Below are 57,671 nucleotides of genomic sequence, written 5' to 3' on the forward strand. Positions count from 1 at the left end.
CCACCAGAACCGTTACCGCCGGAACCATTGTCACCAGAGCCACTGCCACCAGAACCGTTACCGCCGGAACCATTGCCGCCAGAACCACTTTCGTCCTGAGAACCGTTATTTCCTGGAGGTTTATTATTATCCTTTAAATTTCCTTCGGCAAAATGATCGCTATTTTGTACAATAGCGTTTGTTAATGGTTGGAAGTTCTCAGTTGCAGCATTACCGATATTTAAACCGCTAAAAAAAGATAAAGAGAGTGTTGATGCTAAAATGAAGATTTTCGTCATGGTTTTCCTCCTAAGAAATTAATATTCCATCTAAAATACATCCCTTTGTAATATTTCTTAGGAAAAAGAGTTTTATGCAAAAAAAACTATATATAGAAAAAGGTGGTGTATTTGTCAAAGCAGAAAAGAGTTAATGTAGATTTCCTACAAATAGTAGAGGCGGGGAATTTACATTCATAACGGTAGAGGAAGTGGCAGTAGATGAAAGAGTACATAGCGTTTGATATTGGCGGTACGCAAATTAAGTATGGCATTGTTTCAGAAGTAGGGAGAGTATTAAAGCGTAAAACAGTTGCAACAGAAATTCATTTAGGCGGAGAACAAATTATTCAAAAACTTATATATGTATCCAAAAAAATAATGAATGAACATACTATTACAGGAATTGGTATTAGCACTACGGGAATTGTTGATATTAATAAAGGAATTGTGACGGGAGGTGCGGATCATATTCCGGGATATAGTACTATTCCTATTATTGATAGATTGCAAGAGATATTAAAAGTTCCAGTATCGATTGACAATGATGTGAATTGTGCAGCGTTTGGAGAAAAGTGGAATGGTAGTGGAAGAGAGAAAGAGAACTTTATTATGCTCACCCTTGGAACAGGAATTGGAGGAGCAATTTTTATAGATGGAGAATTGTACCGAGGACATTCATTTAGTGCTGGTGAATGGGGGAATATGTTAATAGAAGGAAAAACGTTTGAAGAGGTTGCTTCGATTTCAGGATTAATTCGGCTTGTAAGAAAATATAAAGGCAAAGGCGAGTGGAATGGGAAAAAAATTTTCGAGTTGTATGATAAAGGAGATTGGGAAGTTGCTCAAGCAGTTGGGATCTTCTTTAAACATTTGGCGATCGGAATTAGTAATCTTGCTTATATTTTTAATCCAGAAACGATTATTATTGGTGGAGGAATTACCGATAGAGGAAATGAGTTTTTAAAAGAAGTAAAAGAGGAGGTCAGTAAATACTTAAATCAAGAGATTTATAATAATTGTGAGATTGAACTTGCACAAAACGGTAATTGTGCAGGAATGATTGGTGCTATTTACCACTTCTTACATCATCATAAGTAAATTATATGAATGTTTTCATATAACTGAGAATTTATCCTTTTTATCGCTAGGTAAATAATGCTACAATATAAGAGAAGAATACAATATTTTCCGATTTGGAAAATGCTTTGTAGAAAGGGAGAAACTTCATGCCTATTATTTTAGAAAAAGGTCAAAAGATCGATTTAACGAAAGGACAACCAAAAGTAGCAAAACTACAGGTTGGCTTAGGCTGGGATCCAATTGGGCAATCAGGTGGATTTCTGTCTTCATTATTTGGAAGTAAACCAAATGTAGATTGTGATGCATCTGTTGTTATGTTAGAAGGAGATCGTTTTTTAAACAAAAATGATTTAGTTTACTTCGGAAATAAACTTTCTACTTGTGGTAGTATTATTCATTCAGGAGATAATTTAACAGGCGAAGGCGCTGGTGATGACGAAACAATTTTCGTAGAATTACATAAAGTTCCGAGCCGTATTAATCGTTTAGTATTCGTTGTAAATATTTATGACTGTGTAAATCGTCGTCAAGATTTCGGGATGATTCGTAATGCATATATTCGTATTCAAAACCCGCAAACTGGTGAAGAATTAGCACGCTATAATTTATCGGATAATTATGCTGGCAAAACGACTCTAATTGCAGGTGAAATGTATCGTCACGGAAGTGAATGGAAGTTTTCAGCAGTTGGAGAAGGAACACAAGATAAAAACTTAAGTGAGATTGTATCACGTTATCAATAAAATAACCGAGGAGGAATTGTATATGGCATCAATTTCATTGAAAAAAGGACAAAAGGTAGACTTAACAAAAACGAATCCAGGTCTTTCAAAAGTTCTTGTAGGACTTGGTTGGGATACGAATCGTTATGATGGACAAAACGATTTCGATTTAGATGTTAGTATTTTCTTAGTAGGTGCTAACGGTAAAGTTTCAGGTGCAGAGGATTTCGTCTTCTATAATAACCCAAAAGGTGCGAATGGTGCTGTAGAGCATTTAGGAGATAACCGAACTGGCGAAGGTGAAGGCGATGACGAATCGATTAAAGTAGATTTGAAAAATGTACCTGCACATATCGAACGTATTTGCTTCACAATCACGATTTACGATGGAGAAGGACGCAGCCAAAACTTTGGACAAGTTTCTAACTCTTTCGTACGTATTTTAGATGAAGAAAAGAATGCAGAATTAATTCGTTACGATTTAGGAGAAGATTTCTCTATTGAAACAGCCGTAGTAGTAGGGGAATTATATCGTCATGCAGGTGACTGGAAATTCAATGCAATCGGAAGTGGATTCCAAGGTGGGTTAGCGTCTCTATGTAATAATTTTGGTTTAGATGTAGAGTAATAGATTTGATTTATATATCCATCGGTGAAATGCGTGTATACCGATGGATATATTTTTAAAGATAAAAATATAGAGGTGAATATAGATGGTTATTCAATTACAAAAAGGACAGAAAATCGATTTAGGTAAGACAAGCCCTGGTTTAACAAAAGCAGTAATTGGTCTTGGATGGGATATTAAATCTTATGACGGTGGATCAGATTTCGATTTAGATGCATCTGCCTTTTTATTAGATGCAAACGGAAAATGTACGAAGGAAACTGATTTTATTTTCTATAATAATTTACAGTCTCCTTGTGGATCTGTTTTACATACAGGAGATAACCGTACAGGCGAAGGCGAAGGCGACGATGAGCAACTTGTTGTAGATTTGAAGAAGGTTCCAGCAGATGTTCATAAAATTGCTATTACAGTTACGATTTATGATGCAGAAGGCCGTAGTCAAAACTTTGGGCAAGTTGGAAATGCGTTTGTTCGTTTAGCGAATGAAGAGACGAATGAAGAAGTTCTTCGTTTTGATTTAGGGGAAGATTTCTCCATCGAAACAGCAGTTGTCTTTTGTGAATTATACCGTCATAATGGACAGTGGAAGTTTAATGCAGTAGGAAGTGGATTCCAAGGTGGTTTAGGTGCGCTTGTAAGAGCGTATGGCTTGGATGCATAGAAAGGAAACGATATTCGTTTCCTTTTTTTGACCTTTCTATAAATCTAGCAAAGAATAGGGGATAAAGGTAAGATGAGTATTTTGCAAGGAATCCTTGATACGTATGCTCAGTTTTTCGACTTGGACATGTGGATTAAAGTGTTGCAAGATCCAGTATCTTGGGGATTAATAGGTACACTTGTTGTACTTGAAGGGTTGTTATCTGCTGATAACGCACTTGTGTTAGCGGTAATGGTAAAACACCTTCCGGAAGAAAAACGTAAAAAAGCATTATTCTATGGACTTATTGGAGCTTATATATTCCGCTTTATTGCAATTGGAATTGGAATGTTCTTAATTAAATTATGGTGGGTAAAACTTCTTGGTGCACTTTACCTTGCTTGGTTATCAGTAAAATACTTTATTGATAAGCGTAAAGGTGCAGGTGAAGAAGAGGAAGCTCATGGTATGAACCAAAACAGTATTTTCTTCAGAATGTTCGGTGTCTTCTGGGGAACAGTTGCAATGGTCGAATTAATGGATATCGCATTCTCTGTAGATAGTGTACTTGCTGCATTTGGTGTATCTAATGAAGTTTGGATTTTATTATTAGGCGGAATGCTAGGTATTTTAATGATGCGTGGTATTGCCGGTGTATTCTTGAAATTGTTAGAGCGTATTCCAGAGCTTGAAACGACAGCATACATTTTAATCTTAATTATTGCATCGAAAATGTTACTGTCTTTAATCGAGATTGAGATTAGTCATACACTATTCTTTATTATTTTAGTTGTAGCATTTGGAGCAACATTTATAATTCACTACATGAAGAATTCTGGACAAGCTAAAGGAGAAGTTGCAGCTACTAAAGAAGACAATAAATAATTGAAATGGGTTTGCTCGTTTTGTGAGCGCCCATTTTTTATAACCAAAAATAGTTTATAATAGAAGAAGGACTTAGAAAAAACGTAAATGTTTTTGGAGGTGAACTGTTGTGTTTTCACGTTTTACACTTCAACCATATGCATTAAAAGATGAATCAGATTTAAAGCAATTTGAAACGCTTTTAGAAAAACGTCCACAATATGAACTGACAGAGAATGAGATGAAATTTAGTTATATAGCATGTCGAATCCTTGGCGTTCCTAATGATGTAGATGAATATTTTAATGAACTGTTTGATTATAGTGAAGCGAAAGGAATCGAAGTTTTACACGAACAAAATTTAAACAAAGTGATTGATTCGGAAAAGCTTCGTCATATTCAAGAAGTGTTCGGATTACATCAAGAAGCACCAAATGGTCTGACAGTAAATAGGTTAGTTGCACACTTATCTGGGAAACAACTTTTACCGAAAGTAGACAATCCTGATTTACAGCATTACATACATACGACGTTTATTTCACTATTGAAATTATATGAGAAACAACATAATCAGTCGTTAAAGACAGAAGGCTTCCGTCGTTTCTTAATCGACATAATTAAACTAAGCGAAAATTACGTAGCGAAGTGGTTCTCTACGATTAATTATAAGAAACAGATGCCACGTATCGTTTGGTATGGTGATGCACAGGAAAGCCGTATATATTTCTTATATTTTCTTATTATGCTCGGTTGTGATGTGCTTTATTATCACCCCGAAGGAAAAGATGGATTTGAAAATATTGATGAAGAGGGAAGAACTTTTATTGTGCCCCATCCGGGTCGCATTTCTCTTGAACCATTCCCTGATCGCCGCCGCGAGCGTGTTGCAACAGTAGCGTATCAAGCTTCGAAAGAAATTGAACAAGTACTTCACCACGATAATTCACTATTATATAAACCGTGGCAATTCCGTTCGTATACACCTGTAGCACGTACGTTAAAAACGACATATGATGAACTCTTTTTAATTACGAAAGAAAAGGCATTTGTACGTCCAACATTCTTTGTTGAAAATAAACATATTTATATTCCTTCTTTATTTGCGAAAATATCAGGCGTTTCAAAGAATGATAAAGAATATTTTCAACGATTAAAGGCTGTTACATCATTTGATAACAGTTTATTAATTAATACATTCCCGTTTACGAAAGAGCAAAAAGCAAACTTCCAATATCATTATCGAGATGCATTGGACCGAGCTGGAAAATTACATCCTGATCTAATTATGAATAGCCATTGGTGGCCGCATAAGCGTTTACCGGAAGGTTTACAACATGGGATTGCAGAGGCGATTATCCATACGTGCGAAAGTGAAATGTGCAAACCAATTGCGAAAGAGACGAAACAAGATGTAGCGCTATATGTTTTCGCACAACTTTCTCAAATACCACCCAATATTTTAGAACAGCTTGAGAAATTTGATTATTCACAAGATGTACCGAAAATTGTTATATTTAATAATGAGAAGAGCGGAGAATTAACTCGTTCTGACGCTGTTTTATTACTATTTTTAAATCAAATTGGAGTAGATGTATTCCATTTCAATCCCACGGGCAGAAACGATATTGAACCATATGTTGAAGCGGGAGCATTTGATTCCCATTGGCTTGAAGAAGTTAATTTCGATCTTGAGTTTCATGGTTCATCAGCCTATAAAAATTTATCACAAACAATAAAAGGACTATTTCGTCCATTTTTATAAGGAAAGGGAGAATACCATATGAATAACCCAGTCGTACTAGATTCGAAAACTGAATTGAATGAGCAAACCGCACAAGATGTTCGCTTGCAACTTAGACAAGATGCAGATGTGCAACGTATTTATAACGCAGTAGATATTAAAGATCAATTGGAATTAATTGAACTTGGAAAAGAACCTTCTATGGAAATTTCACGTTTTGCTGATCAAATTTTACATACAATGTCATTATCAAAGATAGAAGATTCTGGTGAATTGTTAAAGCAACTTGGTAAAATTATGGACAGATTTGATAGTAAAGACTTTGCAGAAGAAAAAAGTGGTTTCTTCTCGCGCATGTTCAAAAAAGCGGATAAAATGATAGAACAAATCTTTAGTAAATATCAAACGATGGGCCGCGAAATTGATAAGGTTTATGTGGAAATTACGAAGTACCAAGATGAGATGAAAAAATCAATTGGAACGTTAGATGGCTTGTATGAGCAAAACTTAAAATATTATTTAGACTTAGAGAAGTACGTAGTAGCAGGAGAAATGCTATTAGAGCGTTTAAATACAGAATTAGTTCCGATGTATGAAGAGCGCGTGCGTAATAATGATCAATTAGCAGGTATTGAATTAGAGTCGCTTAAAAACTCGGTTGAAATTTTAGAGCAACGTATTGATGATTTAGAAAAAGCGCGTATGGTTGCGCTACTTACAGCGCCGCAAATTCGCATGATTCAACGTGGTAATAATAAATTAATTGGTAAAATCAATACAGCATTTATTACAACGATTCCTATCTTTAAAAATGGTATTATTCAAGCAGTAAATGCGAAACGTCAAAAGCTTGTTGCAGATTCTATGGCTGAACTTGATCGCCGTACAAATGAATTACTTAAGAAAAATGCACAAAATATCGCAACGCAAAGTGTAGAAGTAGCGAGATTATCAGGTTCTTCTAGTATTAAGATGGAAACGCTTGAGGAAACTTGGAACATTATTTCAAGAGGTATGCAAGAAACACAACAAATTGAAGAACAAAATAAACGTGAGCGTGAAGAAAGCCGCAAGCGTATGGCTACATTAACGGAGAATATCAAAAAAGAATTACAAGGATAAATGAAAAGGCAATGAGGAATATTCCTCATTGCCTTTTAGTTTCTCTTCACTAATTTAATAATCTCATTCACAATAAGTGGAATGATACTCAATAAGAGAACAAATCCCCAATCTCGCATCGTTAATGCATGTACACCGAATATATTTGCAAGGGGCGGGATGGAGATGATACAAACTTGCATAAGAACACCGATAAGAAGGGAGAAAACTAAATATTTATTTGTAAAGATCCCAATTGAAAAAATTGATTTCGTTCTTGAACGCAAGTTAAATGAATGAACGAGCTGAGAAAAACTAAGGACGACAAATGCCATCGTTTGAGCGTGTAATAGAGCATCGTCATCAATTCGCTCTGGGAAAAGAGGGAATAAATTTGTATCTCCAGTATAGAATTTTGCTCCGGCGATAAAAGCTATTAGCGTTAAAAGTCCAATGATAACTCCATTGAAAATTAGGAAAGGAACGCTGCCACTAAATAAGCTTTCTTTTGCATGTCGTGGTTTTTCCTTCATCACATCTGGATCTTCAGGATCAACCCCAAGTGATAATGCAGGCAGTGTATCTGTAATTAAATTCACCCATAAAATATGAATAGGTCGTAGTGGTGTTGCCCAGCCGAGTAAAATTGCTAAAAATAAAGCGATAATTTCTCCGAAGTTACAAGAGAGTAGGAAGAGAATTGATTTTTTTATGTTGCGATAAATATTTCTACCTTCTTCAACAGCTTTCACGATAGATGAAAAATTATCATCTGTTAACACAACATCCGCTGCCCCTTTTGCAACGTCTGTTCCTGTAATGCCCATCGCTACGCCGACATCGGCTTGCTTTAAAGATGGTGCATCATTGACGCCATCACCAGTCATAGAAACGATATTTCCTTTCGCGCGTAATGCCTTTACAATTTTCACTTTATGCTCTGGAGAGACTCTAGCGAATACATTTAAATGATTAATTTTGCTAGCTAGTTCTGTATCAGAAATGTTATCTAATTCAGTTCCAATCATAATTTCCGATATTTCTTCAGCAATGCCAAGTTCTTTGGCAATTGCAAAGGCTGTATCTTTATGGTCACCAGTAATCATAACTGTGCGAATACCGGCTTTTTTACATTCTGTAATTGAATCTTTCACTTCAGTTCGTGGTGGATCAATCATACCGACAAGACCAATAAAGATAAGATTTTCTTCAAGATGATTTATATCCACATCGTTTGAATTGTATTGTTTAAATGCGAATGAAAGTACTCTTAAAGCTTCTTGAGACATTGCTCCGGCAGCTTCTAATATTTGATTTTTATCAGAATCAGTTAAAATCTCGATTTTGCCGTTTTTAAAAATATGGGTACATCGAGGTAAGAGCTTATCAATAGCGCCTTTCGTCATGCTATAGTAGCTTTCATCGTATGTATGTACGGTTGACATCATTTTACGATCTGAATCGAAAGGTACTTCGTTAACACGTTCATGTATTTTTTCTAAATGATCTTTTTGCATGTTAAAAGTGGTTCCAGCAACGAGAAGTGCAATTTCAGTCGGGTCTCCCGTTTGTGATTCGTTAGTGTAAGAAGCATCATTACATAGCACCATATTTTCTAACAATAGACGTTGCGCATCATTATTTACATTTAAACTTTCTAAGCGATCGTATGTGTTATCACTATAAAAGTGAGTAACGGTCATTTTATTTTGCGTTAACGTACCTGTTTTATCTGAACAAATAATTGTGACAGAACCGAGGGCTTCAACAGCTGGTAGTTTCCGAATGATAACGTTTTGTTTAATCATACGTTGCACACCAATTGCAAGAACGATGGAAACAATAGCTGGCAAGCCTTCTGGAATAGCTGCAACGGCTAAACTAATAGCAGTCATAAACATTTCTAACGTATCCCGGCCTTGTAAAAAACCGATGAGGAACATAACGATACAAATAGCTACAGCGACAAAGCCTAAATATTTTCCGACTTGTGCTAAGCTTTTTTGAAGTGGTGTCATATCATCGTCTGCTTCATGTAAAAGGGTAGCAATCTTACCAATTTGTGAGTTCATTCCAGTTTCAACAGCAACACCGACGCCTCTTCCGTATGTTACAAGAGTGGACATAAATGCCATGTTTTTTTGATCGCCGAGTGGTACTTGCTCATCACTTTGCATGGAAGGGTGGTAGATTGCATCTTTATCAACAGGGACAGATTCACCAGTTAGAGCAGATTCTTCAACTTTTAAATTTGCGGTTTCAATAAGGCGTAAATCGCATGGGATATATCGTCCGGCGTCGAGCATAACGATATCCCCTGGAACGACGTGCTCAGATGGAATTTCTTTTAGTTCATCATTTCTCTTGACGATAGCTTTAGGTGTTGCCATCTTTTTCAATGCCTCTAAAGCTTGTTCTGCTTTCGATTCTTGGACAACACCGATAACAGCATTTAAAACTACAACAAGCGCGATAATACTGGCATCCGCCCATTCACCTACAAAGGCAGAAATAAGGGCAGCAATAATAAGGACATATACGAGGACGTCATTAATTTGGGCGAAAATACGCTGCCATAAAGTGCGTTTTTGTTTTGTAGCTAATTCATTAGAACCGTATTGCTTTAAACGTTCACTTACAATCTCATCTGTTAAACCGTGTTGTTCGTTTGTTTCTAGGTCAATCAATGTTTGATCTTTCGTCTTACTGTACCAATTGCTCATAAGTAAGCACCTCCAGTAAAAACAGTTAGCAATGGTAGTGTTGCTATTATTTGTGAGTAGTATGTATGGAGAAAAAATCTAAGGTGAGGTTCTACTTCTATTGTACAATATTTTACAGTTGGTTGAGGGAAAGAGAAGAGTTGTCATGAATTTGTTGGAAATAAAAAAGAGCCTCATATAAGAGAGGCTTTTTTACTTTTTAATTAATGTACCTAATTCTTCTGTAATAGCTTGCATTTCACTAATGCTGAATGTTTCACGTTTCATAACATGATCATAAATATCACGTAAATCTTCGTACATTTCTTCGTTAAAACTAGCAGCTCTCATCGCTCCAGCATTAACCATACGTAATTTTTCTTTAATAGCTTCGACCATGTATTCAACGTTTTCTTCTGACTTTACGGATAAATCCACCGAAGTGTCCCCCTTTAAAATAACATAAGGCTATCTTAACATTTTTTATCATTTTCGTTAATGGATCTTTTCAATCCTATTAAATTAGTAGGGATTTCCTTTATATTTCATAATTGGTTGTTTATACTATAAGTATATATGAAGAAATGCACCAAGAAGGGAAGAAACAAAAACATGGTTCAAGTATTGTTTGTTTGTCTTGGGAACATTTGCCGTTCTCCGATGGCAGAAGCGATTTTTCGAAATCTTGTCGTAAAAGAGGGACTTGAAGAGAAAATTGTCATTGATTCTGCAGGAACTGGAGATTGGCATGTTGGCCATCCGCCACATAAAGGAACACAAAAAATTTTAAAAGAAAATGCAGTCACTTTTGAAGGAATTAAAGCAAGGCAAGTAGAAAAAGAAGACTTAACAAAGTTTGATTATATTATTGCCATGGACAACAAGAATATAGCAGATTTAAAAAGTTTAGGTAAAACTGGAGGCTATATTGGTAGGCTGTCCGATTTTGTTCCAGACGGTGGCTGGACAGACGTTCCTGACCCTTACTATACAGGGAATTTCCAAGAAGTATATGACCTTGTAACAGAAGGGTGTGCAAAGCTATTAGCTTTCATTCGAAATGAACAAGGAATATGAGGAAGCTTAGAAAGAAATACTTTCTAACATAAGAAATGAAAGGGTGAAGGAATATGGCAAAGAAAAATAATATTGCAAAGAAAAATAATATTGCTCGAAACATTGCGATTGGTGTAGCTGCAGGTGTAGCGGTATCCATGTTAAAGAAAGAAAACCGTGAAAAAGTAAAAAATACAGCAGAAAAAGCAAAAACAAAGATGATTGAAATTGGTGAAAATGCAAAGATCAAAGAAAAAGTGCAAACTGTTACAGATAAAGGACGCGAACTTGCTGATTTCAATGTGGTAAAAGCGAAAGTAGCAGAAATTAAAAAATTAACGCCATCTGTTGTAGAGACGTTAAAAGAAACGAAAGAAATTTTTAGTAAGAAAAAAGTTGAGCCAGAAGAAAAGCCAGAAACGATTGAAATTCAAGCTGTATCTCCAAAGGTAGATGAGCTGAAAGCAGAAGAAGAGCCAGTAGTTGCTGAAGATGGTGGTATGAAAGAAGCGCGTGAATTATTTATAAAAGACTCAAATGCAGTGGAAAAAAAAACTGAAGCGTACATTGAGTTAAAGCAAGATAAAGAAGAGAAGAAAAGCGTTTAAACATATATGAGAAAAATTTTAGAAAAGGTGAGAAGAAATCGTACTTATTCGTTTGGTAAAGATTTATATGACCGGACGATGCGCGATGATGTAGCGGGCTTGGCAGCACAGCTCGCTTATTTCTTCTTGCTTGCAATTTTTCCTGGGCTCGTTTTCTTAATTACGCTTCTTGGATTTATTCCCATTCAAACAGAGGATGTGCTTAGTTTATTAGAGGTTTATGTACCAGATGATGCAATGAACTTAATTGAGGTAAATGTAGATAAAGCTGTAAACCAGCAAAATGGTGGTTTATTATCATTTGGTTTATTATCCATGTTATGGTTTGCCTCAAATGGTGTTAATGCGGTTATGAATGCTTTTAACCGCGCTTATGACGTAAAGGAAACACGTTCTTTTATTACAACAAGAGCGTTATCAATTGTGTTTACATTAGCTATTATTTTTATGATTGTCTTTGCTTTAATTGTTCCGGTATTCGGACAAGTTATTGGAGCAGCAGTGTTTAAAGCACTCGGTTTATCAGATAGTTTTTCTTTCGTATGGAGCATTACACGATTAGTAGCGAGTTTCTTCGTACTATTTGCTTTGTTTAGTTTCTTATATACATTTGCACCAGATCGAAAGTTAAAAAGAAGAGAAGTTATTTCAGGGGCGTTATTTGCTACTGTAGGATGGATTGTGGTGTCTTACTCATTTGCTTATTATGTAGATAAGTTTGCGAATTACGCCAATACATATGGTGGTCTCGGTGGTATCATTATTTTAATGTTATGGTTTTATTTAACTGGATGGGTAATTTTACTTGGCGGTGAAATTAATGGTTTACTCCACCATTATAGAACCGGTGACAATAATTCCCGTAATGAATAATGAGTTCTTGTTCCATAATAAAAAGGAACAGGGGGGATATTTCATGAGTAATAATAAAAAGAACCATAATAATAAAAGTAATAATAAACAAAAGAGCAGTTCGCATCCAAAGCATAAAACGAGTAGCAGTGCGAACGGTCATAATAGCTATCACTAAAAAAACGGGTCCTCTATGAGGGACCCGTTTTATTTGCTTCCTTTTAGTAATCGTAAGCCATTCAAAATGACAAGAATCGTACTTCCTTCATGGCCAATAACACCGAATGGAAGAGCTAAAAATTGCAAGAAGTTTGAACAAATTAGCATGGCAATAACGGCTAGCGAAAAGATTACGTTTTGCTTCACAATACGGTTCATTCGTTTTGATAAACGAATTGCTTGGGAAAGGCGAGATAGTTCGTTCTTCATCAGTACAACATCTGCAGTTTCTAAAGCTACATCTGTTCCTTCCCCCATTGCGACACCAATGCTAGCAGTAGCTAGGGCAGGTGCATCATTTATACCGTCTCCAACCATTGCTACTGTACCGTATTTTTCTTTTAACTTTTTAATCGTTTCAACTTTTGTTTCTGGTAAGCATGATGCATAATATTCCTTTATATTACTTTCAGAGGCAATTGCTTTTGCCGTTTCTTCATTATCTCCAGTAATCATAATTGCTTCGACACCAATGCTTTGTAAATCACGAATAGCAGCTATTGTTTCTTGGCGAAGCGTATCTTTTAAAGCGATAAGTCCAAGAATGCCTCCCTCATCACTAATATAAACGACAGTTTTACCTTCTTTTTCAAGTGAGGCAGAAATACCATTATGAAATGTCTTTGTTTCTTCACCGATAAAATCAGCTTTACCTATTTTATAAGCGTTGTTTTCCAATATTCCTTTTAGACCAAAACCAGTTACATCTTCAACCTTTTCTGGTTTTTTTAAAGTAATGTCGTACGCATGTTGTGCATATTTAACAATGGATTCAGCTAAAGGATGTGTAGAGTGACTTTCAATTGATGCTGTAATATAAAGTACTTCTTTTTCTGTTATATTTTCTCGAACATATACATCTGTTACGGTAGGTTTACCTTCTGTTAATGTTCCTGTTTTATCAAACGCGATTGCTTTCACAGAAGCAAGGCGTTCTAAATGTATACCGCCTTTAAAGAGAATACCGTTTCTCGCTCCGTTAGAAATGGCTGATAACGTAGCTGGTGTAATGGCAGCTACGAGCGCACAAGGAGATGCGACTACAAGTAAGATCATAGCGCGATAAAACGTTTCATTCCAGCTCCAGTCAAGTAAGAAATGAGGAACGAACATCATAAGCGCAACAACGAGTAGTACACCTTTTACGTATGTTCCTTCAAACTTTTCAATGAATAGTTGTGATGGTGATTTTTCACTTTGTGCACTTTGGACGAGACGGATAATCTTTTGGAATAATGTTTGATCGCTCGGCTTCGTAATTTTAACTTCGATAGCACCACGTAAATTTACAGTACCGGCAAATACTTCATCGCCATGTCTTTTCTCATTTGGAATAGGTTCTCCTGTGATTGCTGCCTCATCGATATTTGTTTCACCGTTATGAATCGTACCGTCAGCAGGAACACGTTCACCGGGTTTAATTAAAATAATGTCGTTAATTTGTAACTCTCCAACCGGAACACGTTCCTCAGTTCCGGTGGAAATACGTAATGCTTCTTCAGGCTGTAAGTCAAGAAGAGCGGAAATTTCTTTTTGGCTCTTACTTAACGTATAAGATTCCATAGCACCGCTGAGTGCAAAGATGAAGATTAAAATAGCCCCTTCTGCCCAGTAGCCAATAATTGCAGCACCAATAGCTGCAAAGAGCATTAGCATTTCAACATTTAGCTCTTTTTCTTCAATCGTATCTTCAATTCCTTCTTTTGCTTTTGCATATCCACCAACTATATAAGCAAGGATATAGCAAGTAATACCTACATTCATTGCATCGTTCTTTGTAAATAACCAACCAACTAAAATAAAAATACCAGATGCTACTGCAAATACAAGTTCATAATGTTTTTTTAATGTGTCCCATAAAGAGGGATGAGAAATTGTTTCTTTTGCGTGTAACGTTTTTACTTCTGAGTTCATTACTACTCGCTCCTTCCGAATTCTTATTGAGAAAAATAATCAAAATCGAAACCCCTATAAAACGACGAAAGCTGCCATCCATAATGGATAGCAGCATTTCTGTTGAATCTGTTTTTAATCGTTCTTATGTTGTAATTATTCTATAGTATATCATATGTTTTTATGAGATGGTACGGTTTTGTTTCAAGTATAAACGGAAAACTTGTGTTTTCGCAATTCCTTTGGTATATATGAATATTGTTCATAAAAAGGTCGGAAAGGAAGACAACAAGTGAAGACAGAGAAATTTTTTACCCATCCGATTGGCGTATTTATTGCTGCAATAGTAGCAACTTTTTTATGGGGAAGCGCATTTCCTTTTATTAAATTAAGTTATGTTGAACTTGGAATTCAACCACAAGAAGTTGGAGAGCAAATATTATTTGCCGGTTATCGTTTCTTTTTATCTGGATTCATGCTCTTATTATTCTTTAAAGTGTTAGGAAAAGATATGAGCTTCAAAAAAGGAACGGGGAAACAGTTAATACAAATTGGTTTATTCCAAACGTTTCTTCAATATATCTGTTTTTATATTGGAATGAGTTATAGTTCGGGAATTGAAGGAGCTATCATTTCAGGGACATCATCATTCTTTCAAATTTTACTCGCCCATTTTTTATATAAAGATGATGCCCTCAATATGAGAAAAATAATTGGCGTATCGATTGGCTTTTGTGGCGTCGTTTTAGTAAATATGCCGAGTGATGGTAGCTTATCATTTCATTTTGGAATCGGAAGCTTATTACTTCTTAGTGCAGCAATGCTGTATTCATATGGAAACATATTAGCGAAAGAAGGTAGTAAAACGTTAGATGTTGGCTATATGACGGCATACCAAATGATGTTTGGTTCTATAGGATTATTATGTATAGGGGCTTTACAAGTTGGAGTAATGCCATTTACATTTAGTCTACATGCACTACTTATGCTGATTTATTTATCTTTCTTATCTGCAGCTGGTTTTTGCATTTGGAATACAATTATGAAGTACAATAAGGTTGGAAAAGTATCTATGTATATGTTCTTTATACCCGTATTTGGTGTGTTATTATCGAGCATGATTTTAGGTGAAGCAATTCATTCATTTGTGTTACTCGGTTTAGCATGTGTAGCCGCGGGAATTATTGTGGTAAATCGGACGCCAGCTAAGCAAAAAATAGAGAAAGAAAAACAAGTAGCATAGAAAGCAGAAAAGCGATTACAATGGAAGAACAGTACTGTTCTTCTTTTTTTATAGAAAAAGGATAATAGACTAAGTGTAACGAAAAAAGATACAAAAAGCATTTATTGAGGAGAACATATTATGAATCTACTTTACGTGGTGTTAATTGGGCAAATACTTCTTTTTTTAATTGGTGCAATTTATGCAATGCGGCAGACAAAAAGAACGAAAGATAATATGCCGTTACCTTTAGCAATCCGTCTTATTCTTAGTTTTTCTTTAACAGGTAGTGCAATTTGGATATGGTTACAAGATCCATCTGTAGAGTATAGTACGTGGGTTGCACTTGGTATGACTTTATCGACTGTGGGAGATTTGTTTATGGCTGGGCTGATTCCAATTGGTCACAGGTTAATTGGTGGGATGGTTACTTTCGCTCTTGCTCATTGTTTTTATGTAAAAGCATTTTTGCAAACAGGAATTTCGTGGAATGGTTTTTGGATTGGCTTACTCGTATATGGGCTCTTTCTAATTGTAGGATGGTTCTTCTTTATCCGAAATGATAAACAGGATAAATTGTTTACGATAGGAGCTCTAATTTACGGATTGTGGGTTGGAGGAATGGCTTGCTTTGCATTCGCCTTATATTATGAAAATACAGGAATATGGTGGATACCAGCGTTTGGTGGTTTACTGTTTGTGATTTCTGATTTTATTATTGGCGTGACAGATATCGGAGGGCGTAAATTGAAGTATGAGCCACTTTGGATTTGGTTTACATATGTAGCTGCTCAAATGTGTATTGTATATGTGGGATTATAAAAAGATACTCTCAAAATAGTGAATAGACTATTTTGAGAGTATCTTTTTTGCTTGTTTAATTTGATCAGTATTACCATTTTTAAATTTCTAATATTATAATTTTATAATTCAGAATTTTGTAGAAAAATATCGGTTGTATTATTTATAATAAAAGTAAAAAGATGATGAGATGGTGAAATGATGCAAAAGAAAAAACGTTGGCGTGAATTCTTTGGAACTATTGCAATTGCATGTTTATTGGTGTTTTTGGCGAAAATTTTTGTGTTTTTCCCTACGACTGTAAAAGGAGCATCTATGAGGCCAACGTTGCAAGATGGAGATAAGGTAATTGTTAATAAGTTAGCAAAACAATTTGAAAGCTATGGGAGAGAAGATATTATTGTTGTGAAAACAGATAATTTTTATGTCAAAAGAGTGATTGGATTATCTGGAGATATAATTGAGATGAGAAATGATCAATTATATGTAAATTCTGAAGTGAAAGATGAAGAGTATTTGGATAGTAATAAAAAACAAGCAGAAAAAAAACTTATGAATTTAACAGAGGACTTTGGACCGATTACAGTTCCTAAAAATAAGATTTTTGTTATGGGAGATAATCGCTTAATAAGTAAAGATAGTAGAAATGGTTTAGGTTTTATTGATAGAGAAGATGTGTTAGGAAAGTTAGCAGGCATTTATTATCCGTTTGAACATATGAAAATAATAAAGTAAAAAACCAAGCAAATTTTAGTTTGCTTGGTTTTTTTGTTAAACAGTAGGAGATTCGTTAGATACAAACATATCTTCATGTTTCTTTGTAGTACTTAAAACGAATTTATGTTGTAGCAATTGTAGTTTAAATAACGCCAAAGGATCATGATATGTTTCTGGATTGCTTCTTAGCGTTGCTAATGTTTGCTCGTCTTCCTGTATCTCAAGTTGAGCTGCATCTACATTTTGTTTCAATATGTTAAGTGGATCTTTGAAGAACATCATGATATCACGTTCTAATGCACCTTCAAATACTTCAAATTGAAGGAAGAATTGTTTTGAAATTGTGTGAGCAATTTCTGTATAGTCTTCTGTTTCAATATATTGTTTATATTTGTTGGCGAGCATAGATTGGTTTTTTTGCATATTACCAAATAATTTTCCGGCACTTTTTAAGAAAAACTGTGTTGGTGTAAAGCGTAATAAAATATTGATGTTCGTTACTGTAATTCGATTTGTCATTCGTACAACATCTCGATTCCAATCATCTAATAATTTGAAATCGCAAGGAAGTTTCATACGTTCTTCTTTATATAATTTATTAAACGTTTCACTCATTTCATCTAAATAAGCTTGAGCTTGAATAAATTCATTATGTGCTGTTTCAATCCATTCTTGAATAGACCCAGTAAATTTAGGAAGAAGTACCTGTTGTACATGCTTTTGAACTCGTTCATTCATTGCAGCATTTAATTCTTCATGAACTAGTTTGAAATCACTATCTTCTTGAACAAGATCAGAGCAGCTCTGTAATAATTCAGGAATTTGAGAATGTATATCTCGTGTAATTTCTTCTTTCGTTAAAAGATAGGATTCGGTAATAGAGCGAATTTTATCTTTTTCAAGAGCAGTAAGGTTATTAATAAATCCAGTAAGTTTCACTGAGATGTGTTTATTCCAGCGTACGGATTTTACTAATGTATTTTCTAATTCCACACGTTCATTTATGAGATAAGCAATTGTCTTTTGCGTAAACCATATTAGCTTTTCTATACGTTCTTTTTCTATATCGCGTTTTGCAAGATTAGAGAGAATAGATTCTGTTACATCTCCAAGTTGCTGACTACTCTCTTGCGAAGGAGAGTATGGGAAGAATTGTGCATCTGGAAAATGTACTTTAAGTTTACTAATTAGTTTTTCATTAGTAGTCGTATTATTTGTGTGTAATACGAAGTGAATTTGTAAGTTTGGTACTTGTTCACGTAAATAAATTAACGTATCAATTTCTTCACTATGCAATGGTGAAGAAGAATTTAATACGTAAACAAGGCTATCTGCTGCTTGTAAGTATTCAAAGTATGCATTGTTTTTATCCAATTGTCCTTGAATGGATGGTGTAATAAGAAATGTAAACTTATTTTTTCTTAAAAATCTACTTGGTAGCTTAATTTCTATACATTTTTTCTCAAGTTCTGACTGAGCAGATGTAGCCGCTATTTGATGGAATTCATCAAGGTTAGAGATATTTCTAATATCTAACTCGTTAAATTCTGTTATTTCAGTTTGACTAGCGTCTTTAAATAGAATAGGAGTTGTTAAAGTTTCAGTTAAGATGTTCTCTCCTAATATTGAATTAACAAATGATGTTTTATCATGGTCACTAGTTCCAGCTATTAGTAGTGGTGTGACATTTAAATCACATAGTTCATGGACGAGTAGCGTAAATTGATGACTTAAATCTACATCATTTTTCTCAGCCCATACAGCGATTGTTTCGAATAAATGAGAAACTATTTCCATATTTACATCTGCTTCAGCTGATGTATTAGAAAGTAAGGATCCAGCACTTTTTACGAGTAATGATTCTAAGGTTGTAGGTGAGACTTCATTCCATGCTAATACTGCTGCAGAGACAACTAGAGAATCTTTTGCTTTCGTTAAACTGAACCAATTTGTTAATAGATTTGGTACAAGTCCGTTTAATTCATGCATAAAATGATTTCCGGTAATTAATGCAAAGTATGTTTCTTGATAGCGAGTAGAAATTTCATTCCAATCGTCATTATTGTCTGTTTCAATATGCAAGAATAAATGATTAATACTTTGAATCCAAGGAAGGTATAAGGATTCATGTTGGTAGCTATTCCAAAGAGCAATAACAAGTTCTTTAAATTGAGCTTGATCAACAGCATATAGAGCTTTTAAAGACTCATAGAAATATTCAGGCTTAATATTTTTAGTAAATCCTTTGTTTATGTAATTTATTAATGTATCAAACCAGTGTAAAGATTGTGTTCGAATACCTTCTTGAACAGCTAGTTCGATAGCGTTGTTCCAATCTTCTTGTTTTTCATAGAAAGAACGTGCAATTGCAGTAATATTTGGGTAATCCGGTTGGAATGCAACGGCTTCACTAATCGTCTTAAAAGCAAGTCCTAAACGATCTTGTTCGATATAAAGAGAAAGAAGTTGTAATGAAACTTCCATCGTAAGAGTTGTATCTTCTGTTTGAATAGATTGATAAATTTCTTCTGCCTTTGGTAGGAATCCTAGTTCAAAATAAGCATCTGCAATATTTTTTGTTGCCCAAAGTGCAAGAGTATTATTAACTTTTTCCCATTTAAATATAGCTGCTTCAAAATCTTTATTTTGATAATAAAATTCACCTTGAGCAAATCGAATATTAGAAATGTTGGAGAATTCATTTTTAGATTCATTTATATATGCTTCACCGAGTACTTCCGATGCAGGAGTAGAAGTTTCTTCTGTTAAAAATGTTTTATAGTAAACTTTTTGAATAAATTGATTTTCAATGGTCATGTTCGTTCCCCCCTGTATAATTTAGAAAAATGATGTTGTATGTAAAAGGGTTCATGTTCTTTTAATAGGTAGAAGTTGGATTATATAGACCAAACTATGTTTTTGATAGATATATCATTTTTCTTGAGAGTTAAACCGTTGCGAAAAGTAACTTTCCTTTATTGTAACAAAAAAACACGCATATGAATTTTTATTTTTTATCAGGACATTTGCAGGCAGTAAGAATCTAATCTCAAAATTAGTGAATGTAAGTGAGTTATGTGGGAGTCGGGATGTCTGTAGAAGCAAGATTGGCATAGGTTAATAATTACAAAACTCCCACTGATTAAAGTTTCACTTTATCTCTGTTAAAGGAAAGAATAGAAGTAGAGTTCATTATAAAAACAATGTATAGTGAATATGTATACCATGTTTGCCTTAAAGATAGAAAGGGTACAATGTGGAATAACGATCGTGCATAGGATGTGTCTTCCGAATGGAACAACATATTGGCGAGTTAATCGCGCATTATGGCTATTTTGGAATTGTTATAGCTTTGGCTGGTGGGATTGTCGGATTACCGATACCAGACGAGTTTTTATTGACCTTTGTTGGTTATAATGTTTCAAAAGGAGTTATGTCAGGAACTGCTGCTTTTTTAAGTGGGATGGCTGGTGCGATGTTAGGGATCACGTTAAGCTACATATTAGGTTTAAAACTTGGGCTCCCTGTTTTAAAGAAATATGGGCCGAAAATTAGAATTAAAGAACATCACATTGAAAAAACACATATTTTATTTGAAAAATATGGGCCATTTCTTTTAATGATTGGTTATTTTATACCGGGAGTACGTCATTTAACAGCATATTTTGCTGGGGTATCAAATTTGACACTTTGGCGTTTTTGTTTGTACGCTTACGGTGGTGCGCTCATTTGGATAAGTGTTTTTATTGGGCTTGGCTGGAAGTTAGGCGAGAAGTGGCGCTTCGTTGAGTATAGTTTACATCATTATGGAATATGGATTTTATTAATTTCAGCAGTTGTTACATGTGTTGTATGGTTTTATATAAAGAAAAAGAAAAACCGCTAATAGCGGTTTTTTTAGCTGAAAGCAATAAATAATACACCAGCTGTAATAAAGACTACACCAACGCCGGTCATAAAGTTTAACTTTTCACCGAGTATAATCATAGCGAGAATGATAGAAAATACGACGCTTAATTTATCGACAGGAGCTACTTGTGAAACCTTTCCTGTTTTGAGGGCAAGAAAATAAAATAGCCATGACGAAGCACCTGCAATCCCACTTAATGTGATAAATAGCAGTGCTTTTTTATTTAGCAGTACGTCGCCGATATTTTGAAATTTACCTTGTATGATAATAACGCCTATCATAAATAATGCCATAATAATAGATCGAATTGTTGTTGCAACGTTTGCATCGATTCCGTCTAAACCAAACTTTCCAAAAATCGATACAAGGGCAGCAGCAATTGCTGATAATAGTGCAAATAAGAGCCACGAACTCATAGTAAAATTCCTCCAATCTTACAGTATTATACATGAAAATGATTCTCATGTATAAAGTTGAAGCAATTGAGGTTTATAGGAAGCGCGACTTCAACTTAACTTCTTGTTCCACCTGAATTTTAAGGTGGGAGTTTGACTGCCCGCAAATAGTGGGCTAAATAACGAAATAATCCCCACCTTATATTTTTAATAAGGTGGGGATTATTATACTACTCTGCAATTTCCTCATATAAAAAGTACGTTACATTATAAATATGTTCTACTTCATCGTCTGTCATAAACAGTAATTCATCACGCTCAATCCCTTTTTTCTTTTCAATAAACTCAATCATGTTTTTGCGTTCTTCTCTCTTCATCAATTTTATTTCTCCTCTCAATCTGTTTTAATACAGTTTATTTAAGTTACTGCTATTATATAACAGAATCTTTAGAAAGTTCCACCTATTTTATTGTTTTTTTCAAAAGAACTTTTCGACAAAACAAGCCCACCTAAGGGGGGGCTTGTTTTATTTTATAGTCGTAAAAACTCAGGCTCCGTCGTACCGGCACCATCGATGTAATAAATTGTGTCGGGATTGATTTTTATCAATACGTAATTAGGGTCTTCAGGACCGAGTAACCAACGTTTTAAGCTATTATTCCAAAACTTGTTTTTTAATGTCGAGTCTTCCTCGATTGAAGCTAACCCTTCAACTTCAATATAATCTTCATCTAATTTTTTTCCTTCTCGTCCGAGTAATACATGGACATTAGGATTGTTTTCAATATCTGTCATCTTTTTTGATTGTCGATCTGTTGCAACGTACAGTACAAAATCTTCATGGAAAAACATCATAAAGGCGCTATGAGGTTTCTCATTTCGTACTGTAGATAATACACCGGTACGTTGACCTTGAATAATAGTTGCGATTTTTTCTTTTAAGTGCATAATTTTAACCCCTTTTCACAATTTATAATTCTGTCTGTTTAAACAAGATAATTTAAATATCTTTCATACTGTTTTCTTCAATCCGATTTTTTAAACGTAATTGTGATGAAATCGGACAAGTTAGGAGAAGAATAATAATAATATTGTGGAGAAATACATACGATGGAAGGGTGAAAAGCATGTTTAATAAAATATTTCTTATAGTAGCACTTATAGGTGTACCACTATCTGTACTTGGAAAAACACTTCATTGGCCAGAAACAATTATGTTCGCTGTGTATTGTATTACGATTATCGCGTTAGCTGGTTTTATGGGGAGAGCAACAGAGAGTTTAGCAATTGTATCTGGTCCTAGAATAGGCGGATTATTAAATGCTACTTTCGGTAATGCTGTTGAACTTATCATTTCAATTTTTGCACTTCAAGCAGGGTTAATTGAAGTGGTGTTAGCTTCTTTAACGGGTTCTGTACTTGGAAATTTATTATTAGTAGGAGGACTATCCTTCTTTGTAGGTGGACTTAAATATAAAAGGCAAAGCTTTAACGTTTACGATGCAAGGCATAATTCAGCTTTATTAATATTTGCTGTTGTCGTGGCCTTTGTTATTCCAGAGATCTTTTCAATGAAGATGGACGTTGGCAAGACGTATCAATTAAGTATAGGTGTTTCTATTATTATGATTATCATGTACATTGCTGCATTACTATTTAAGTTAGTTACGCACCGTGGTGTATATCAACATAAAAGTGACGAAGTAGCGCATGAAGAAGAGCCAGAGTGGTCGAAAGGGAAGGCACTCCTTATTTTAGCGATAGCAACACTGGCGGTAGCTTATGTGTCAGAGGCACTCGTACATACTTTTGAAACTGTTGCAAAGTCATTTGGCTGGTCAGAGTTATTTATAGGGGTTATTATCGTTGCAATTGTTGGGAATGCAGCGGAACATGCGTCTGCAATTATTATGGCTTATAAAAATAAAGTAAATATTGCAGTCGAAATTGCAATAGGCTCTACATTACAAATCGCCATGTTTGTTGCTCCTGTATTAGTATTGCTATCTATGTTCTTCGCGCAAAGGATGCCTTTAGTATTTACCATACCAGAACTTGTGTCTATGATTACAGCTGTTTTCTTAACGATTGCGATTTCAAATGATGGAGATACAAACTGGTTTGAAGGCGGCACTTTACTAGCGGCGTATGTCATTATGGGAATTGGTTTTTATTTATTATGAAAAATAGGCATAACAATTGTGCTCAGAGAAAACAATAAACAAAGTAGTATATATACCTTTACATAGGAAGGAGCCAGACAGGTGAAACGAGTATACAGCATATGTCTTTCAACTATGGTCTCGTTTATTTTATTATTTCCTAACATGAGTTTTGCAAAGACAACAGTAGGAACAAAAATGCCTTCATCTGTTTTAAATATTTCAAAAGACAATACATTTCCAAATGATGCGCAAGATTTGCCACGTTTACAGCCAAGTAAGTTCGCTCAAGAACTATTGAAAACAGCTAATATTAAAATTGAAAATCCAGACTTAATTCGGATGTTTAATGAAACGACAATTTCAAATGCGCCGCTTGCAGTAGGGTACCGGGCAAAAATTTATTTAGGTCAATGGGCTTTACATTATGAATCAGTAGACACATCGATTAATTGGGAATATAAACAAGTGAATCGAAATGTGTATGATAATCGCGGAGGAGACCGTTTATATCCACTTCGCTATAAGCAAGAAACACAAAAGACGGTTGAAGGCGATTTAACAGCAGATATGAAAGATGCTGCAGATGTGAAAAAAATGATGCTTCTCAAAGCGCTTGAAAAAGTACAATTGCCCCTTTCGTTTAAAACAACTATTGGTTATGGTACTGGACATGAGCGTGTGTATAATATTAGTCCGAGTCAACTCGGATATTTATACGCTTATACACCAGCAGTAAATGAAAAGGGAAAAGTAACATTTGGAGAAGTGTATCTTGTATTAAAGGGAAATCAAAAAAGACTTGTTGTGAAAAATATTACTTCTCAAGGAATTGGAGCGGCGATTCCAATTCATGATCATTTGTATTTTAAATTCATTTCTTCTTCCCACTCGCAATAACATGAAAAAACGTCAGCTTATAAGCTGACGTTTTTTTATAATGTAATGTTTGCTGTTTTTGATAAGAAATCTTCTGTCGGATAGTAGCTGTTTTTTACAAGAACATTTGGTCCAAGACATTTTACTGCAGGACAGTGACAGCTTAATGATTTTGCTGTTTTTGAAGCGCTCCATTTTTCATACGCTTCTTGTAATGTGTTTGTTTGTATGTTTCCTAGAAGTGGAACATCACCAAAGTCCGTCACAATAATATTTCCATCGAAAATATTTACATTTAAACGAGAACGGCCATCTGGATCATTACGAACAGTGACATTTTTGCTCTCTTGTAATTTTTTAAATGTGGCAATGTCTCGCTCGTCATCGCTACAAGCATAGAAAGGTAACGTTCCAAATAACATCCATACATTTTCATCGCGAATTTCTAGTAAATGCTCAATAGCATCACGAATTTCAGCTTTTGTTAAAATCTCTAGATTACTCGCGAAGTCACTTGGATACATTGGGTGAACTTCATGACGTTTACAGCCCATCTCTTCGACGATTTGACGGTGAATATGTTCAATATGTGGTAGAGTTCTTTTGTTTAACATTGTTTCGGCCGATACAAGTACACCTGCATCTGATAGAGCCTTACTATTTGTAATCATTCTTTCGAATAATTTTGCACGTTGTTCGTAAGTAGGTTTACGCTCCATCATTGCAAATCCGCCTTCAACGAAGTCATCAATTGTTCCCCAGTTATGAGAGATATGCAACACGTCTAAATAAGGAATAATTTGTTCGTAACGTGCTAAATCTATAGTTAAGTTAGAGTTGATTTGAGTGCGAACGCCTCGTTCATGGGCGTATTTTAAGAGTGGTGTTACATAGTTGTCGACGGATTTTTTTGAAAGCATAGGTTCTCCGCCAGTAATACTTAAAGAACGTAAATGAGGAATCTCATCTAATCGTTTTAATAAAAGATCCATCGGAAGCGGATTTGGGTCTTTCGGCTGTAACGTGTAACCAACAGCGCAATGCTCACAGCGCATATTGCATAACGTCGTCGTTGTAAATTCAACATTTGTTAATAGTAGTTTGCCGTACTCTTCAAGGTCCATATACGCTTCCCATGGATCGTAAGAAGGAGTAATCGGCTTCATTTTTTGTGATATCGTCATATGAAATACTCCTTTGACTATTGAAATAACAATTTGTCCATTCTCTATAATAGAAGAATATGTGCTTTTTATAAAGTGAAACTTTTTAGCGTGAAAAGAGAGAGGGCTTACATTATAGTGGATGACTGTGACAAAATTGATGAAATTTCATGCCCATAGCAATCATTTTTGCGGTATAATAAAAGCAACTCGAATTAAAAGGAGAGTGCCTTCATGGGAAAAGCAATTCAAGATAAAGATACACAATTAGTATATTTAAAAGAGCGTTTAAATATGTTCATTGAAGTAATTGATACAATTGAACCTGAAGAAGTAGAATTAGAAGATGTAGATCGTCTTCTTGCAATGTTAGATGAATTAGAATTAAAATGTGAGCAATTTAAAAAAGACGAATAATATATTAAAAAGGCTGCCAATTCCAATTTGGTAGCCTTTTTCTGTGCGGATAATAGAAGGACGATAGAAAAAGAGGTATAATCAAGTTGTGAAAAATTTCATTTATGCTTTAATAGCGTGAAACAAATAAAAAGCTAAAGAGCATAACAATGGAATTTTCAGCTCATAACGTTTTGGTAGCGTTCACAATTGAGGGGGAAGTAACAATGGAAAAGCTTCAAGAAAGCATGTATCAACTAATTGTTGAAACGTCAACGAACTTACCGAAAGATGTTCGTCGTGCGATTCAACAAGCGAAAGAGCGAGAAAATGCAGGGACTCGTTCTGCGATGGCACTTGGCACAATTACAAATAATATTAAAATGGCTGATGATAACATCTCACCGATTTGCCAAGATACAGGGATGCCAACGTTTAAAATTTATACACCAGTTGGTGTGAACCAATTAAAGTTGAAGGAAGCTATCTATAATGCGCTTGAGCGGGCGACAAAAGATGGTAAACTTCGTCCAAATTCTGTTGACTCTCTTTTTGGAGACAATAGTGGAAATAATTTAGGACCAGGTACACCGGTTATTAAGTTTGAACAATGGGAAAAAGATTATATTGATGCACGTTTAATCCTAAAAGGTGGTGGCTGTGAGAATAAAAATATTCAATATAGCTTACCGTGTGAACTAGAAGGACTTGGACGAGCTGGCCGTGATTTAGAAGGAATTCGTAAATGCCTTCTTCATGCAGTATACCAAGCACAAGGTCAAGGATGTAGTGCTGGTGTAATTGGTGTTGGTATCGGGGGAGACCGCACATCAGGTTATGAATTAGCAAAAAATCAATTATTCCGTACATTAGATGACGTCAATCCAGTACCAGAGTTACAACAACTTGAAGAGTACGTATTAGAAAATGCGAATAAGCTTGGCATTGGTACAATGGGATTTGGTGGAGAAACAACTTTACTGGGCTGTAAAATTGGCGTGTATAACCGCCTGCCGGCTAGCTTCTACGTATCTGTGGCGTATAATTGCTGGGCATATCGCCGCCTAGGTGTAACAATCCATCCTGAAACAGGTGAAATTATGGATTGGTTATATCAAGAAGGTGAAGATACACTTCAGCATGAAGCACAAGAAAAAACAGAGCAACGTGAGATTGTATTACAAGCACCAATTACAGAAGAGCAAATTCGTGGACTTCGCGTTGGTGATGTTGTAATAATTAATGGCATGATGTATACAGGTCGTGACGCAATCCATAAGCATTTAATGGATAATGATTGTCCAGTAGATTTAAATGGACAAATTATTTACCACTGTGGTCCAGTTGTTGTGAAAGATGACAATGACAATTGGCAAATTAAAGCGGCAGGTCCAACGACAAGTATTCGTGAAGAACCGTACCAAGGCGATATTATGAAGAAATTTGGTATTCGCGCTGTTATTGGAAAAGGCGGTATGGGTGCGAAAACATTAGCGGCTTTAGAAGAACACGGCGGCGTGTACTTAAACGCAATTGGCGGTGCGGCGCAATATTATGCTGAATGTATTAAAGAAGTGAAAGATGTTGATTTCTTACAATTTGGTATTCCAGAAGCAATGTGGCATTTACGCATTGAAGGTTTTAAAGCAGTTGTAACGATGGACTCTCATGGTAATAGTTTACATGCAGATGTTGATAAAACATCACTTGAAAAATTAGCGAGCTTTAAAGAGCCGGTATTTAAATAAACAAAAATGCATCTCGAATCTTTCGAGATGCATTTTTTGGTATATATAGAAAAACATGCACAGCATGAAAGTAAGTAAGTAAACAGAAACTACAGGTACGATTATATATGGAAAGGAGACTATTTATGAAATATAAATGGTTATATATCGGTCTCATTTTTTCAATTATGATGGCACTTGTTCCAGTTTCGGCATTGGCTTATACAAATACTCCACATAACTGGGGAATCCCGCGTCCTAAAAATGAAACAGTACCAGATGCAGGAAAGTTATATACGGATTTACTGCAAAAAAATGGCGGGTTTTATTTAGGAGATACGAAGAAAAAAGATATTTATTTAACATTTGATAATGGATATGAGAATGGATACACAGGGAAAATCTTAGATGTATTAAAAGAGAAAAAAGTACCAGCAACTTTCTTTGTAACGGGGCATTACATTAAAACACAAAAAGATTTATTGTTAAGAATGAAGGATGAAGGACACATTATTGGAAATCATTCTTGGAGTCATCCTGATTTTACAGCGGTAAATGATGAGAAGCTTCGTGAAGAATTAACGAGTGTAACGGAAGAAATTAAAAAAGTAACTGGGCAAAAAGAAGTGAAATATGTACGTCCTCCGCGCGGCGTATTTAGTGAAAGAACGTTAGCTCTTACGAAAGAAATGGGCTACTATAATGTATTTTGGTCACTTGCATTTTTGGATTGGAAAGTGGATCAGCAAAGAGGATGGCAATATGCGCATAATAATGTTATGACGATGATTCACCCAGGATCTATTTTATTACTTCATGCAATATCAAAAGATAATGCAGAAGCACTTGCGAAAATCATTGATGATTTGCGCGAGAAAGGGTATCATTTTAAAAGTCTAGATGACTTAGTAAAAAGCAATCAACCGTAAGCATGTATGCTTACGGTTTTCTCATGCTATAATGATGTGTAAAAAGGATGGGGAAACGTATGTGGAGCGAACATGTTACGTTAGAGTATCCGTATCATTTTGAAGAAGTATTAAAACGTTTATCTTTTGATCCTCTTAACGTCATTCAATTAGATGAGAAAGTCATTTATATCCCGCTTTGTATAGACGAGGAACAGGTTATTGTTCGCTTACAAGGGATTGGTACTGTTCAAAATCCACAGTTTTGGATTTCTAGTCAGACAGGAAATCCGGAGAAAGTCATGAAACGAATGAGGGCCATTTTTCATTGGAATGAACCGTTTCAAGATATACAAAATCATTTTTTAAACACATCATTACGTCCACTATTTGAAACATATGCTTATACTCCAATTATTTTAGAATTTGATTATTTTGCTTGTCTTCTTCGCTGTATCATTCACCAACAAATAAATTTGAAATTTGCTACTGTGTTAACAGAACAATTTGTGAAACGGTATGGAATAGAGAAGAACGGTGTATTCTTTTTCCCCACTCCGGAAATAGTAGCAAATATTTCAATAGAAGAATTGAGAGAGCAGAAGTTTAGTCAGCGAAAGGCTGAATATATAGTAGGATTAGGTCGAAGTATTGTCAGTGGTACATTAAATTTAGCGAGTATAGAAAATGGGACGGAAGAAGAAGTTTCAGCACAATTGTTGCCAATTAGGGGAATTGGTGCATGGACAGTGCAAAACTTTTTAATGTTTGGGCTTGGACGGAAAAATATGTTCCCGAAAGCGGACATTGGGATTCAGCGTGCAGTGCAAGGTATATTTCAATTAGATGATAAACCTGATGATGCATTTTTAGAAAAAGTGAAACAAGAGTGTGAACCATACTGCAGTTATGCAGCGTTATATTTATGGAAAAGTATAGAGTAGAGGTGTAATAATGATACAAAAGCAACATGAGAGTAAGTTGGAAGTTGGTCAAACGTTTCCTGTGACAATTAAACGTCTTGGGATTAACGGAGAAGGCGTTGGTTATTTTAAGAGACAAGTTGTTTTCATTCCAGGGGCATTACCAGGAGAAGAAGTTGTTGCAGAAACAACGAAAATTCAGCGTGGCTTCGCTGAAGCGAAAGTGAAAAAAGTTCGTAAAGCTTCACCGCATCGTGTGAAAGCACCGTGTCCAGTATATGAGGAGTGTGGCGGTTGTCAGCTGCAACATTTAGATTATAAAGAACAATTGAATCAAAAGCGTGATATCGTTGTACAAGCATTTGAGAAGTACATGAAAAACAGTATGGAAGAGAAAATTCGTCCAACGCTTGGCATGGAAAATCCATGGCATTACCGTAATAAGAGTCAATTACAAGTGGGGCGTAAAGACGAAAAGGTTATTACAGGGCTATATAAACAAAACTCACATCAGTTAATTGATATTGCTCACTGTATGATTCAACATAAAGCAACGAATGAAGCGACAAAAGTTGTAAGACGTATTTTAGAAAAATTAAATGTTTCTATTTACAACGAGAAAAAACAAAAAGGTTTAGTACGCACAATTGTAACACGTACTGCAGTTCAAACAGGGGAAGTACAAGTTACACTTATTACAACAAAAGAAGAATTACCAAATAAAGAACAATTTGTTGCAGAAGTACAAAAACAGATGCCAGCGGTTAAATCAATTATGCAAAATGTAAACTGGCGTAAAACATCTGTTATTTTTGGAGACAAAACATTTAAATTAGCTGGAAAAGAAGTAATTCAAGAAACACTTGGCGATTTATCATTTGAATTATCAGCACGTGCATTCTTCCAGTTGAATCCAGAACAAACAATTGTTTTATATGATGAAGCGAAAAAAGCAGCTGCGTTAACAGGCGATGAGAAAATTGTAGATGCGTATTGTGGTGTTGGTACAATCGGACTTTGGCTTGCAAATGATGCAGCGGAAGTACGTGGTATGGATGTAATTCCAGAAGCGATTGCAGATGCAAGAAAAAATGCGAAGCGTCACGGATTTACAAATACGAAATATGAAGCAGGTAAAGCTGAACAATGGTTACCGAAATGGGTAAAAGAAGGATGGCGTCCAGATGTAATTGTTGTCGATCCACCACGTACAGGTTGCGATGATAAATTACTGGAAACAATTTTAAAAGTGAAGCCGAAACAAGTTGTGTATGTGTCTTGTAATCCTTCTTCATTAGCACGTGATGTACAAGCATTAATGAAGAGCTATGAAGTGGAGTATGTGCAACCAGTTGATATGTTCCCGCATACAGCTCACGTAGAAAATGTAGTGAAGCTTGTTAGAAAGTAAAGTTTATTAATATTCCCTCATGGTATGAGGGAATATTTTCTATGAAGGAGAATATTATGCATAATTATAAATTAACGATTCAGTACGATGGTGCACGTTTTAAAGGATGGCAACGTCTCGGTAATAACGATAATACGATTCAAGGAAAAATCGAAAGTGTCATATCTGAAATGATCGGAAAAGAAATTGAAATTATCGGTTGTAGTAGAACAGACGCTGGTGTACATGCTTTGAATCAAGTTGCTAACTTTCAAAGTGATGAGAAGTTAGTGGAACATAAAGTGAAAAAATATTTAAATCAATATTTACCTAATGATATTAGCATTACGAATGTGGAAGAAGTACATGATCGTTTCCATGCTCGTTACAATTCTAAAGCAAAAACATATCTGTATAAAATTTGGAATGAAGAGCATACAAATCCATTTATGCGTAAATACAGCATGCATGTGAATAAAAAATTAAATGTGAAAAGCATGAAAGCAGCTGCAAAACATTTAGTTGGTTCACATGACTTTACTGCTTTTTCAAATGCGAAATCAAAGAAAAAATCTATGGTTCGAGAAGTATATACACTTGATGTGATGGAAGAGGCAGGGTTTGTACAAATTAGAGTAAGTGGTAACGGCTTCCTTCATAATATGGTAAGAAAAATTGTTGGGGCATTAATTGAAGTTGGATTAGGACAATTAGATGCTGAAGCAATTCCAAACATTTTAGAAGAAAAGCAGCGCAATCAAATTAATTGTCTTGCTGAGGCAAGTGGGTTGTATTTAGAGAATGTTGAGTTTTAATGGCAAATAAAAAAATCGGGCTAAGTAGCTCGATTTTTTTAGTATTACGAAGATTTTTCATTTTTTATACGTAGCTTTAAATTCCAAAAAGCAGCAAGCATAATAGCTGCAAAGGAGCCAAAAATTGTTCCTAATAGCTTTGCATAAGGAGAGCTGCTTACATCGGCATTAATGAATAACATCATACAGAGCATGGCAGGGAAAAAGTATAAGTATTGTAATAACTTTAATTTTTTATCATTACTCATATATATAGCCCCTTTCTAGCATGTTATACGTTTATTATAACATATTTTACCAATTTGTTTTTGCACTTGGAGACATGTTCATTTCATATGTGTAAATGCAGTTTTTTAATTCGATATTGTAAGTTTTGCCTACTTAATCCTAAAAATTTTGCAGCTTGTGAAATGTTGCCATGATTCTCTTTAAGAATTTGATTAATGTAGTTCTTTTCCATTTTTTCTATTGTGTGTTTTAAAGTTTTAGGTGCATCAGTATTGTGATTAGTTAGTGCATGCTGCATATTGAATTCTGTTTTTATTCGTTCACGAAAGCGAGTAGGCATATGAAACGCTGTAATGATGGTTTCATCTTCTATCAAGTTCATGGAACCTTCAATTATATGTTCCAACTCCCGTACGTTTCCAGGCCAATCGTATGCATAGAAAAATTCTCTTACATTTACATCTACATCGGTTACGTTGAGCCCAAATTGAGTATTATATTTTTCAATAAAGTGCTGAACAAGAGCTAGAATATCTTCTTTTCTTTCACGTAAAGGCGGAAGACATAAAGTAACGACGCTTAATCGGTAATATAAGTCTTCTCTTAATCGATTATGTGCGATGGCTTCGAAAGGATCTTCATTGATAGTTGCTATAATACGAACATCAATTTCTTTTTCGTGTGTGCCTCCGATTCTTCGTATTGTTTTTTCTTGTATAGCTCGTAGTAACTTCGCTTGAAGTGCTGGACTTAATGAGTTGATTTCATCTAATAACAAAGTTCCTCCGTTCGCTTCTTCAAATAAACCAGCTTTATCGATAGCTCCTGTAAATGCACCTCGGTTTGTACCGAATAATAAGCTTTCCATGAGTGTATCAGGTATAGCGGCACAGTTCTGTGAAATAAAGGGTTTTGTTGAACGCTGACTTTCATTATGGATGCTTTGTGCAAATAGTTCTTTCCCAGTGCCTGTTTCTCCTACTAGAAGTATGGAGGAAGATGTACGAATTACTCTTTTTCCTTCAGTAATGATTGATTGAATAGCTTCAGAATCACCAATTATGTGATCAAAGGTAAATTTAGTACTTTGTTTTCGAGAAGGGCCCATTCTTATTGTTTGCTTTAAGTTACTAATTTCTTTTGATATTTCAATAGCGCCTTTAATTTTTCCATTTTCTATTATAGGGAAAGTATCGTTAATCGTTGTAATTTCTTGTCCTTTATTGTTAAAATACGTTTGTTTTATATTTTTGTTTGTTTTTCCTAATTTTAATGCCTCTATAAGAGTACTATTTTTATTTTCTTCAAATGCAAATATTTCTAAAGGACTTTTATATAATACATCTGAGCGTTCCATTGATTCAATTTCCATCATTTTGCGGTTATAGATAATCGTTTTACTTTCCTCATTAATAATATGAATCCCGATATCGAGTTCATTGAGTAAAGTTTCATATAGCATGTTCATTTCAATGATCTGTTTAAAATTAATGTCTTCTGTACGCATAGATTATCTTCTCCTCATTTCACCCTATGAAGACTGACTTTTTATAATTTTATTAAAATTCTTATAAAACCGCAAAATTTTTTTGCTATTTTTCTTTTAAAACTTTTCAAATGATAGAAAAATTTTGCGGTTGTGCACGCTTTTTTGTGTAAAACTCTCATTTAATATATGAATTAGAGACTTGGTACGCATTTTGCATAAATAATATTTGAAATCTCTAGAGGGGAGAATATGAATTTTTACAGGATATACAACGTTTCGGTGTCAATTAATAAGAGGGAGGGGTTTATAAAGTGAAGACAGTTATAGAAGGTGTGTATAGTCCTTGTTATGGAAAAGTAGAGAAGTTATTTGTTACGGAAAGTTCTTACGTATACGAGTGGGAGAAATTAGCGTTAATTGAAACAATAGATAAACAGAAAGTAGAAATTAAGATAGGAATCAGTGGTTATATTGAATCATTAGAAGTAGTAGAAGGACAAGCTATTGCTGATCAAAAGTTATTAATAACAGTAAGGGATGACCTTTTAGTAACAGGCAGTGATTAATGTAAGTGATATGTATTTTTGCTATTTTAAATCATTATTTTTACGGTGAATAATTTTAAAAACGCTTACATTAAATGGATTGGCAAAGTGAAAAGGGGGGATTTATATGATGGATCAAAACCAAGGATTAAAAAGAGAATTGAAAAGCAGGCACATATTTATGATTGCACTCGGTGGAGTTATTGGTACAGGACTTTTTTTAGGATCAGGTTATACGATTCATGAAGCTGGACCTGGAGGAGCAATTGTAGCGTATCTTGTCGGTGGATTTGTAATGTATTTAACGATGCTCTGTCTTGGAGAGTTAGCGGTTGCGATGCCTGACGCAGGGTCTTATCAAACGTATGCGACAAAGCATATTTCTCCTGCAGCAGGTTATGTAGTGGGATGGATGTCGTGGTTAAACTGGTCTGCTACGATAGGTATTGAATTAATTGCAGTTAGTATTTTGATGAAACGTTGGTTTCCTGATGTACCGTCATGGATTTGGTGTGTAGTGTTCGCGGTACTGCTCTTTGCTATTAATGCGTTATCTTCAAGAAGTTTTGCGGAAGTGGAATTTTGGTTTGCAAGTATTAAAGTAATTACAATTATTGCATTTATTATTTTGGGCGGGGCAGCAATGTTTGGGTTTCTAGATATGAAAGGGAATGAACCAGCGCCAATGTTCTCTAGCTTTACTGATTATGGTGGATTGTTTCCAAATGGATTATCAGCCATTTTAATTACAATGATTGCAGTTAATTTTTCTTTCCAAGGAACAGAATTAGTTGGTATTGCAGCAGGTGAGAGTGAAAATCCAGAGAAAACGATCCCGAAGGCAATTAACAATACAGTTTGGCGTATACTTGTTTTCTTTGTACTATCTATTTTTATTCTTGCTGGACTATTCCCTTGGCAGCAAGCAGGAGTAATAGAAAGTCCATTCGTAGTTGTATTTGATAAAATTGGTATTCCTTATGCAGCAGATATTATAAATTTCGTTATTATTACAGCAGTACTATCCGTTGCGAATTCAGGATTATATGCAACTTCGCGTATGCTATGGTCTATGTCTAATCAAGGAATGATTAGTCCAATTTTTGGAAAGTTATCTAAAAACGGTGTTCCTATTTATGCATTAATCGTAAGCACAATTGTAGGGTGTCTCTCACTACTATCAGGTATTTATGCGGAAGATACAGTTTATTTATGGCTGCTTTCTATCGCTGGATTCGGAGCGATACTAGTTTGGGCATCTATTGCTTTATCAAATTTATTAGCTAGAAGGTCATACATGAAGCGGGGCGGGGATGTTAAGGACTTGAAATTTAAAACACCATTGTATCCATTTGTACCACTTCTTGCGTTAGTATTAAATTTAACAGTAATCGTTGGCATGGCCTTTATTCCAGAACAAAGAATGGCATTGTATTGTGGTATTCCATTTATGATTGTTTGCTTACTGTTTTATCGTGCTACAAGAAATAAGGGAAGTAATGTAGAGCATATTGAAAAGACAAATACAACGGAAGTAGAGAGTTTATAATAGTGATTAATTAGGAGACTGTAAAATTGTAAACAGTCTCTTTTTTTGTGAAAATAAAGCTGGAAACATACTATGTATGCAAAGGGGAATTAGCGATGAATCCAGAAGTTTCGCAGTTGTTAAAACAAATAGATTCAAGGAAAGAGGAATTACTAGAACTTACAAAAACTTTAATTCGTTTTGAAACACCAGCACCGCCAGCGAGAAATACAAATGAAGCACAAGAATTTGTTGCAGAGTTTTTAAGAAAACGAAATTTTAGTATTGATAAATGGGATGTATATCCGAATGATCCGAATGTTGTTGGGGTAAAAAAAGGGATAAAAAGTGACTCATATAAAAGTCTTATTATTAATGGACATATGGATGTAGCCGAAGTGTCAGCAGATGAGGCGTGGGAAACAAATCCATTTGATCCATTTATAAAAGATGGCTGGTTAGTTGGACGTGGCGCAGCAGATATGAAAGGTGGGCTGGCTGGAGCGCTATTTGCCATTCAACTTTTACAAGAAGCTGGTATTGAATTACCTGGAGATTTAACTTTTCAATCGGTAATTGGAGAAGAAGTTGGAGAAGCAGGTACACTTCAATGCTGCAAAAGGGGTTACGATGCTGATTTTGCAGTAGTAGTGGATACGAGCGATTTACATATGCAAGGACAAGGCGGTGTCATTACTGGATGGATTACAGTGAAAAGTCCACAAACGTTTCATGATGCAACGCGCAGACAAATGATCCATGCTGGAGGACGTTTATTTGGAGCGAGTGCGATTGAAAAAATGATGAAAATTGTACAAAGCTTACAAGAATTAGAGCGCCACTGGGCAGTTATGAAAACATATGAAGGCTATCCATCTGGAACAACAACAATTAATCCAGCTGTTATTGAGGGAGGAAGGCATGCGGCGTTTATTGCGGAGGAGTGCCGATTGTGGATAACAGTGCACTTCTATCCGAATGAAACACATGAACAAATAATAAACGAAATTGAAGAGTATATTGGAAAGGTGGCAGCTGCCGATCCATGGTTAAGTGAAAATCCGCCACAATTTAAGTGGGGCGGAGAATCAATGATTGTAGATCGTGGGGAAATTTTCCCTTCATTAGAAGTAGATAGTGAACATAAAGCTGTAAAAAAACTTAGCTCAGTACACGAGTCTATTCTATCAAAAAATGCAATTTTAGATATGTCTGCAACGGTAACTGATGGTGGTTGGTTTAGTGAGTTTCACATTCCAGCGATTATATATGGACCAGGTACATTAGAAGAAGCACATTCTGTAAATGAGAAAGTTGAAATTGAACAGTTAATTGAATTTACAAAAGTGATAATAACATTTATATATGAATGGTGCCACACGAAAAAATAGATTTGTATAGTAAAATCGTACGAGTATGTATACTTGTACGATTTTTTAGTGAACTATTTCAGAGTTGAATATAAACAACTGAAATAGTTCTTTATTTTGCTATGTCTTTCGTTTCATTTCAAGTAATTTCTCTTTTGCTAATTCAACGGCAATCGCATCATCTAAATAGCCAATTGGAAAGAGATAGTCGGGAATAATATCTGTCGATAAAATGAAATAAAGTAATGCGCTCCCAAGAACTGCACGTTCTTCTTTTGAAATGGTTTCATTACAAAATTGTTGATACATATCTGTTAATTGTTCAATAAAAGGACCAGCACTATCAATTTGCTCTAATTTGCTTGCAAAACTGTCATGAATACGTTTTTCGCCTTCTGTTGTCTGGGCATAGCGTTCGTAATTTTCGAGTTCTTGTTTTACGCGAGTTGTAGTGTAATCGAAATCGAATAAGTTAGAGGATTGTAAAGTTTGTTGAATGGTATCAAGAGATGTGTACATATCCGTTTTTTCTTTATTAATGTGAGGAGAATCAGGGTACATTTCATCAAATAACAATTGGGGTGGAACTTGAAGACATTCTGCAAATTTTTGTAGATGTTTTTGTTTTGGTGGTTGTTTGCCATTAATAATTCTTGAGACTGTTGCAGGATCAATATTTGTAAGTATTCCTAGTTGGCGCATAGATAAGGCGCGTTCTTTTAAAAGTTTTTTTATTAATTTACCAAGCCGATCATTCGGGTTTTCATTAGCCATAGTGCAGGCACTCCTTTTTTAGTGTTGAAAAAATGTTGAGCATTTATTACAAGTATATGAAACAGACAGGCACAGTTGCTCAACATTTTCATAATATGCATTGAAAAGTGAGAAAAAGGGGTGACTATTTATGAGTACGGCAGGCTTATTTTCAATTCTTTTAATCGGGATCGCTTCTAATTTAGATAATGCAGGTGTTGGAATTGCGTATGGCATTCGTAAAATTCGTATTTCGTGGTTTAACAATTTTATCATCGCATTCTTCGGGTTTTTATTTACTTTACTAGCTGGATTTTTTGGGAACTGGATTGCGTTATTTATTTCAGAGTTTACAGCAAACCTGATTGGAGCAATCGTTTTAGGGATAATCGGGGTGTTTATTTTATGTCAGCCTTTCTTGAGTCAAAAAAACACTGTAGGTTCTAAAGGTGATAATGTACTTATGGGAATTTTACGTGATCCAGAAAAAGCAGATTTTGATGGCTCTAAAACAATTAGTTTTTCTGAAGCACTTGTTTTAGGAGTTGCATTATCTATTAATAATATTGCAGGTGGGTTTGATGCTGGGGTAACAAATTTAAATCTTTGGCTTACAGCGACTATTTCTGGGGTGTTTAGTTTTATTTGCATAAGTGGTTTTGCATATGTAGGGAAACGATATTTAGCAGCATACTTAGGGAAATGGGCGACGGTTATTGCAGGAGTGTTATTAATACTTATTGGGATTGATCAGTTGTTGTGAAAATAGAAAAGCAATGTTCGAGCATTTCCTCGGAAATACTTGAATAAATTGCATATATCGACATCGGATATTTACTTCTTAATAAATAAAAAGCACCTACATACTACATAGGTGCTTTTTAGCGTATGTCTTCAATTAATTGCTCTGATTCTTCATGCATACTGTATTCACTTAACACTTGGATGCAAAGCCATTTTAATTCCTCGATAGTATGCTCAAGTTCTTCAGGAAGCACATGATGAATGTCTTCAAGTCCCATCCCGAAATGAATAAGTTCAAGTACTTGATCATCGATATTCCGATCCATTAATAATTCAAGTACTTCTAAATTGAATATGTATCGGTGAGCTTCGTCGAGTGAAACAACTTTTAACTTCAAGCTTTCTACAATACTCAATATAAAAAGAAGGATTGTTTTTTCAAGAACAGGTTGTTTTCCCATTTGAAATATTAGTTTCATCTTTCACACCTCCACATATAGCGCTAGGTTGTACTATATTATTCAGGAGGGGGGAACAAATATGCATGATATAGAGAAACTTTCAGCACTGTTTTTGTAAGAGGATTGATAACTGACAAAAGTGAGGTTTTGGTGAAATAAAAAATCCTGCTAGTATAGCAGGATAACTCGCGATTAAAAAATACTCCAGCCTTCTTGAGCAGAAAGAAGTTCAAGAATTTTAAAACCAGCAATACTATTTCCGTTTGCATCTAAAGCTGGTCCGAAAATGCCGATTCCCATATCGCCTTTTACGCAGCCGAAAATACCACCCGCTACACCACTTTTTGCAGGGATACCAACGCGTATTGCAAATTCACCAGATTCGTTATACATACCACATGTGACCATAAATGTTTTGCAAATTTTTGTAATATGTTTAGGGATGATTTGTTTCTTTTTATATGGATCATATCCATCCATTGCAAAAATTAAGCCGATACGTGCTAAATCAATGCAGTTTACTTCAACTGCGCATTGACGAGTATATAAATCCATAAGTTCTTCAATATCACAATCGATAATACCGTTTTGTTTCATATAATAGCAAAGCGAACGATTTAGATAAGCTGTCTCTAATTCTGAATCGGCAACTTTAGAGGAATAATTAATAGTAGGGTTATCTGTTATTTCACGTACAAAATGAAGAATACGTTCCATTTTTTCCTCGTTATCTTTTCCTGCTAACATGCTTGTAATAGCTAATGCTCCTGCATTTATCATTGGATTAAGGGGTTTGGATGGACTTGTCGTTTCTAACTTAATAATAGAATTAAATGGGTCACCCGTTGGTTCCATTCCAACTTTAGAAAATACATATTCTTCACCACGGTCTAAAAGGGCAAGGGCAAGTGTAATTACTTTGGAAATACTTTGAAGAGTAAATAGTGTTTGTGAGTTGCCTGCATGGATATATTCTGTTTCTTTATGGAAAATGGCAATCCCTAAATCGTCTGGATTTGCATTTCCTAGTTCGGGGATATAAGTAGCAAGTTTTCCTTTTTTCGTATATGGTTTTACTTGTTCTAACAACTGTTGTAAGTTGTTTGTTTCAATGCACTGCATAGTACCAACGCTCCTATTTCGAATTAACTAAGTTTACTTTTCCCGATATGCTCGGAAATAAATAATAACATGAAAAAGTGGAATGATAAAACGAAAGTTATATGTTCTATAGTAGGTCGTTCTTTCAAGTCCTTTGTATTAAAAAAGGAGAATTTCCCTTTTATATAACAGTTTGGAAATAGGAGATTTATCCATAAAAAATTCGAAAATAAAAACTACACATCTATACAACTATATGTTATTATGGTTATGTAAATAGAAAGCGTTTTCTAAGGCGTACTTATAATGATAACGATTTCATAAATTTGATAGGGGGAATTAAAATGTTGCAGTTTTTACAACGTATTGGTAAAGCGTTAATGCTTCCAATCGCCGTACTACCAGCAGCAGGATTATTGCTTCGTTTAGGGCAACCAGATGTATTTGATATTCCTGTTATGGCACAGGCCGGTGCAGCAGTTTTTGATAATTTAGCACTCATTTTTGCGATTGGTATTGCAATCGGTCTTTCAGTTGATGGTAGTGGTGCAGCAGGTCTTGCAGGTGCAATTGGTTATCTAGTTATGAAAAACAGTATTGATGCACTTAGTAAGGGATATTCTACTGTAGAATTACAAGATAAATTAGGCAAAGTCCAAGATTTAATAGGGAATAGCGCTAATGTTGATCCATCTAAGCTTGCAGATACAATGACACAAGTATCTAAGGCAGCCGAATTATCGACTAAAGTGGATATGAAAGTTTTAGGTGGTATTATTGTTGGTGTTATAGCGGGACTTCTTTATAATAAATTCCATAAGATTAAACTTCCAGAATGGTTAGGGTTCTTTGCTGGAAAACGTTTCGTCCCAATTGTTACATCGGTTGTGATGTTAATATTAGGAATTCTATTCGCACAAATTTGGCCAGCAATTCAAAATGCTATCGATGCATTAGCTCATGGAATTGTTAATTTAGGGGCAGTTGGTTCAGGTCTATTTGGTTTATTAAACCGTCTATTAATTCCAATCGGTTTACATCATGTAATGAACACATACTTCTGGTTCGTACTTGGTGACTTTACAAATGCAGCAGGTAATGTTGTAAACGGTGATATTGCTCGCTTCCTTGCCGGAGATAAAACAGCGGGTATGTTTATGACTGGTTTCTTCCCAGTTATGATGTTCGGTTTACCAGCAGCATGTTTCGCAATGATTGCGGCTGCAAAACCAGAAAAACGTAAAATGGTTACAGGTATGTTAGGTGGTCTAGCATTAACTTCATTCTTAACTGGTATTACAGAACCAATTGAATTCTCATTCATGTTCTTATCACCAGTATTATATGGTATTCATGCTGTATTAACAGGTCTGTCTCTATTCATTACAACAACACTTGGCATTCACGATGGTTTCACATTTAGTGCCGGTGCAATCGATTACTTCTTAAACTTTGGTATTGCAACAAAACCAGTATTACTTGCGGGAGTCGGTTTAATTTACGCAGTAATTTATTTCGTTGTATTCTACTTCTTAATTAAGAAGTTCGATTTAAAAACTCCTGGTCGTGAAGACGAAGAGGAAGTAGCTGAAGGTGAAGAAGCTCCAGTTGCAGGTTCAATTGGTGAAACTTACGTAGCAGCTTTAGGTGGAAAAGAAAACTTAACAGTTATTGATAACTGTGCAACACGTCTACGCTTACAAGTAAAAGATGCTGGTCAAGTAAATGAAGCAGCATTAAAACGTGCTGGTGCAAAAGGTGTTATGAAATTAAGTAATACAAGTGTACAAGTTATCGTAGGTACAAATGTTGAATCTGTTGCCGATGATATGAAAAAACACGTATAAATAATGAGATAAGAGGATGTCCAAAAAGATTGATAACATCAATTTTTTACAGGATATCCTCTTTTTTTGTTAACAATTTAACGGGAATCTTACTTTTGTAAATTTTCTTTTTCTTTTTTGTACATATGGGTTGGTAATATGTGTAGTGCGTGATAAAGTAGGGATGATATAGAATGGATTATCCATAATCTACTAAAATAAATCTTTAGTAGAGGAATTAAATTATTGGTGAGTAAGGGGAAAAAAGCAATTATGGATCAGGAAAAAAATAATGCGAATGGGAAAGCAAATCGGCCGATTGTATACATAAAAAGGACAATCATTTTCGTCTTACTATTATCACTTGTATATTTCATGTATACAAAAATTGTTGCGCATAATAAGAAAGAAGAAACTTTAAAAGCGGCAGCAGAAATGAAGAAACAAGAAGAGCTAAAAAAGAAAGAAGAAAAAAAGAAACAAGAAGTACAAAAGCAAAAACAAAAAGAGCAGGAAGAACAAGTGAAGCAAGCGCAAGCTGCGGAACAGCCTGTTGAAGGACCACCTCAAGAAATTAATGAAAACGCTCAATTGGACCAGTATTTACAAAACGCAGGATTTAGCGGGACAGCTGTTATTGTGAAGAACGGAAAAGTTCTTCTGAATAAAGGGTACGGTATGGCAAATAAAGAGCAGCAAGTACCGAATAATTCAGAGACGACTTTTTATATTGGTTCTATTTCAAAGGCGTTTGTAGCAACTGCTATTATGCAATTGAAAGATCAAAATAAATTACAAGTTGAAGATACTGTTGCGAAGTATATTCCAGATTTTCCACAAGGTAATAGTATTCAGCTAAAACAGCTATTAACACATACATCAGGGATTCCAGAATATGAGCAAGGAAAAGAAGATATTTCCCATGAAGAACTGATAAAGCGGATAGGAAATCAAAAGCGTATTGGTGGTCCAGGAGAGAAGTGGAAGTATTCCGATTCGAACTACTCTATACTTGCATACATTGCCGAGAAGGTAAGTGGACAGTCGCTTGAAGAATATATTAAACAACATATTTTTGCTACTGCCGGTATGAAACATTCTGGTTTTGGCACAGCGTTAGAACAAACAAGATTCCCATCAACGGGTTATAAAATAGTAAATAATAATATGACAACACCTCATATTCCGAGCATGTCACAACTATATGGTTGTGGTGATATATATACGAGTGCACATGATTTATATTTATTTAACGAAGCGTTATACTCTGGAAAGTTAATTTCAAAAGCGAGTTATGATCAAATGTTTACAGCCGTGAAAAAAGATTACGGATTTGGCTGGTACGTAGACCCAGGAAGCTATTCGAATCACGGTGTAATGCCAGGTTGGAATTGTTTAAATGGATTTAGTAAAAATGGTAGTGTGTATGTTGTTTTATTATCTAACATTCAAAACAACATTAAATCATTTGGTAAAGTGAATAATGACATTTATACGATGTTGCGAAATATTGAAGTGTAAGAAACTATCCTTTTGGATAGTTTTTTTTTGCCCTGAAACAAATATTTCTTTTAGAAAATGTATGCCTTACCTATCACAAAAATATCTATTTTGTATACATTAAGATGTATGGATGTAAAATTTTATAATCTAAAAATAATAGGAGGAGAAGTGTATGTGTCTGTTCAGAAAATATTGGCATAAATTATCAAGATTGTTTAATAGACAATTAAGCTATTTTTTAGATGATAAATTATTGCCTGCTGTGGAACGACTTTTATTTTCGCAAAACTTTGCAAGGTTTATTCAAAGAAACTCTAAGCAAGCTACGGAAGAATTTATAAAATCAAGCCAATTTCAATCTATTATTTGCAACATTTTAAAAGAATGCAATACATCACCTTTTAAAGAAATTGCAAAGCAGTATTTAGGTAAAAATGTTGAAATTACGGTGACAGTTGGACAATTAACAGGCGTTATTGTAGCAGTCGGTGATGATTTCTTAACATTGCAAGAAGGTATAGGAACTGAAGTTTTATTACCATTTACAAGTATTATATCAATTAAAGAAGTGTAAGAAAGGAGAGCTATATATGTTATTTACTGATGAATTACGTAACCATGTTGGTGAATTAGTGCAAGTTGTGACAGCTGTAGAAATTGTTACAGGCATTCTTTTATCTGTGACAGATGGGGCGGTAAGTGTTCGTACTTCTCCTTCTTATGGACCACCGGAAGATGTAATTGTGCGTACTCCTATTATTGCTTATGTTCGCTTGGAAGGGTAAGCGTGATACAAGTATGAGAGTATCAGTTGTTATTCCAGCGCACAATGAAGCGAGTACTTTATCACAAGTTTTAGTAGAAGTGGAGAAGCTCAAGCCTTACGAAATTATTGTAGTAGATAATGGCTCGACAGATGGAACGAAAGACATAGCGTTACAACATCATTGTCACGTGATTTATTATAAACATTCTCTTGGCAATGATGTTGGACGGGCTATTGGAGCTAGAGAAGCAAAAGGTGAAATTGTTTTGTTTTTAGATGGTGATATTGTTATTGATAGTAAAGAGTTACAACGTTTCGTGAAAGGAATTCGACAAGGGCATCAAATTGTTGTGAATAATTTAACATGGTCGGTTTATTTAAAGATGAGACCACATTATACGACAGTTGGAAAGTTCATGTTGAATCGTTATTTGAATAAAAAGGAGCTTGTTGTTGGATCTTTAATTGCAATTCCACATGCGATGAGCAGGGAAGTTATCGAGAAACTTGGGTGGTGGAATTTAGCAGATCCAGCACTATTTCAAGCGATAGCGATGTCTAGAGGAGTAGATATTGTTGATACGGCTTCGGTCGATGTAATTCACACAAATAAGGTTCGTCCTGTGCATACAGGAACATCACCTGGTTCTCCTTATCCGAAAGCGACTAGCCGTATTATGGGTGATCATTTACGTGCTTTGCAATATGTAATCGAAACATATGGTAAACGCGGCGGTTTTTCGGAGGGAAACAGGGATAGGGAGTTTATAGGGAACTATAAACCAGTTGTATTAAAGAAGGAAAAAGCGAAATATAGTGCGATTATACCAGTGTCAGAAGAAAAAATGACGATAAGATTTGTTATACAAGAAGTAAAAAAAGCAGGGGTAGATGAAATTATTGTTGTCGCGAATGGAGCAGATTTTGAGACTGTTAAACAGGCAAAGCTAGAGAATGTTATTGTTGTTGAATTCGGGGAGGCGCTTGGACATAATGTAGCACGAGCGATAGGTGCCATGCATGCTACGGCAGATATTTGTTTATTCGTTGATGGTGATTTTGTTATTCCAGCAAAAAAGCTCACTCCATTTTTGCAAGCTGTTGAAGATGGAAGTGACGTGGTTTTAAATGATTTACAATGCTTATTAGATATGTTTCATCCTGCAGATCCAATTAGTATGGGGAAATATTTTGTGAATTTAGTAGCGAAAAGACCGGATTTATGGAATAACTCATTAACGGCAGTACCACATGCTATGCATAAAAGGGTAATAGAGAAAATAGGATATGACTCGCTTGTTATTCCGCCATTAGCTCAAATGAAAGCTATTTTGGAGGTTTTTTCTATTACAGCAGTAGAATTTGTAGATGTTATAAAAACCAATCGGGTACGCCCGGAGCAACATGGATTTGTAAATGGACGTATTCCGGCATTTGACCGTATTTTCGGTGATCAACTTGAGGCGATTGCTTATCTATTACAATATACAGACGAACGTGGGAGTTTTACAGATGGAGATCGCGATAGAGACACTATTCAACAATTGAGAAAGGAAGAAAAGAATACAGATGAATGCTAGTAGTAAAGTAGCTATTATTGGATTAGGGTATGTTGGTCTTCCTTTGGCAGTCCATTTTGCAGAAAGAGGACATACCGTACTTGGATTAGATAAAGATACTAGAAAAATAGAATCGATTATAAAAGGAGAAAGTTATATTCCAGATGTTTCTTCTAAAGAGTTGCAAAGTTTATTGACTAAAAATAAATTAATAGTAAATACACCAGATAAAGGTATTACTGATTTCCAAAGTAGTGATTATGTTATTGTTACTGTTCCAACTCCAATTAATGAACGAAGAGAACCAGATTTAAGTGCCCTCATTTCAGCTTCGCATTATATACAACAAAATCTCCAAAAAGGACAAACCTTCATTTTTGAAAGTTCCACATATCCAGGCACACTTGAGGAAGTTATTATTCCTATTATTTCTCAAGCTGGCCAAAAGGTAGGAGAAGATTTCTATATCGGATATTCCCCTGAGAGAATTGATCCAGCAAATAGTCAATATTCAGTTCAATCTATTCCAAAAGTTATTAGTGGACAAACAGAAAAGTGTAAACAAAAAGTACAGGATTTATATAGTACCATTTTTGACGTAGTTGTACCTGTTAGTTCGCCGAAAGTAGCAGAGATGTGTAAGCTATTTGAAAATATTCAGCGCTTAGTTAACATCTCTTTAGTAAATGAGTTAAACACATTATGTGAAAGTTTAGGGATTGATTTTTATGAGGCCATTGAAGCGGCATCTACAAAACCTTTTGGATTTACTCCGTATTGGCCAGGACCAGGGATAGGGGGGCACTGTATTCCCGTAGACCCCTTATATTTTCAATGGAGAATAAAAAAGAATGGGGCAATTAGTCAATTAATTGAGGCGGCACATGTAATTAATGAAGAAATGCCAGAGAAAATAGTCCGGAAAGTAAAGGGTATGGTGCAATCACCCGGACTAGTTTTAATTGTAGGAATCGCATATAAGAAAGATGTAAATGATTTGAGAGAATCACCGGCTTTGCCAATTATTCAATTACTAATAAAAGAAGGATACGAGATAAAATACCATGATTCATATATTTCTTCCGCGGAAATTGGAGATAAGGTGTATCAATCTGTTGCTTTGGATGAACAAACAGTTAAAGAGGCAGGTTGTATTTTAATTTTAACTGACCACTCTAATATCGATTGGAAGCTTTTTAAAGGAATGAACCGAGTAATAGATACAAGGGGAATTATAAAGAAGGTGAGTGTATGAGTAAGAAATGTTTAATTACAGGTGGGGCCGGATTTATTGGATCTCATTTAGCTGAAGAGTTGGTGAGAAGGGGTTATAAAGTCACAATTGTGGATAACTTCTATAAAGGGAAAAATAAGTATCATAATGAGCTAATGAGAGAGATTCGAGTTATTCCAATAAGTGTTTTAGATAAAAATTCTATTTATGAATTAGTAAATCAACATGATGTAGTGTTTCATTTAGCAGCAATTTTAGGTGTTAAAACGACAATGGAAAAAAGTATAGAGCTCATTGAAACGAATTTTGACGGAACGAGAAATATTTTACAAGCAGCATTAAAAGGAAAGAAGAAAGTAGTTTTTGCATCTACTTCAGAAGTGTATGGTAAAGGCAAACCGCCTTTCTCTGAAGAAGGAGATCGATTGTATGGGGCAACTTCTAAAATTCGTTGGAGTTATGCAGTTTGTAAAACGTTAGAAGAAACATTATGTTTAGGATACGCATTAGAAGGCTTACCTGTAACGATTGTTCGTTATTTTAATATTTATGGTCCAAGAGCGAAAGATGGTCCATATGCAGGGGTAATCCCGCGATTTATCCGTGCAGCTTTGCAAGGAGAAGACATTCTTGTATATGGAGATGGAAAGCAGACACGTTGCTTTACGTATGTGAGTGATGCGGTAGAAGCAACAATTCGGGCAATGGATGAGAAGGTAAATGGTGAGATTATTAATATAGGTTCTGAGAACGAACAGAGTATAAAAGAAGTAGCAGAAACAATTAAAAAACTAACGAAATCTTCTTCGAAAATTGTACAAGTTCCTTTTGAGGAAGTATATCCACATGGCTTTGAAGAAATTCCGAATAGAAGGCCGAACGTAAAGAAGTTAAGAGAACTTGTTCAATTTCAAGCGACAGTAACGTGGGAACAAGGATTGAAAGAAACTATTAAATGGTTTCGTGAAGAAAACAATGGCTAAGTCACTATCAGTTATTATTCCTGCAAGTAATGAAGTAGATACGATTTCAGACGTTATTCAATCGGTCAAACCGTTAAATCCAGTAGAGATTATTGTCATAGCAAATGGTTGTAATGATGGTACAGAAGAGGTTGCTGATCAGCTAGGTTGTAAAGTAATCAGGTATACAGAACTATTAGGAAACGATGTTGGGCGTGCAGTTGGTGCAAAACATGCGATAGGTGATGTATTACTATTTATAGATGGGGACTTTGCTATTCCAACTTCCAAATTACAATTGTTTCTTAATCCAATTTTACATGATCAGACTGACATCGTTTTAAATAATTTGGACGCATTGTTTTTAAAGAAACAAAAACCCCATTCCGTTACAGTGTGGCGTCAAATATTAAATGCAATGTTAGAGCGTGAAGAATTAAAGATAGATTCTTTATTATCTGTACCTCATGCGTTGACGAAAGAAGTCGTCCAAAGTATTGGATATGAATGTTTAGTTAATCCTATTGTAGCTCATTTACGTATAGCACAAAGTAAATGGAGAATTAACCGTCATTGTGCTATTGATGTTATTACGCCGAATAAATTTCGACCGATTGAACATGCTGCATATGGAACGAACCTTTCTCAATCTGAAAGACGAATGATAGGTGATCATATAGAAGCAGTTGCAGAACGAATAGTAAGCAGTGATATACGCGGGGGATATTATGATGGAAATAGGAAAAGGGATAGCGTCTATCATACTTTAAATTTCGAAGATTTTTATCAAGGATGGGGCGTTACATCCAATTTGTATAGAGAAAAGCAACTATCGGTTGTTATTCCTGTACAAAATGAAGAGAAAACAATTGGAAAGGTTATAGAAGAGCTTCGTAAAATTGAACCTTTTGAAATCATCGTTGTCGTAAATGGTTCGTCAGATAAAACAGCAACGATTGCAAAAGACAAAGGCGCAACAACCATTGTATATAAAGAAGCCCTTGGAAACGATGTAGGGCGTTCACTTGGAACTTATTTTGCAAAAGGAGAAATTGTGTTATTTATAGATGGTGATTTTGTTATTCTAGCTAGTGAACTATATCCTTTTGCAAAAGCTATTGCAGATGGAAAGGACGTCGCATTAAATGATTTAAATCATTATTTAGATTTAAGAGTACCACTTCATCTTGTAACTGCATTTAAGTATGCACTAAATTTAGCGTGTGATAGAAAGGATTTAGGGGTAGGCTCACTTATTGCGGTACCTAATGCATTTAGCCACAAGTGTTTGAAAGCAATTGGATATAAATCTTTATTGTCACCTTGTGTAGCACAGGTGAAGGCTCTTCTTTCTGGATTTGAAATTGCATGTGTATGTCGTGTTGAGGTTGATAAGATGAACCGTATTCGTCCCAGTGAACATTTTGCAAAAATAGGTCATCCTCCAGCTGTACTTCGAATTATAGGTGATCATATAGAAGGACTAGAGCAAATAATTGCATCAACAGACAATCGTGGCGGATTCTATGATGGCAATAGAAAAAGAGATGTTTTATAGAAGTAACAAAAAAAGTGTACAACATGTGTACACTTTTTTGTTCTGTTATAAAAACTATAACAGATTAGGAGATAAGAGTATTACAGCTCTACAATGGGTATTGTTCTTATATTACAAAATAGGACTCGTATATAAGGATACCAAAAAAATACAATTAAGGAAAGGGTTAATTTTAAAGACTTTTAAATGAAGTTAACACTATATATATAGTAGTTTGCTCAATATTTCACAAACATGTCACAACTATTTCGTTCACTTTCGTAAAAAAGTAGTATTCTAAGTGTGTAAGCTGTTATATAAAAAATCTTAGTCCTGTACTAATCAAAAATGGAGGAGATTAGGATGACTCAAGTATTAGAAAATGTTAAAAACGCATGGGAAAACTTTAAAGGTGAAAAATGGAAAGCAGAGATTGATGTTCGCGATTTCATTTTAAATAATGTAAACGTTTTCGAAGGAGACGAATCTTTCTTAGCAGAAGCAACTGAAGCAACGAAACAACTTTGGGATCAAGTAATGGATTTAACAACAAAAGAACGTGAAAACGGTGGCGTTCTTGATATGGATACAAAAATTGTTTCTTCTATTACATCACATGACCCAGGATACTTAAATAAAGATATTGAAAAAGTAGTCGGTTTCCAAACTGATAAACCATTTAAACGTTCTTTACAACCATATGGTGGTATTCGTATGGCAGAACAAGCTTGTGAATCTTATGGGTACGAAATGGACAAAGAACTTAGTCGTATTTTTAGAGATTGGAGAAAGACTCATAACCAAGGTGTATTTGATGCTTATACACCAGAAATGAGAAATGCACGTAAATCAGGTGTTATTACTGGTCTTCCAGATGCATACGGTCGTGGACGCATTATCGGTGACTATCGACGCGTAGCATTATATGGTATTGATCATTTAATTGAAGCGAAAAAAGCTGATTTGAATTTAACTGGTGGTGTAATGAGCGAAGATACAATGCGTTTACGCGAAGAGTTATCTGAGCAAATGCGTGCACTTCAAGAACTAAAACAAATGGCTGCTTCTCATGGTTTCGATATTTCTAAACCAGCAACAAATGCACAAGAAGCATTCCAGTGGTTATACTTCGCATATCTTGCAGCGATTAAAGAGCAAAACGGAGCTGCAATGAGTCTTGGACGTACTTCTACATTCTTAGATATTTACATTGAAAGAGATTTAGCAAATGGTACTTTAACAGAAGAAGAAGTACAAGAAATTGTAGATCACTTCATTATGAAATTACGTCTTGTGAAATTCGCAAGAACACCTGATTATAATGAATTATTCTCTGGTGACCCAACTTGGGTAACTGAATCTATCGGTGGTATGGCATTAGATGGTCGTCCATTAGTAACAAAGAACTCATTCCGTTTCTTGCATACATTAGATAATTTAGGACCAGCTCCAGAACCGAATTTAACAGTTCTTTGGTCTAAACAATTACCAGAGAACTTTAAAAACTACTGTGCGAAAATGTCCATCAAAACATCAGCAATTCAATATGAAAATGATGACATTATGCGTGCTGATTACGGCGATGATTACGGAATTGCTTGTTGTGTATCTGCAATGAGAATCGGTAAGCAAATGCAGTTCTTCGGAGCTCGTGCAAACTTAGCGAAAGCATTATTATATGCAATTAACGGTGGTAAAGATGAAAAATCAAAAGCACAAGTTGGTCCTGAGTACGCACCAATTACTTCTGAAGTACTAAATTACGAAGAAGTTATGCATAAGTTTGATATGACAATGGAATGGTTAGCGGGTCTATATTTAAACACATTAAATGTTATCCATTACATGCATGATAAATATAGTTATGAACGTATTGAAATGGCACTTCATGATACAAATGTTCTTCGTACAATGGCAACAGGTATCGCGGGTCTATCTGTAGTAGCAGACTCATTAAGTGCAATTAAATACGCACAAGTAAAACCAATCCGTGATGAAAATGGTATTGCAGTTGACTTCGAGATTGAAGGAGACTTCCCAAAATACGGTAACAATGATGATCGTGTAGATGAGATCGCTGTAAATCTCGTGAAAACATTTATGAATAAACTGCGTAAACATAAAACATATCGTAATTCCGTTCATACAATGTCAATTTTAACTATTACATCTAACGTTGTATACGGTAAGAAAACTGGTAACACTCCAGATGGACGCCGTACTGGAGAACCATTTGCACCAGGTGCAAATCCAATGCATGGACGTGATACAAAAGGTGCATTAGCTTCATTATTATCTGTAGCTAAATTACCATATGAAGATGCACAAGATGGTATTTCTAATACATTCTCTATTATTCCAAAAGCACTTGGTAAAGAAGATGATGTACAAGTACGTAACTTAGTATCTATGCTTGATGGCTATGCAGTAAAAGAAGGCCATCACTTAAATATTAACGTATTTAATCGTGAAACATTAATGGATGCAATGGAACATCCTGAGAAATATCCACAATTAACAATTCGCGTATCTGGTTACGCTGTAAACTTTATTAAATTAACTCGTGAACAACAAATTGATGTAATTAACCGTACAATGCATGAAAGCATGTAAATGAAAAAAGTGTCCCTTCGCTTTTAATACATAGCGAAGGGAGGCTGTTTCAATAAAGGAGGAAGTAACATGGTAAAAGGAAGAATACATTCTGTAGAGTCTTGTGGTACTGTTGATGGCCCAGGGATTCGTTATGTCATATTTACACAAGGGTGTTTATTACGTTGTCAATATTGTCATAATGCTGATACGTGGGAAATCGGTAAAGGTAAAGAAATAACAGTTGAAGAAGTGATGCAGGATGTGACATGTTACCTTCCATTTATTGAAGCCTCCGGAGGCGGTATAACAGTTAGCGGTGGAGAGCCATTATTACAGCTAGACTTTTTAATTGAGTTGTTTAAAAAGTGTAAAGAGGCTGGTATCCATACAACAATCGACTCTTCTGGTGGGTGTTATTCTGAGGAACCAGAATTCCAAAATAAGCTAGATATTTTAATGGATTATACAGATTTAGTTTTATTGGATTTGAAACATATCGATTCCAAAAAGCATCGTAAATTAACAGGGAAACCAAATGAACATATTTTACAATTTGCTCGTTATTTATCGGATAAGAATAAAGCGATTTGGGTACGACACGTATTAGTTCCTGGTGTTACGGATAATGAAGAGGATCTACAAAAACTATCTAGCTTTATTCAAAGTCTGTCTAATGTTCAAAAAGTTGAAGTGTTACCATATCATAAGCTTGGTGTATATAAATGGGAGGCGCTTGGACACAAGTACCCACTCGCAAATGTAGAACCACCTACTGAGAAAAATGTAGAACATGCTAAACATATTTTACAAGCGGTCTAATCCAAATATTGGATTAGGCTTTTTGCTTTCTTTACAAGAAAATCTAGAGTATATATTGATAAAAGAGTATACTGAAAGTAGAATATCCATAATTTTGTACGGACTAAGTGGATAAATTTACATAATTGTAAAGGGAAATCAAAATAGTAAAAAGAATTAAGAAGTAAAAGAGTGAGTATCATGGAATAGAGAAGATTTGTAAGTTATTGCGAAAGCTCTTATAGGAAAGTATAATGTAAAGATATGAGCACAGATAGGATTAAGGGGTCAATCTTATATGCTTTGCATATCCACGACAGGTACATAGCTGAAAAGGGAATTATTAGAATCTGTTTATGTAATTTTTAAGGAAAATGTTTTTCCTATTGTCGTATATGCAATATGGAGAAACAAAAAGCTAGGAGTGGATTTGTTTGATAAAAAACCCCAAGGTTTTAATATTAACTGCACATTACGGTAATGGTCATGTGCAAGTAGCAAAGACATTAGAACAAACATTTCGCCAAAAAGGAATTGAAGATGTTATTGTATGCGACTTGTTTGGAGAATCACATCCATTTATAACTGACATTACAAAATATCTATATTTAAAAAGTTATACAATAGGAAAAGAATTATATCGTTTGTTTTATTACGGGGTAGAAAAAATTTATGATAAGAAAATAGCATCTTGGTATGCGAACTTTGGAAGAAAACGTTTGAAAACACTGTTACAGGTGGAGAAACCTGATATTGTAATTAATACATTTCCAATTATTGCTGTACCAGAATTGAAAAAACAAACGGGGATTTCAATTCCTGTCTATAACGTATTAACGGATTTTTGCGTGCACAAAATATGGATTCATCGAGAAGTAGATCGTTATTTTGTTGCAACGGATCACGTGAAAGAATTGATGGTTGATATCGGTGTACCTGCGGAACAAATTGTTGAAACAGGAATTCCAATTCGGAGTAGTTTTGAGTTAAAGGTAAATTCAGACATCATATATAATAAATATCAGTTATGTAAGAATAAAAAGATTTTACTAATTGTAGCAGGTGCTCATGGGGTATTAGGAAATGTAAAAGAACTATGCCAATCATTTATGTCAGTGCCTAATTTACAAGTAGTTGTCGTTTGTGGAAAAAATGAAGCTTTAAAACATGATTTATTAAGTTTACAGAAGCAAAATTCCGATGCATTAAAAGTGTTTGGGTATGTTGAAAATATTGATGAATTATTCCGAGTTACTTCTTGTATGATTACGAAGCCAGGCGGAATAACATTAAGTGAAGCAGCAGCGTTGCAAGTACCTGTCATTTTATATAAGCCTGTTCCAGGACAAGAAAATGAAAATGCGATGTACTTTGAAAAAAAAGGAGCAGCAGTTGTCATTCGCGATGATAGTGAGGTTTTCGCAAAAACAGAGGCATTATTACAAGATGATGTGAAGCTTCTTCAAATGAAAGAAGCAATGAAAAGCATCTATCTTCCAGAGCCAGCTGGTCATATTGTAGATGCAATTTTGGCAGAAAATCATGCAGAACCGCGTCATATACCTATTAAATCACCTGCTCTTGCACAATCTTTTACTTAATATGAAACCCTCTTTGTATATGTAAAGAGGGTTCTTTATTATTTTCAAAGAAAATTTAGCCAGTTATCCACAAAAAAATGCGCTTTCATTAAACAGTAAAGTCGGAATATTAACAACTATATCCACATTGTCCACAATTTTTAGAAAAATATCCACAATTAAAACAGCTGATATATGCTTTAATATAGAAAAATATTAAGTATTTTTGAAAATTACTAACAATTGCATCAGTTTTGTGGATAAAGTTGTCCACAGCAAAAAGACCCCTTATGCATAAGCATAAGGGGTCTTTTTGCTTACTTCTATCAGTCGAGAAAATTATGTAATGAAAATGAATAATTAGGGGGGAAACTTCTAATTATTCATTTTCACTTTAAATGCTTTTCGAGCGATATCCTGCTGCACGATCTGCTTTTTGAAATTCGCGTTGATAGAGAACTTCTTGTGTACTAGATAATGTGTTTTTTGCTTTATCACGTTTCTTTTTATCCATTACAAATCACCTCGTGTCTTAAAGTTACTATTTATCGTTTCCAAAGACATGAGGGGATATACGCATATGGAAAATGTTAATGATTGATTATCATTTCAGAAAATTTAGATTATGCTTCTTTTAATTGATGAGCATCTTGGAAGGTTGTATCTCGCATTGTAGCAAGTGTGTATTGATCTTTTGGAATTTCATATAAGTTATATACTTCTTCGTTTGCGTTAATTTCATCATATACGGCTTTTCTTGTTTCGTTTGCTAGATTCACATATTGCAGTTTTTCTGCAGCTTTAATAGAACGAATATTTATTTTACGAATACGCATGAAAATTGTTTCAATATCTAATTCGTAGAAAAGTTCACTAAAAAATGAATCTTTTGCCAATTTATTATAGCCTTTTCCATGATATGGTTTGCCAAGCCATGTCCCGAGAAATCCAGCTTTTTCTTGCACATCAAATAAAGTAATTGTTCCGATAGGGTTACCCCATTCATCTAAAATTGTGCGTGAAATTAATTCACCACGCTCTTCAGCTTCAATCGTTTGTTTCGTTAAGAATAAATATTCTTCATAAGAATAAGCCTTTTGACGCACAAAAGGGAAGACAGCTGGATCCACCATTAACTCGTATAGAACGTGGCTGTCGTGTAAGTCGCGTTTTTTCAACATACTAACTCCTCCTCACACGAGGGTAGCATGACGAAAAAACACCCCACCCTCGAAATTTTTATATCAATCTTTAAAAAATTTCGGGGTGGGAATCGAACCCACTAGAACCAGTTTCTAACGCTGGTGGCGCACCATTTGCCTTCCCCATTCATCAATTTGAAAATGATAATCACGACACAAATTGATTATGGTTTCATTCAGTTTATAATCGTATAATACTTTATCTAGTCAAAAAAATAAACTAGTTTTTTTTATTTTTTTTGTAAATTATTTTTCCATCAATCATAGTTAGTACAGGCTTGGCTAAATAATGGAAAGGATGATGAGTCCATAACACGAGATCGGCGTCTTTTCCAACCTCGATGCTTCCAATTCTATCCTCTAATCGCAAATTTCGCGCTGGGAATATGGTGATTCCTTCTAGTGCTGTTTTCTCGTCTAACCCTTCTCTTACTGCGACAGCAGCACAAATATTTAAATACTGAATGGGTGTATAAGGATGGTCTGTTGTTATAGAAACTTCCACACCATTTTTGGATAATATATGGTAAGTATCCCATGTCTTGTTTTTTAGTTCGATTTTAGAACGGCGTGTCAGAGTGGGACCAACTGAAACCTTCAAATTGTGTTTCGAAAGCTCTTCAACAAGAAAGTGTCCTTCTGTACAATGTTCAATACGTAGATCGAGGTTGAATTCCGTTGCAAAGCGTAGCGCAGAACTAATATCATCTGCTCGATGGGCGTGGATACGTACGGGTATTTCACGACGTAATGCTTTTAAAATAGGAAGCATTCGAAAATCAGCTTCGTGCCCGTAGTGTTGTGCTTCATAGAATGATTCCCGAAGTAACCCCATAATCCCCATACGTGTTATGGATTCTTTTGTTCCATTACTATGGACTTTTTTAGGGTTTTCTCCAAAGGCAATCTTTAAACCAGCAGGTTCTTGAATAATCATATGATCAATACAAGTTCCAGCTGTTTTTATTACACAAGTAGTACCCCCGATAATATTTTGACTGCCAGGCATAACGTGAACGGTTGTAATTCCATTTTGTACAGCGTCTTGAAAGGCGATATCGAGAGGATGGATTCCATCTAAAGAACGAATATGTGGTGTTGAAACTTCAGATGTTTCATTGGCATCATTTCCAGCCCAACCAGTACCTTCATCATAGAGACCAAGGTGAGTATGGACATCAATAAAGCCAGGTAAGAGATGGAGTGCTCGTGCATCTATAACGGTCATATCTTGAGTAGGTTGAATAAAAGGTTTGACCTCGGTAATTCGCTCTCCTGTAACGAGTACATCGCCTTGAAACTTTGGAGATGTAATAGGGTATACAATGGCTTGTTTGAGCAATATTTTCATAGGTACCTCATTTCTGTTACTTTATAATGCTAATGGAAGTTAAGGGAAAGTAACTGAAAGGTTATTTGTATGGTAATGCTTCGGATCCTAGAAAATGAAAGTTTTAAAAGGGCCCATGTAAAATTGTGTTTTAGAAGTACTACATTGTATGCGAAAGTATATTTTGTAATGCATGGTCTATTGCCGGAAATGTGTATTGGTATCCATGTTTAATTGCTTTACTAGGTAATACATGTTGCCCTTCTAGTACAAGTATGCTCATCTCACCTAATAAGGCGTGAAGCATAAATGAAGGGACAGGCAACCAATGTGGTTTTCTCGTTGCAGCAGCGATGGTCTTTCCAAATTCCTTCATTCTTATAGGTGTTGGTGCTGTCATATTAAGAGGACCATCAATTTCTTTTTTGTGTATGATGAAATCCATCATACGAACGACATCGTCTATATGAATCCATGATAACCATTGTTTCCCAGAACCAATGGTGCCGCCGATATAGAATTGATAGGGAAGTAACATTTTTGGTAAGGCTCCGCCATCTGCACCTAATACAACGCCAAATCTTGTGTAAATTGTTCTTATTCCGAGAGAACATGCTTTAGCTGCTTCTTGTTCCCATAAAAATACTGTTTCTGCTAAAAAGTCATTTCCAGGAGTTTCTTGTTGCTCAGTAAAAGACTCTACTTCAGATGTTCCGTAGTATCCAATAGCACTTGCATTAATAAATGTATGTGGTTTTTTATGGAGTGCCTGCAATTGTTTA

55 protein-coding genes and 2 pseudogenes (1 of these 57 cut by a window edge) are annotated in these 57,671 nt (G+C 35.1%); 39 read left to right on the plus strand and 18 right to left on the minus strand.

Translation table 11 applies throughout. The annotated features are described in order from the left end of the window. Positions 1-278: pseudogene (locus ATL10_RS20315) on the minus strand (cell wall anchor protein); the annotation flags it as partial. A 201-nt stretch (positions 279-479) separates the two neighbouring features. Here ATL10_RS20315 and ATL10_RS20320 point away from each other — a divergent pair. From ATL10_RS20320 to ATL10_RS20350, 7 genes are all read left to right on the plus strand, one after another. Then, entirely contained in the window at positions 480-1,358 is an 879-nt protein-coding gene (locus ATL10_RS20320; RefSeq protein WP_090978242.1) for an ROK family protein, read from the plus strand. Between the two features lie 128 nt (positions 1,359-1,486). Continuing rightward, positions 1,487-2,083, plus strand: a complete 597-nt coding sequence (locus ATL10_RS20325) for a TerD family protein (RefSeq protein ID WP_001121586.1) — start codon at positions 1,487-1,489, stop codon at positions 2,081-2,083. A 22-nt stretch (positions 2,084-2,105) separates the two neighbouring features. Beyond that, the gene (locus tag ATL10_RS20330; protein WP_000146729.1) at positions 2,106-2,690 is read left to right on the plus strand and encodes a TerD family protein; all 585 of its coding nucleotides are present in this window, start codon (positions 2,106-2,108) and stop codon (positions 2,688-2,690) included. Between the two features lie 85 nt (positions 2,691-2,775). After that, the gene (locus ATL10_RS20335; RefSeq protein ID WP_000236649.1) at positions 2,776-3,354 is read left to right on the plus strand and encodes a TerD family protein; all 579 of its coding nucleotides are present in this window, start codon (positions 2,776-2,778) and stop codon (positions 3,352-3,354) included. 72 nt (positions 3,355-3,426) lie between these two features. After that, positions 3,427-4,218 (plus strand): TerC family protein, encoded by a 792-nt coding sequence (locus tag ATL10_RS20340; RefSeq protein WP_110497394.1) that lies wholly within the window; start codon positions 3,427-3,429, stop codon positions 4,216-4,218. 109 nt (positions 4,219-4,327) lie between these two features. Continuing rightward, entirely contained in the window at positions 4,328-5,959 is a 1,632-nt protein-coding gene (locus ATL10_RS20345; RefSeq protein WP_110497396.1) for a YceG family protein, read from the plus strand. An 18-nt stretch (positions 5,960-5,977) separates the two neighbouring features. After that, positions 5,978-7,060, plus strand: a complete 1,083-nt coding sequence (locus ATL10_RS20350; protein ID WP_001064413.1) for a toxic anion resistance protein — start codon at positions 5,978-5,980, stop codon at positions 7,058-7,060. Between the two features lie 35 nt (positions 7,061-7,095). Here ATL10_RS20350 and ATL10_RS20355 read toward each other — a convergent pair whose 3' ends face one another. Together ATL10_RS20355 and ATL10_RS20360 are read right to left on the minus strand one after the other, a co-directional pair. Further along, on the minus strand, positions 7,096-9,762 hold the full coding sequence (locus tag ATL10_RS20355) for a cation-translocating P-type ATPase (protein WP_110497398.1): 2,667 nt from the start codon (positions 9,760-9,762) through the stop codon (positions 7,096-7,098). 192 nt (positions 9,763-9,954) lie between these two features. Continuing rightward, positions 9,955-10,179 carry a DUF1128 domain-containing protein gene (locus tag ATL10_RS20360; protein ID WP_000366196.1) on the minus strand — a complete coding sequence of 75 codons (225 nt, stop codon included), beginning with the start codon at positions 10,177-10,179 and terminating at the stop codon, positions 9,955-9,957. A gap of 174 nt (positions 10,180-10,353) precedes the next feature. Here ATL10_RS20360 and ATL10_RS20365 point away from each other — a divergent pair, with 174 nt between their 5' ends. The 3 genes from ATL10_RS20365 (at position 10,354) to ATL10_RS20375 (ending at position 12,278) form a co-directional block, all read left to right on the plus strand. Further along, positions 10,354-10,818, plus strand: a complete 465-nt coding sequence (locus tag ATL10_RS20365) for a low molecular weight protein-tyrosine-phosphatase (RefSeq protein ID WP_000250916.1) — start codon at positions 10,354-10,356, stop codon at positions 10,816-10,818. A 71-nt stretch (positions 10,819-10,889) separates the two neighbouring features. Beyond that, positions 10,890-11,405 carry a DUF4075 domain-containing protein gene (locus ATL10_RS20370; protein WP_001085387.1) on the plus strand — a complete coding sequence of 172 codons (516 nt, stop codon included), beginning with the start codon at positions 10,890-10,892 and terminating at the stop codon, positions 11,403-11,405. A gap of 6 nt (positions 11,406-11,411) precedes the next feature. Next, entirely contained in the window at positions 11,412-12,278 is an 867-nt protein-coding gene (locus tag ATL10_RS20375) for a YihY/virulence factor BrkB family protein (RefSeq protein ID WP_110497400.1), read from the plus strand. 186 nt (positions 12,279-12,464) lie between these two features. Here the strand turns inward: ATL10_RS20375 and ATL10_RS20385 are convergent, their stop codons facing one another. Beyond that, positions 12,465-14,390 (minus strand): heavy metal translocating P-type ATPase, encoded by a 1,926-nt coding sequence (locus tag ATL10_RS20385; protein ID WP_001083755.1) that lies wholly within the window; start codon positions 14,388-14,390, stop codon positions 12,465-12,467. Positions 14,391-14,661: 271 nt separating this feature from the next. Between ATL10_RS20385 and ATL10_RS20390 the strand changes: the two genes are divergently transcribed. The 3 genes from ATL10_RS20390 to lepB all read left to right on the plus strand — a co-directional run bounded on the left by ATL10_RS20390 (position 14,662) and on the right by lepB (position 17,127). Further along, positions 14,662-15,612 (plus strand): DMT family transporter, encoded by a 951-nt coding sequence (locus ATL10_RS20390; RefSeq protein ID WP_000845702.1) that lies wholly within the window; start codon positions 14,662-14,664, stop codon positions 15,610-15,612. 120 nt (positions 15,613-15,732) lie between these two features. Further along, the gene (locus ATL10_RS20395) at positions 15,733-16,413 is read left to right on the plus strand and encodes a lysoplasmalogenase (protein WP_001051080.1); all 681 of its coding nucleotides are present in this window, start codon (positions 15,733-15,735) and stop codon (positions 16,411-16,413) included. Between the two features lie 177 nt (positions 16,414-16,590). After that, positions 16,591-17,127 (plus strand): signal peptidase I, encoded by a 537-nt coding sequence (gene lepB, locus ATL10_RS20400; RefSeq protein ID WP_000983310.1) that lies wholly within the window; start codon positions 16,591-16,593, stop codon positions 17,125-17,127. A gap of 36 nt (positions 17,128-17,163) precedes the next feature. Here the strand turns inward: lepB and ATL10_RS20405 are convergent, their stop codons facing one another. Next, positions 17,164-19,926, minus strand: a complete 2,763-nt coding sequence (locus ATL10_RS20405; protein ID WP_098329595.1) for a tetratricopeptide repeat protein — start codon at positions 19,924-19,926, stop codon at positions 17,164-17,166. 475 nt (positions 19,927-20,401) lie between these two features. On the opposite strand from ATL10_RS20405, the gene ATL10_RS20410 reads away from it, so the two are divergent. After that, the gene (locus ATL10_RS20410; RefSeq protein WP_000434876.1) at positions 20,402-20,995 is read left to right on the plus strand and encodes a DedA family protein; all 594 of its coding nucleotides are present in this window, start codon (positions 20,402-20,404) and stop codon (positions 20,993-20,995) included. 11 nt (positions 20,996-21,006) lie between these two features. Here the strand turns inward: ATL10_RS20410 and ATL10_RS20415 are convergent, their stop codons facing one another. The 3 genes from ATL10_RS20415 to ATL10_RS20425 form a co-directional block, all read right to left on the minus strand. Then, positions 21,007-21,435, minus strand: coding sequence for an EamA family transporter (locus ATL10_RS20415; RefSeq protein ID WP_000100295.1), 429 nt, complete (start codon positions 21,433-21,435; stop codon positions 21,007-21,009). A gap of 209 nt (positions 21,436-21,644) precedes the next feature. Further along, the gene (locus ATL10_RS20420; RefSeq protein WP_000817786.1) at positions 21,645-21,791 is read right to left on the minus strand and encodes a BH0509 family protein; all 147 of its coding nucleotides are present in this window, start codon (positions 21,789-21,791) and stop codon (positions 21,645-21,647) included. 155 nt (positions 21,792-21,946) lie between these two features. Then, positions 21,947-22,363 carry a pyridoxamine 5'-phosphate oxidase family protein gene (locus tag ATL10_RS20425; protein ID WP_098329594.1) on the minus strand — a complete coding sequence of 139 codons (417 nt, stop codon included), beginning with the start codon at positions 22,361-22,363 and terminating at the stop codon, positions 21,947-21,949. A 179-nt stretch (positions 22,364-22,542) separates the two neighbouring features. Here ATL10_RS20425 and cax point away from each other — a divergent pair, with 179 nt between their 5' ends. Next, complete coding sequence (gene cax, locus ATL10_RS20430) at positions 22,543-23,598, plus strand: calcium/proton exchanger (protein ID WP_000482136.1); 1,056 nt, start codon at positions 22,543-22,545, stop codon at positions 23,596-23,598. A gap of 81 nt (positions 23,599-23,679) precedes the next feature. Next, positions 23,680-24,477: a YfkD famly protein gene (locus tag ATL10_RS20435; RefSeq protein WP_002102695.1), complete on the plus strand. Its 798-nt coding sequence runs from the start codon at positions 23,680-23,682 to the stop codon at positions 24,475-24,477. A 35-nt stretch (positions 24,478-24,512) separates the two neighbouring features. On the opposite strand, the gene yfkAB is transcribed toward ATL10_RS20435, so the two are convergent. Beyond that, entirely contained in the window at positions 24,513-25,640 is a 1,128-nt protein-coding gene (yfkAB, locus tag ATL10_RS20440) for a radical SAM/CxCxxxxC motif protein YfkAB (protein WP_000156023.1), read from the minus strand. Positions 25,641-25,853: 213 nt separating this feature from the next. Between yfkAB and ATL10_RS20445 the strand changes: the two genes are divergently transcribed. The 6 genes from ATL10_RS20445 to truA all read left to right on the plus strand — a co-directional run bounded on the left by ATL10_RS20445 (position 25,854) and on the right by truA (position 31,778). Beyond that, positions 25,854-26,036 (plus strand): SE1561 family protein, encoded by a 183-nt coding sequence (locus ATL10_RS20445; protein WP_000513558.1) that lies wholly within the window; start codon positions 25,854-25,856, stop codon positions 26,034-26,036. A gap of 206 nt (positions 26,037-26,242) precedes the next feature. Then, positions 26,243-27,763 carry a class I fumarate hydratase gene (fumA, locus tag ATL10_RS20450; protein WP_000413528.1) on the plus strand — a complete coding sequence of 507 codons (1,521 nt, stop codon included), beginning with the start codon at positions 26,243-26,245 and terminating at the stop codon, positions 27,761-27,763. Positions 27,764-27,888: 125 nt separating this feature from the next. Continuing rightward, a complete protein-coding gene (gene pdaA / locus ATL10_RS20455) occupies positions 27,889-28,671 on the plus strand; it encodes a delta-lactam-biosynthetic de-N-acetylase (protein WP_000875957.1) in 783 nt (260 codons plus the stop codon). 59 nt (positions 28,672-28,730) lie between these two features. After that, on the plus strand, positions 28,731-29,594 hold the full coding sequence (locus ATL10_RS20460; protein ID WP_000269415.1) for a DNA-3-methyladenine glycosylase family protein: 864 nt from the start codon (positions 28,731-28,733) through the stop codon (positions 29,592-29,594). 10 nt (positions 29,595-29,604) lie between these two features. Next, entirely contained in the window at positions 29,605-30,984 is a 1,380-nt protein-coding gene (gene rlmD, locus ATL10_RS20465) for a 23S rRNA (uracil(1939)-C(5))-methyltransferase RlmD (protein ID WP_000615211.1), read from the plus strand. A gap of 56 nt (positions 30,985-31,040) precedes the next feature. Then, complete coding sequence (gene truA / locus ATL10_RS20470; protein ID WP_000553114.1) at positions 31,041-31,778, plus strand: tRNA pseudouridine(38-40) synthase TruA; 738 nt, start codon at positions 31,041-31,043, stop codon at positions 31,776-31,778. 44 nt (positions 31,779-31,822) lie between these two features. Here the strand turns inward: truA and ATL10_RS20475 are convergent, their stop codons facing one another. Together ATL10_RS20475 and ATL10_RS20480 are read right to left on the minus strand one after the other, a co-directional pair. Next, positions 31,823-32,026 (minus strand): hypothetical protein, encoded by a 204-nt coding sequence (locus ATL10_RS20475; protein ID WP_000063861.1) that lies wholly within the window; start codon positions 32,024-32,026, stop codon positions 31,823-31,825. 83 nt (positions 32,027-32,109) lie between these two features. Then, positions 32,110-33,513, minus strand: a complete 1,404-nt coding sequence (locus tag ATL10_RS20480; protein ID WP_001258420.1) for a sigma-54 interaction domain-containing protein — start codon at positions 33,511-33,513, stop codon at positions 32,110-32,112. Between the two features lie 293 nt (positions 33,514-33,806). Between ATL10_RS20480 and ATL10_RS20485 the strand changes: the two genes are divergently transcribed. The 3 genes from ATL10_RS20485 to ATL10_RS20495 all read left to right on the plus strand — a co-directional run bounded on the left by ATL10_RS20485 (position 33,807) and on the right by ATL10_RS20495 (position 36,959). Then, a complete protein-coding gene (locus ATL10_RS20485; RefSeq protein WP_000859489.1) occupies positions 33,807-34,061 on the plus strand; it encodes a biotin/lipoyl attachment domain-containing protein in 255 nt (84 codons plus the stop codon). A 106-nt stretch (positions 34,062-34,167) separates the two neighbouring features. After that, a complete protein-coding gene (locus tag ATL10_RS20490) occupies positions 34,168-35,589 on the plus strand; it encodes an amino acid permease (RefSeq protein WP_000969253.1) in 1,422 nt (473 codons plus the stop codon). 95 nt (positions 35,590-35,684) lie between these two features. Next, complete coding sequence (locus ATL10_RS20495) at positions 35,685-36,959, plus strand: acetylornithine deacetylase (protein ID WP_090978252.1); 1,275 nt, start codon at positions 35,685-35,687, stop codon at positions 36,957-36,959. Positions 36,960-37,058: 99 nt separating this feature from the next. On the opposite strand, the gene ATL10_RS20500 is transcribed toward ATL10_RS20495, so the two are convergent. After that, positions 37,059-37,712: a DUF1232 domain-containing protein gene (locus ATL10_RS20500; protein ID WP_001262773.1), complete on the minus strand. Its 654-nt coding sequence runs from the start codon at positions 37,710-37,712 to the stop codon at positions 37,059-37,061. Positions 37,713-37,842: 130 nt separating this feature from the next. On the opposite strand from ATL10_RS20500, the gene ytaF reads away from it, so the two are divergent. Further along, positions 37,843-38,454 carry a sporulation membrane protein YtaF gene (gene ytaF, locus ATL10_RS20505; RefSeq protein WP_000100747.1) on the plus strand — a complete coding sequence of 204 codons (612 nt, stop codon included), beginning with the start codon at positions 37,843-37,845 and terminating at the stop codon, positions 38,452-38,454. A 118-nt stretch (positions 38,455-38,572) separates the two neighbouring features. On the opposite strand, the gene ATL10_RS20510 is transcribed toward ytaF, so the two are convergent. Then, positions 38,573-38,914 carry a DUF3969 family protein gene (locus ATL10_RS20510; protein ID WP_000766603.1) on the minus strand — a complete coding sequence of 114 codons (342 nt, stop codon included), beginning with the start codon at positions 38,912-38,914 and terminating at the stop codon, positions 38,573-38,575. A gap of 174 nt (positions 38,915-39,088) precedes the next feature. Continuing rightward, positions 39,089-40,018 carry a glutaminase A gene (glsA, locus tag ATL10_RS20520; protein ID WP_001149850.1) on the minus strand — a complete coding sequence of 310 codons (930 nt, stop codon included), beginning with the start codon at positions 40,016-40,018 and terminating at the stop codon, positions 39,089-39,091. A gap of 69 nt (positions 40,019-40,087) precedes the next feature. Here glsA and ATL10_RS32220 point away from each other — a divergent pair. The 13 genes and pseudogenes from ATL10_RS32220 (at position 40,088) to ATL10_RS20585 (ending at position 54,378) form a co-directional block, all read left to right on the plus strand. Further along, positions 40,088-40,200 (plus strand): annotated as a pseudogene (locus tag ATL10_RS32220) (transcriptional regulator). A 141-nt stretch (positions 40,201-40,341) separates the two neighbouring features. Continuing rightward, positions 40,342-41,844, plus strand: coding sequence for an N-acetylglucosamine-specific PTS transporter subunit IIBC (gene nagE, locus ATL10_RS20530; RefSeq protein WP_000938908.1), 1,503 nt, complete (start codon positions 40,342-40,344; stop codon positions 41,842-41,844). A gap of 252 nt (positions 41,845-42,096) precedes the next feature. Further along, positions 42,097-43,344: a serine hydrolase domain-containing protein gene (locus tag ATL10_RS20535; protein WP_142669982.1), complete on the plus strand. Its 1,248-nt coding sequence runs from the start codon at positions 42,097-42,099 to the stop codon at positions 43,342-43,344. 154 nt (positions 43,345-43,498) lie between these two features. Continuing rightward, entirely contained in the window at positions 43,499-43,900 is a 402-nt protein-coding gene (locus ATL10_RS20540) for an LSm family protein (protein ID WP_000335542.1), read from the plus strand. Positions 43,901-43,916: 16 nt separating this feature from the next. After that, positions 43,917-44,111, plus strand: coding sequence for an LSm family protein (locus tag ATL10_RS20545; RefSeq protein WP_000899476.1), 195 nt, complete (start codon positions 43,917-43,919; stop codon positions 44,109-44,111). Between the two features lie 13 nt (positions 44,112-44,124). Then, positions 44,125-45,672, plus strand: coding sequence for a glycosyltransferase family 2 protein (locus ATL10_RS20550; protein WP_025118422.1), 1,548 nt, complete (start codon positions 44,125-44,127; stop codon positions 45,670-45,672). Beyond that, positions 45,662-46,906, plus strand: a complete 1,245-nt coding sequence (locus ATL10_RS20555) for a nucleotide sugar dehydrogenase (protein ID WP_098284455.1) — start codon at positions 45,662-45,664, stop codon at positions 46,904-46,906. Before ATL10_RS20550 ends, ATL10_RS20555 begins: the two co-directional genes overlap by 11 nt. Further along, positions 46,903-47,868, plus strand: a complete 966-nt coding sequence (locus ATL10_RS20560; RefSeq protein ID WP_000037053.1) for an NAD-dependent epimerase/dehydratase family protein — start codon at positions 46,903-46,905, stop codon at positions 47,866-47,868. The genes ATL10_RS20555 and ATL10_RS20560 overlap by 4 nt, the downstream gene beginning before the upstream one ends. Next, complete coding sequence (locus tag ATL10_RS20565; RefSeq protein ID WP_142327672.1) at positions 47,861-49,405, plus strand: glycosyltransferase family 2 protein; 1,545 nt, start codon at positions 47,861-47,863, stop codon at positions 49,403-49,405. Before ATL10_RS20560 ends, ATL10_RS20565 begins: the two co-directional genes overlap by 8 nt. Beyond that, entirely contained in the window at positions 49,374-49,595 is a 222-nt protein-coding gene (locus ATL10_RS20570) for a hypothetical protein (RefSeq protein WP_002094217.1), read from the plus strand. The genes ATL10_RS20565 and ATL10_RS20570 overlap by 32 nt, the downstream gene beginning before the upstream one ends. A 152-nt stretch (positions 49,596-49,747) precedes the next feature. After that, entirely contained in the window at positions 49,748-51,997 is a 2,250-nt protein-coding gene (pflB, locus tag ATL10_RS20575; protein ID WP_000195468.1) for a formate C-acetyltransferase, read from the plus strand. A 69-nt stretch (positions 51,998-52,066) separates the two neighbouring features. Beyond that, on the plus strand, positions 52,067-52,798 hold the full coding sequence (gene pflA / locus ATL10_RS20580) for a pyruvate formate-lyase-activating protein (RefSeq protein WP_000238463.1): 732 nt from the start codon (positions 52,067-52,069) through the stop codon (positions 52,796-52,798). A gap of 413 nt (positions 52,799-53,211) precedes the next feature. Continuing rightward, positions 53,212-54,378: a diglucosyl diacylglycerol synthase gene (locus ATL10_RS20585; protein ID WP_000594694.1), complete on the plus strand. Its 1,167-nt coding sequence runs from the start codon at positions 53,212-53,214 to the stop codon at positions 54,376-54,378. A 373-nt stretch (positions 54,379-54,751) separates the two neighbouring features. Here ATL10_RS20585 and ATL10_RS20590 read toward each other — a convergent pair whose 3' ends face one another. From ATL10_RS20590 to ATL10_RS20605, 4 genes are all read right to left on the minus strand, one after another. Next, positions 54,752-54,871 (minus strand): YfhE family protein, encoded by a 120-nt coding sequence (locus tag ATL10_RS20590; protein WP_000358482.1) that lies wholly within the window; start codon positions 54,869-54,871, stop codon positions 54,752-54,754. 109 nt (positions 54,872-54,980) lie between these two features. After that, positions 54,981-55,538 carry a GNAT family N-acetyltransferase gene (locus ATL10_RS20595; protein WP_000914737.1) on the minus strand — a complete coding sequence of 186 codons (558 nt, stop codon included), beginning with the start codon at positions 55,536-55,538 and terminating at the stop codon, positions 54,981-54,983. Positions 55,539-55,779: 241 nt separating this feature from the next. Further along, positions 55,780-56,910: an amidohydrolase gene (locus ATL10_RS20600; RefSeq protein ID WP_000698297.1), complete on the minus strand. Its 1,131-nt coding sequence runs from the start codon at positions 56,908-56,910 to the stop codon at positions 55,780-55,782. Between the two features lie 139 nt (positions 56,911-57,049). Beyond that, positions 57,050-57,671, minus strand: the 3' portion of a protein-coding gene (locus tag ATL10_RS20605; RefSeq protein ID WP_000684406.1) for a TIGR01777 family oxidoreductase. Its footprint extends 284 nt past the window's final position; the window shows 622 of its 906 coding nt (coding positions 285-906); its start codon lies off the right edge, out of view; its stop codon occupies positions 57,050-57,052.

This window comes from Bacillus sp. 196mf, from assembly GCF_003217275.1.
In the GTDB taxonomy this organism is placed as follows: domain Bacteria; phylum Bacillota; class Bacilli; order Bacillales; family Bacillaceae_G; genus Bacillus_A; species Bacillus_A thuringiensis_S.

Excerpts from the sequence above, each read along its gene's own strand:
- ATL10_RS20320 (WP_090978242.1), top strand. The coding sequence starts at position 480 with ATGAAAGAGTACATAGCGTTTGATATTGGCGGTACGCAAATTAAGTAT.
- ATL10_RS20325 (WP_001121586.1), top strand. The coding sequence starts at position 1,487 with ATGCCTATTATTTTAGAAAAAGGTCAAAAGATCGATTTAACGAAAGGA.
- ATL10_RS20330 (WP_000146729.1), top strand. The coding sequence starts at position 2,106 with ATGGCATCAATTTCATTGAAAAAAGGACAAAAGGTAGACTTAACAAAA.
- ATL10_RS20335 (WP_000236649.1), top strand. The coding sequence starts at position 2,776 with ATGGTTATTCAATTACAAAAAGGACAGAAAATCGATTTAGGTAAGACA.
- ATL10_RS20340 (WP_110497394.1), top strand. The coding sequence starts at position 3,427 with ATGAGTATTTTGCAAGGAATCCTTGATACGTATGCTCAGTTTTTCGAC.
- ATL10_RS20350 (WP_001064413.1), top strand. The coding sequence starts at position 5,978 with ATGAATAACCCAGTCGTACTAGATTCGAAAACTGAATTGAATGAGCAA.
- ATL10_RS20355 (WP_110497398.1), bottom strand. The coding sequence starts at position 9,762 with ATGAGCAATTGGTACAGTAAGACGAAAGATCAAACATTGATTGACCTA.
- ATL10_RS20365 (WP_000250916.1), top strand. The coding sequence starts at position 10,354 with ATGGTTCAAGTATTGTTTGTTTGTCTTGGGAACATTTGCCGTTCTCCG.
- ATL10_RS20375 (WP_110497400.1), top strand. The coding sequence starts at position 11,412 with ATGAGAAAAATTTTAGAAAAGGTGAGAAGAAATCGTACTTATTCGTTT.
- ATL10_RS20385 (WP_001083755.1), bottom strand. The coding sequence starts at position 14,390 with ATGAACTCAGAAGTAAAAACGTTACACGCAAAAGAAACAATTTCTCAT.
- ATL10_RS20395 (WP_001051080.1), top strand. The coding sequence starts at position 15,733 with ATGAATCTACTTTACGTGGTGTTAATTGGGCAAATACTTCTTTTTTTA.
- lepB (WP_000983310.1), top strand. The coding sequence starts at position 16,591 with ATGATGCAAAAGAAAAAACGTTGGCGTGAATTCTTTGGAACTATTGCA.
- ATL10_RS20405 (WP_098329595.1), bottom strand. The coding sequence starts at position 19,926 with ATGACCATTGAAAATCAATTTATTCAAAAAGTTTACTATAAAACATTT.
- ATL10_RS20410 (WP_000434876.1), top strand. The coding sequence starts at position 20,402 with ATGGAACAACATATTGGCGAGTTAATCGCGCATTATGGCTATTTTGGA.
- ATL10_RS20415 (WP_000100295.1), bottom strand. The coding sequence starts at position 21,435 with ATGAGTTCGTGGCTCTTATTTGCACTATTATCAGCAATTGCTGCTGCC.
- ATL10_RS20420 (WP_000817786.1), bottom strand. The coding sequence starts at position 21,791 with ATGAAGAGAGAAGAACGCAAAAACATGATTGAGTTTATTGAAAAGAAA.
- ATL10_RS20425 (WP_098329594.1), bottom strand. The coding sequence starts at position 22,363 with ATGCACTTAAAAGAAAAAATCGCAACTATTATTCAAGGTCAACGTACC.
- cax (WP_000482136.1), top strand. The coding sequence starts at position 22,543 with ATGTTTAATAAAATATTTCTTATAGTAGCACTTATAGGTGTACCACTA.
- yfkAB (WP_000156023.1), bottom strand. The coding sequence starts at position 25,640 with ATGACGATATCACAAAAAATGAAGCCGATTACTCCTTCTTACGATCCA.
- ATL10_RS20445 (WP_000513558.1), top strand. The coding sequence starts at position 25,854 with ATGGGAAAAGCAATTCAAGATAAAGATACACAATTAGTATATTTAAAA.
- fumA (WP_000413528.1), top strand. The coding sequence starts at position 26,243 with ATGGAAAAGCTTCAAGAAAGCATGTATCAACTAATTGTTGAAACGTCA.
- pdaA (WP_000875957.1), top strand. The coding sequence starts at position 27,889 with ATGAAATATAAATGGTTATATATCGGTCTCATTTTTTCAATTATGATG.
- ATL10_RS20460 (WP_000269415.1), top strand. The coding sequence starts at position 28,731 with ATGTGGAGCGAACATGTTACGTTAGAGTATCCGTATCATTTTGAAGAA.
- rlmD (WP_000615211.1), top strand. The coding sequence starts at position 29,605 with ATGATACAAAAGCAACATGAGAGTAAGTTGGAAGTTGGTCAAACGTTT.
- truA (WP_000553114.1), top strand. The coding sequence starts at position 31,041 with ATGCATAATTATAAATTAACGATTCAGTACGATGGTGCACGTTTTAAA.
- ATL10_RS20475 (WP_000063861.1), bottom strand. The coding sequence starts at position 32,026 with ATGAGTAATGATAAAAAATTAAAGTTATTACAATACTTATACTTTTTC.
- ATL10_RS20480 (WP_001258420.1), bottom strand. The coding sequence starts at position 33,513 with ATGCGTACAGAAGACATTAATTTTAAACAGATCATTGAAATGAACATG.
- ATL10_RS20490 (WP_000969253.1), top strand. The coding sequence starts at position 34,168 with ATGATGGATCAAAACCAAGGATTAAAAAGAGAATTGAAAAGCAGGCAC.
- ATL10_RS20495 (WP_090978252.1), top strand. The coding sequence starts at position 35,685 with ATGAATCCAGAAGTTTCGCAGTTGTTAAAACAAATAGATTCAAGGAAA.
- ATL10_RS20500 (WP_001262773.1), bottom strand. The coding sequence starts at position 37,712 with ATGGCTAATGAAAACCCGAATGATCGGCTTGGTAAATTAATAAAAAAA.
- ytaF (WP_000100747.1), top strand. The coding sequence starts at position 37,843 with ATGAGTACGGCAGGCTTATTTTCAATTCTTTTAATCGGGATCGCTTCT.
- ATL10_RS20510 (WP_000766603.1), bottom strand. The coding sequence starts at position 38,914 with ATGAAACTAATATTTCAAATGGGAAAACAACCTGTTCTTGAAAAAACA.
- glsA (WP_001149850.1), bottom strand. The coding sequence starts at position 40,018 with ATGCAGTGCATTGAAACAAACAACTTACAACAGTTGTTAGAACAAGTA.
- nagE (WP_000938908.1), top strand. The coding sequence starts at position 40,342 with ATGTTGCAGTTTTTACAACGTATTGGTAAAGCGTTAATGCTTCCAATC.
- ATL10_RS20535 (WP_142669982.1), top strand. The coding sequence starts at position 42,097 with ATGGATCAGGAAAAAAATAATGCGAATGGGAAAGCAAATCGGCCGATT.
- ATL10_RS20540 (WP_000335542.1), top strand. The coding sequence starts at position 43,499 with ATGTGTCTGTTCAGAAAATATTGGCATAAATTATCAAGATTGTTTAAT.
- ATL10_RS20545 (WP_000899476.1), top strand. The coding sequence starts at position 43,917 with ATGTTATTTACTGATGAATTACGTAACCATGTTGGTGAATTAGTGCAA.
- ATL10_RS20550 (WP_025118422.1), top strand. The coding sequence starts at position 44,125 with ATGAGAGTATCAGTTGTTATTCCAGCGCACAATGAAGCGAGTACTTTA.
- ATL10_RS20555 (WP_098284455.1), top strand. The coding sequence starts at position 45,662 with ATGAATGCTAGTAGTAAAGTAGCTATTATTGGATTAGGGTATGTTGGT.
- ATL10_RS20560 (WP_000037053.1), top strand. The coding sequence starts at position 46,903 with ATGAGTAAGAAATGTTTAATTACAGGTGGGGCCGGATTTATTGGATCT.
- ATL10_RS20565 (WP_142327672.1), top strand. The coding sequence starts at position 47,861 with ATGGCTAAGTCACTATCAGTTATTATTCCTGCAAGTAATGAAGTAGAT.
- ATL10_RS20570 (WP_002094217.1), top strand. The coding sequence starts at position 49,374 with ATGATGGCAATAGAAAAAGAGATGTTTTATAGAAGTAACAAAAAAAGT.
- pflB (WP_000195468.1), top strand. The coding sequence starts at position 49,748 with ATGACTCAAGTATTAGAAAATGTTAAAAACGCATGGGAAAACTTTAAA.
- pflA (WP_000238463.1), top strand. The coding sequence starts at position 52,067 with ATGGTAAAAGGAAGAATACATTCTGTAGAGTCTTGTGGTACTGTTGAT.
- ATL10_RS20590 (WP_000358482.1), bottom strand. The coding sequence starts at position 54,871 with ATGGATAAAAAGAAACGTGATAAAGCAAAAAACACATTATCTAGTACA.
- ATL10_RS20595 (WP_000914737.1), bottom strand. The coding sequence starts at position 55,538 with ATGTTGAAAAAACGCGACTTACACGACAGCCACGTTCTATACGAGTTA.
- ATL10_RS20600 (WP_000698297.1), bottom strand. The coding sequence starts at position 56,910 with ATGAAAATATTGCTCAAACAAGCCATTGTATACCCTATTACATCTCCA.